The following is a 54,824-nucleotide window of genomic DNA, read 5'->3' as shown; positions in this document are numbered from 1 at the left end:
GACGATGCCGATCAACAGCAGCACCAGCGAATGGGCGCCGAAGCCGATCAGGGCCCAGCCCGCGATCGAGGCGACGGCCAGCAGCCAGGTCGCCTGGCGCGCATAGCCGCGGTCGGCCATGCGGCCCGCCGTGTTGGCGGCAAAGGCGCCCGTGGCGCCCGCCAGGCCGAACAGGCCGATCTGCATTTCCGAATAGTGATACGGCGCGCCGCTGAGCAAGAAGGTCAGGCCCGTCCAGAACACGCTGAAGGTGCCCAGGCCCAGGCCCGAGAACAGGGCGCGCTGGCGCAGCAAGGGTTCCTGGCGGATGATGTCGGCCAGGGAAGCCATCAGCTTGCCGTATTGCAGCTTGCCCCGCGGCGCTTCGTTGGGCAGGATGCGGCGCAGCATGACGAGCAGGGCGGCCACGACGATGGCGGCCAGCACGTAGACGGTGCGCCAGCCGCCGCTGATCTGCGACACGGTGCCGGACACGGTACGCGCCAGCAAGATGCCTAATAATAAACCCGTCATGACGGTACCCACCATGCGGCCCCGGCTGTGGTCGGGCGCATACGAAGCCACCATGGCCGTGACGACCATCAATGCGCTGGCCGTGATCCCCATCAAGACGCTGGCGATGGCAAAGACGATAATATTCTGACTGGTAGCGGCCAGCAGCAGGGCGCCGATCTTGGCGATCAGCATCCACGTCAGCAACTGGCGGCGGTTCAGTACGTCGCTGAGGGGCACCAGGAAGACGATGCCCAGCACGTAGCCGATCTGCGTGGCTGTCACCAGGTAGCCCGCTTGCGGCACGCTCACGCCAAACGAGGCGGCCAGCATGGATGTGAGCGGCTGCACGTAGTACAGGCTGGCGACGAGCACGCCGGCGGCCAGGGCGAACAACAGGATACGGGTGGAGCTCAGCAGGGTGCTGGCGTCGACGGACGATGGTGCAGATTTCATACGGTACAACTTTCTTGGAATGATGCTTTTGGATGAGCATGATAGCGGGGCTGCGCATTTCTTGCCGGGCAGGGCCGATTTTGCGGCGGGACGGCGGGCAACGCAGCAGGCAAAACAGCAGGCAAAACAGCAGGCAAAACAGCAGGCAAAACAGCAGGCAAAACAGCAGGCAAAACAGCAGGCAAAAAAATCCCGGCGATCGTTGCCGACGGCCGGGAAAAGGGTATTTGGGGAAATACCGGGGGAGACAGTGAAGTTACTGCGCGCGCGCCAGCTCCGCATGCACCTGTGCCGTGATTTCATACGAGCGCAGGCGGTGCTGGTGCTCGAAGATCTGCGAGGTGATCATCAATTCGTCGGCGCCCGTCTCGGCGATGAAGGCGGCCATCTTTGCCTTCACCGTGTCCGGTGCGCCGATGGCCGTGCACGACAGGACGGAATCGAGCATGGCGCGTTCCTGCGGACCCAGCTGTTCCAGGTAGCCGGGCACGGGCGGTTGCAGACGCGATGGGCGGCCCGTGCGCAGGTTCACGAACGCCTGCTGCATCGACGTGGCGCGCAGGTGCGCTTCGGCATCCGTGTCGGCGGCGAACACATTAAAGCCCAGCATCACGTACGGTTGCGCCAACTGCTTCGACGGCTTGAAGTGTTCGCGGTAATAGGCCACGGCTTGCATCATCATCTGCGGCGCGAAGTGCGAGGCGAACGCATACGGCAAGCCCAGGTGGGCGGCCAGCTGGGCGCCGAACAGGCTGGAACCGAGTATCCACACGGGCACTTTCGCACCCTTGCCGGGCACGGCCAGCACGCGCTGGCGCGGCTCGTCGGACATGTAGTCGATCAATTCCAGCACGTCCTGCGGAAACTGCTCCGCGTCGGACTGCAGGTCGCGGCGCAGGGCGCGCGCCGTCGTCTGGTCGGAGCCGGGCGCGCGGCCCAGGCCCAGGTCGATGCGGCCCGGGTGCAGCGCTTCCAGGGTGCCGAACTGTTCCGCGATGACGAGCGGCGAGTGGTTCGGCAGCATGACGCCGCCCGCGCCCACGCGGATGGTGTTCGTGCCGGCCGCCACATGGGCGATCACGACGGCCGTGGCGGCGCTGGCGATGCCGGGCATGCCGTGATGTTCGGCTAGCCAGTAGCGGTTGTAGCCCCAGCGTTCGCCGTGCTGCGCCAGGTCGAGCGTGTTCTTGAACGACTGGCTGGCATCGCTGCCTTCGGCGATGGGCGCGAGGTCGAGTATGGAAAATGGAATCATGGTAGCGATATCGGGACGTGGTGGAAAATCACAATGGACGATTTGTCTATCCCCTGACGCTGGCAGGGTCACCCATGACGGCGTGGCGGGGAAGACAGGCTGGGCACATGATAATGCGAATCGGGAATTTGCGTACTGATCGGTAAAAAACTCATGTTGATTGGAAATTGGCGCGGGCGATGCTAGAGTGGGCCTCCCCACTTCACGCGCCCCGCCATGTTCAAGAAACCCCTGCTGTTGTCCCTGCTTGGTCTGCTGCTGCAGCCTTCCGTTCACGCCACTCCCGTCAGCCCGCAGGCACAGGAGACGGCCCGCTATGCGCTGGCCACCTATCCCGAACCGCTGATCGCCAGCCTGGCAAAGATGGTCAGTTTCAACACGGTGGCCGACCCGGCCGTGCCGTTTGCCGACAATCCCCAGCACACGGGTTTTAAACGCTACCTGGCGGCCGAGGCGCAGCGCCTGGGTTTCGATTTCCACGATCATGGCCACGTGCTGGTCATCGGCATGGGCAAGGGCAGCGAGCGGGTGGGCGTGATCACGCACGGCGACGTGCAGCCCGTCAATCCCGCCAAGTGGGTCCGCTCGCCATTCGAGCTGGACCGCACCAGCGAACCGGGCAAACTGCTGGGACGGGGCACGGAAGACGACAAGGGCCCCATCGCCACGGCCCTGTACGCGATGAAAGCCATCCAGGACAAACAGGTGCCGCTGAGCAAGCGCATCGAGCTGTACGTGTACATGGCCGAGGAATCGGACTGGGAGCCGCTGAAACAATTCCTCAAGACCCACACGCCGCCGCAGGTGAACATCACCATCGATGCGGAATATCCGGTGGTGACGGCCGAGAAAGGCTACGGCTCCATCAAGCTGACCTTGCCGCCGCGCACGGCACTGCCGGCCGACCGCGGCGCCGTGCTGAAGAGCCTGACGGGCGGCTTTTTCGGCAGCCAGATTCCGGAAGACGCCGCCGCCGTCATCGAACGCGCGCCGGCCGCGCTGGAAGCGGCCATCCGCGCCCGCGCGCAGCAGCAGAAGGGCATGCGCTACAGCTACGCGCGCGAGGGCGGCACCTTGACGGTGACGGCGCTGGGCGTGTCGGCCCACTCGTCGAAGCCGGAAGATGGCGTCAACGCCATCAGCATGCTGGCCGACGCCCTGGCCGTGCAGCCATGGCAGGGCACGCAGGCGGCCGACATGCTGTCGTTCCTGAATGAACTGGTGGGTACCGGCATTTACGGCGAACGCTTCGGCCAGATCGCCTACCGCGACGGTTTCATGGGCCCGATGACGGTGGCGCCTACCGTGCTCAAGCAGCAAGGCGGCGAGCTGGAACTGAATATCAACTTGCGCCGTCCGCAAGGCAAGACGGCGGCCGTGCTGCAGCAGCAGGTGACGGCCGCCTTCGATGGCTGGAAGGCGCGGCGCCAGGTGCCGGCTGCGCTGCAGGTGCAGATCGGCGAGCCGTGGCTGCAGACGGACGCGCCGCAGATTCCCACCTTGCTGTCCGTTTTCGAGCACTACATGGGCATGGCGCATCCGCAACCGGTCGCCATCGGCGGCGGCACCAATTCGCGCCTGTTCCCGAACGCCGTCAGCTTCGGCCCGGCCATGCCGCACACGGTGTACACGGGGCATTCCGAGCACGAGTTCATCACGGAAAAACAGTTGCTGCTGAACTTGCAGATGTACACGGCCGTGCTGATCGAACTGGCGAAATAGGCGCTTGCAAAAATAGAGGGAAGTCATAGACTGCAAGCCGGAGACCAGTCCGGGCGCCGAACTTTTTATGCGCGTGCTGGTCTTACGTTTCCATGTAGGAAGGGAGCAGCTATGCATGAACAACAGGACGCCCGGCTGGCGCCAGGCAGGGCAGGCGGGGCGGTGCCGCGCCGGACGCCGCACGAGGAGCGGTCATGAACTGGCCGCTGGAACTGGAAGTGGCGCACAAGCTGGCGCAGATACGGGGCTGGCTGGAACAGGAGCGTGCCGGCGCCGTGCGCCTGCGGGGCGTGGACTGGTTTGCGTGGGCCACGGCGGGCGCGTCGAACAGCCATTGCCATACGGCCGAGTGCGGTTGCGCGGAAGTGCTGGTGACGCGCGACGCGGCCTACATCCTGACGGACGAAGCCGAAGCCATGCGCATGCGCGAAGAGGAAGTGCGCGGGCCATGGACGTGGCAGGTGTCGCCCTGGATGCAGCCGCAGCTGTATGAATTGCGCGAACATTTCGTGCAGCATGCGGCCGGCGGCTTGCCTGTTTTGTCCGACCGGCCGGGCTTGCACGAACGCAGCCTGCCCGTGGCCCTGCGCGAAGAGCGGCTGGTGCTGCTGGAATCGGAGCAGCAGCGTTACCGGCTGGTGGGGCAGCAGGCTGCCGGCGCGGCCGCCGATGCGCTGCGCCAGGCCCGCCCCGACTGGAGCGAGCTGGAGCTGGCTGCCGCGTGCGTGCGCGCGCTGTCGCTGCGGGGCTTGCAAGCCGTGCACGTGCTGGTCAGCGGCGAAGACCGCCAGCGGCGGTACCGGCGCGCGCCGCCAGCCCAGGTGATGCTGGGTACGCAAGCCGTGCTGGCCCTGTGCGCGCGGCGCTTCGGCCTGTGCGCTAGCCTCAGCCGTCAACGGCGCTTCGGCCCGGCGCAGCGCCGCGCCGATGGCGTGGCCGTGGCCATGGACGACGCCGATGCTGCCATGCTGGCGCTGGAAGCGGTGGCGCTCGACGCGTGTGAAACGGGGCATGCGCTGAGCATGGTGTATCACGCGCTCGACAGTGCCTACGCCTATGCGGGCCAGCCCGACACGGTGCGCACCAGCCGGCAGGGCGGCATCCATGGCTACCTGGCGCCCGAAGTGGCGGCCGGCGCGCACACGGAAATCATCCTCAAGCGGGGCATGGCGCTGGCCTTCCACCCCAGCCTGCCCGGCAGCACGGTGGAAGACACGTTTTTGCTCGACGGCAGCCAATTGCACAACCTCACGCATGACCCGGCCTGGCCTTCGGCCGTGGTGCAGGGGCGCAGCCGGCCGCTGACCCTGGCGCTGGCCTGAGGCGGCTTGATGCGGCCAGGGGTGGAAGACTTCGGCAAGTGTCGGCCAGCCCCGGCGCATGTCAATAGCGCTGCATTACGCCTTTTTGCACGCTGACCCGGTCGCCGATCTGGAAGGCGGGCTGGGTATTTTGCACAAAGGTGCGCGTAGTGCCGTCGTCCAGGCGCAAGGTGACGCGGTACAGCATATTGCCCGCCGCCCCCGAGGTGCTGCCGGCGGTGCCAGATGTGCCCGCCTGCATGTCGGCACTGCCTTGATCCATGCTGCGCGGCACGGTTTCTATCGATTGCACCGTGGCCGAGCTGATGTTCATGCTGGACTGGGCCGCCGTATCGCTGCTCATGCCGGTATCGGTGGCGGTGCTGGCCGTGCTGCTGGCCGGCATGCTGGTTTGCGGCGTCGTGCCGGCCGGTGCAGCATAGGTTTCGCCGCTATTGCTACGTGCCAGGCCGGTATTCTCCGTGGAATGGCAGGCCGCCAGCAAGGCGCATGTCAGGCCGGTCAGCAGCAGGGTTGTTTTCGATCTCATCTTGGTCTCCTCATGGTCGCACACTCAGGATCGGTACCCGCAGTGATTGCGGATAGCAGCGATTGCTGCATGTAAGAGCATGGCGGAACCAGGATGTTCGGCGGCCGGCATTGCCGATTGAGATAGATCAAGCGGCTAATTGCCGTGCTTGGTATAAAAGATGCTGGTAATTATTCTTTCGTGCGCCCGCACGTTTCCTCACTGTTGAATAGGGAGAAAAAATGTCATCTGGCCCTACCGCAAAACTGATCGATGAGCTGGTGCTGGCCGTCGGCGGCACCGCGCACGATGCCCGTGCGCGCCATGTACTGGCCCAGGCCTTGCATGGCTTGGTGCGCCTGGCGCGCTCGGAACAGTTGCTGGACATGCAGCGCGATGCGGCACGCGCCATGGGCGCCGGCAGCCGGCGCGAAACGCGCGCCCTGATGCGGCGCCTGGGCACGCGCAGCGCGCGCAGCCAGGGCCAGTTACGGCTGGAATTGCTGGACAGCGAAGCGGACCGCGCCTGACGGGCGCCGCCGCGTCAGGCTTCGGGCAGCGGCGCACCCTTGCCGAGGGCGGCGGCGACCATTTTCGGCCAGAGGAAAGACAGTGGCAGGCAGACCGCCGCGGCCGCCGTGATATCGACCACCCAGTCGCTGACGGCGCCATGGCGGTAAGGCAGGAAGCTCTGGATGAACTCGTCCAGCGCGCCCATGGCCGCCACCATCAGCACCGACAGCAGCGCCCGGCGAGCCATGCCGCCGCCCGTGCCGCTGAACAGGATCAGGGCCAGTACGCCATAGCCGAAGGAGTGCAGCACGCCGCCCGACGCATATTGGCCCACGTCGGCGCGCACGCCGGGGATGTCGCCGATCAGAATCACCAGCACATACAACACCAGGGCCGTGCGGTAGCGCAGGCGTTCATAGCGGTCGGCAAAACAAAGTTCGGGCAAGGGTACAGGCATGATGCGTCAGGATGGGTGGAAAGGCAGTCACAATATCATGTGCGTGGCGGGGCACCGTGTTTTTGCGCAAGAGCTCGCCGGACAGGAAAAAAAAAGGCCCGCGGGGGCGCGGGCCAAAAACCCAAATGAAATGGGTCAAGAGTTGAGAGTTGCTTGGTGCTCACCATGTCGCGCGCCTTGCCGGCGCCCGCCACGGTCATGAAAGGGGAGTGGTGTGCCATCGCGGCACACCTGTCTGTAGTCAGGCATATCGGTTGCCTGTACAGCAGATGAAGCAAGTATAGGGGCCGAAGATGACGGGCTGATGACACGCCGCAACATTTTTTTGCGGCAGGCGGAATGAGCGGGAAGATTGCGGGAAATGGCAAGAATGGCCATGTTTCAGCCGCGATGGCAAAAAAAAAGCCCGCTGGTGAAAGCGGGCTTAAAACTATTTTCTTGGAGGAGAATAGTGGAGACAGGTGCATTATGCTGCGTCGCACGATATGTGTCTAATGATCTTTTTAGATATGCATTATTCTTTTTTTATATAACTCGCCTGTTTTACTCTTTCACGGCCACCGTGTAGTTGAGCGCCATGCGTCCGCCATCGACATAGATGGTCTGGCCCGTCATGTAGGTGGCGTCGTCGCTGGCCAGGAAGGCGGCGATGCCGGCCACTTCTTCCGGCTCGCCGCAGCGGCCCAGCGGCGTGCGCGACAGAATCGTGTGGCGCGCCTGCGGGCTCGACAGCACCGCCTGCTTGGCCAGTTCCGTCAGGATGGTGCCCGGCCCGATGCCGTTGACGCGCACGCCGTGCGGCGCCAGGTTCAGGGCCATGACCTTGGTCAGCTGGTTGATGGCGCCTTTCGATACCACATACGGCACCTGGTTCGGGATCGCCAGCTCCGCATTCACGCTGGACATATTGATGATGCAGCCGCTGTTGCGCTTGACCATCTCGCGCGCCACGGCCTGGCCGCACAGAAACATCGATTTCAGGTTGATGCGCATGACCCGGTCGAAATCGTCTTCGCACACGTCGAGGAAATCGGCCGCATGCGTGACGCCCGCATTGTTGACGAGGATATCGATGTGGCCGAACTGCGCCAGCGTTTCCTTCAGCATGGCGTCCACGTCCGCCTTCTGGCTGACGTCGGCGCAAAAGAAGCGCGCCTGCGGGCCGAGGGAGGCGGCCGCCTGCGCGCCTTCTTCCTTGATGTCGACCAGCATCACCTGCGCCCCTTCGGCGATCAGGCGGGTGGCGCAGGCCAGGCCGATGCCCTGGGTGGCGCCCGTGACGATGGCGGTTTTATCGATCAGTTTCATGCGGTCTCCTTGGCGGGTGGGGGGCGCGCCGCCAAGCTGCGGGGCCATGGCGGATTTTAATCCCTGAACGCCATCAGAGGAGGATGGGTTCGTTCGGCAACTGGTTGCCGCGCGTCCCATTGGCGGGGAAGTGGCTTTGCAGCAAGGTATTCAGCTGTTGCAAGGCATCGAGCGTGCTGTCGTGGTAATTGCCATCCTTGAACCCTTTGGTCATGGTGCGGCACACGGCTTGCCACTGCTCCGGCGTCACGCGCCGGCCCACGTTGCGGTCGGCCACGATATCGACCTGGTGTTCGGCCAGGTTGATATAGATCAGCACGCCAACGTTGTCTTCCGTATCCCACACGCCATACTGGGCGAACAGTTCGCGCGCCCGTTCGCGGTTGCTCACGCCCTGGTAAGCCATGCCCGGCGTCAGGGCCGCTTCGACGATCAGGCGCACTTCCGCCTGGTGCATCGCTTCGCCGTCGGCAATCGCCGTTTCGATGGCTTTCAGGGTGCGTTCGGGAAACGCCTGGCGCGCCGTCGCGGGCGTGCCCCGCAAATGCTTTAAAGCGCGTCCGCAGCGTTGTCCGAATGTCAGTTGTTTCGTCATTACCAATCTCCCGAGGCGCCGCCGCCGTCAAAACCGCCGCCGCCGCCGCCGAAACCACCGCCGCCACCGCCAAATCCGCCGCTGCCGAAGCCTCCTCCGCCCCCGCGGTTGTTCAGCGCCTGGTTCAAGATGCTGCCCAGCACGACGCCCGTGGCGCCGCTGGACCAGTTGCTGCCGCGCTGCAGGCGGTTGGGCCCGCCGCGCGAGCGGAACACGGTCAGCACGACGAGAAAGCCGAAGAACAGCAGCGGCAGCCAGAAGGTCAGGCCGCCCGCTTCCACGGTCGCCGGCGCCTTCTGCTGTGCCGGCGCGGGGAATTGCTCCTGGTTCAGCAGGGTGGCAATCGACCCCACGCCGGCCACCAGGCCGCCGTAATAGTCGTTTTGCTTGAAATGGGGGGCGATCACGTCTTGCAGGATGCGTTTCGATTGCGCATCCGTCAGCACGCCTTGCACGCCACGGCCCGCTTCGATGCGCAAACGGCGCAAGGACGAGGGATTGTCCTTCGCCACCATCAGCAGCACGCCGTCATCGACGCCCTTGCGGCCCAGCTTCCAGGCATCCGTCACGCGGATGCTGTATTGCTCGATGGCTTCCGGTTCCGTGCTCTTGACCAGCAGCACGGCGATCTGGCTGCCCGTCTTGGCTTCGTAGTCGGCCAGCACGCCTTCCAGCGCCGCTTTTTGCTTGTCATCGAGCATGCCGGCGTTGTCCGTCACGCGCGCCGCCAGCGGCGGCACGGGCTGCAAGCCCTGCGCGCTGGCGGGCAAGGCTGTCCACAGCAGCAGCGCCGTCGCCAGCGCCGCCAGATAAGACCAGGCTTTCATCTTATTTGCCGAAGTTGACGGTCGGCGCGGTCGAAATGGCTTTTTCGTTTTCCACCGTGAACGACGGCTTGACCTTGTAGCCGAAGATCATCGCCGTCAGGTTGTTCGGGAAGCTGCGCGCATGCACGTTGTAATCTTGCACGGCGGTAATGTAACGCTGGCGCGCCACGGTGATGCGGTTTTCCGTGCCTTCCAGCTGCGACTGCAGGTCACGGAAGCTGGTGTCGGCTTTCAGGTCAGGATATTTCTCGGACACCACCATCAGGCGCGACAGGGCCGACGACAGTTGCCCCTGCACTTGCTGGAATTTTTCGAAGGCGGCCGGGTCGTTCAGCACTTCGGGCGTGATCTGGAAACTGGTGGCGGCGGCGCGCGCCTTGGTCACCGCTTCCAGCGTTTCGCGCTCGTGCGTGGCATAGCCCTTGACGGTATTCACCAGGTTGGGGATCAGGTCGGCGCGGCGCTGGTACTGGTTGACCACTTCGCCCCAGGCGGCCTTGGTGGCTTCGTCCTTGCTCTGGAAGTCGTTGTAGCCGCAGCCCGTCAGGATGCCGGCCAGGACGGTGACGCTCAGCGCCAGGCGCAGCCATTTGGTGAATTGATTGGTGATTTGCATGATGGGTTCCGTGCTGAGTAAGGGAGGTGAGGCAAATATACCTGAAACGGCCCGCCATGTCGGTTTAATAAGCGCCTGCCGCCGCCTCAGGCTGCCTTGACAGGTCCGCGCCGCGTTACAATACGGGGTTTGCAACTGAATAGAGAAGGTGTGCCGTGAATTTCATCAATAAATTATCCGCCGCATGGACGGCCAATAATTCCCTGCTGTGCGTGGGCCTGGACCCCGACCTGGCGAAACTGCCGGCCGAGCTGCGCGATTTGCCTGATGGAATCACCACCTTTTGCACGCGCATCATCGATGCCACGGCCGACCTGGCCTGCGCCTTCAAGCCGCAGATCGCTTATTTCGGCGCACTGGGCGCGGAAAAGCAGCTGGAAGACATCTGCCGCTACGTGCGCGAAAACTATCCGCACATCCCCCTGATCCTCGACGCGAAACGGGGCGACATCGGCGCGACAGCCACGCAATACGCGCGCGAAGCGTTCGAACGCTACGGCGCCGACGCCGTCACCGTGAACCCCTACATGGGCGAGGATTCGCTCGACCCCTACCTGGCGTGGAAAGACCGCGGCGTGATCATCCTGTGCCGCACCTCGAACCCGGGCGGCTCGGACCTGCAATTCCTCGACACGGACGGCGTGCCCCTGTACCAGCGCGTGGCGCGCCTGGTGGCCGAGAAATGGAACAAGAATGGCCAGTGCGCGCTCGTCGTCGGCGCCACCTTCCCTGAAGAACTGGCGCAAGTGCGCGCCATCGTGGGCGACATGCCGCTGCTGGTTCCCGGTATCGGCGCCCAGGGCGGAGATATTGCCGCCACCGTCGGCGCGGGCCAGACGGCCAACGGCATGGGCATGATGATCAGCTCTTCGCGCGCCATCATCTACGCCACGCCGCAAGCGGGCGAAGACTTCGCCGACGCGGCGCGCCGCGTGGCGATCGAGACGCGCGATGCGATCAATCAACACCGTGCAGCGTAGGTCGGATTAGCGGCGACGCCGCGTAATCCGACAACACCAGTAACGTCAACAATGTTGTCGGATTACGCGGGGCCTTGCCCCGCTAATCCGACCTACCCAGCCTGGTCCTTCAGTCGCGCATGGGCGCCACCATCTCCGCATAGTCGTACAGCTCGCCCAATATCTCTTCCCCACGCTCATCGACCGATTCCGACAGCACGTCGATTTCCGTAAACAGCATCTCGATGGTGCGGGCGCCGCCGTCGCCGTCGAACAATCGGGCGGCGCGGTGCTGTTCCCAGCGCAGGCTTTCCGCTTCGCTCAGGGTTTGCGGGAAATTGCGGGCGCGGTAGCGGAAAAGCAATTCCTGCAGGCGTTCGTCGGCAAACGAGGGGCGGGCCGTGGCCAGTTTGGCTGGCGTGTCGCGGCGCAAGGATTCGAGCAGGCGGCGGTCGTCGTTGCTGACGAAACCATTGTACAAATCCTCATCCACGTCCAGCGCGGTGTTCGCGCCCGGACGCTGGAACACTTCGGCCCAGACGGCATCCATGTTCGGCGCCGCGGCGGCCAGCTGGGCGTTGACCTTCGCCGCATCCACGTCGATGCCCCATTGCGCGGCCATGGCAGGCGACAGGGTCTTTAAATTGCCCACCAGCATGGGCGACTTGTTCAAATGAACGCTTTTCACGGGCAGGCGCGTCATGCCTTCCGGCATGGCATCCTTGCGCGTAAATAAACGCGTGCGGATGGTGTCGGCGTCCAGTTCGAACAGTTCGCGCGGGTCGTAGGCGCAATCCCAGACGAGGATCTCGTTTTTATTGCTCGGGTGCGTGGCCAGCGGCCAGACGACGCCCAGGCAACCCCGTTCGGCGGGGAACATGCCGGACACGTGCAGGAAAGGCTGGCGCTCGCCGGCGGCCAGGTGCATGCCCATTTCGCTGGCGACCCTGTCCTTCTTGTGCAGGGCCAGGCAGAATTCGAACAGTTTCGGCTGCTTCTGCTTGATCAGGCGGGCCAGGGCGATGGTGGCGCGCACGTCCGATAGCGCATCATGCGCCGCTTCGTGGACGAGGCCATTGGCCTTGCTCAAATGTTCCAGTCTAAAGCTGGTCTGGCCATCGTCGCGCTTCGGCCATTGAATGCCTTCCGGGCGCAGCGCGTGCGTCATGCGCACCACGTCGAGGATGTCCCAGCGGCCGCAATGGTTCTTCCATTCGCGCGCATACGGGTCGATCAGGTTGCGCCAGAACAGGAAACGCGTGACTTCATCGTCGAAACGGATGGTGTTGTAGCCCACGCCGATGGTGCCCGGTTCCGAAAAGGCCGCTTCGATGGTGGCGGCGAACTGGTGTTCGGGCACGCCCAGCTGCAGGCACTGCTGCGGCGTGATGCCCGTGATCAGGCACGATTGCGGATCGGGCAGGAAATCATTGGCAGGCTGGCAATACAGCATGATCGGTTCGCCGATTTCGTTGAGGTCGGCATCCGTGCGGATGGCGGCGAACTGGGCCGGGCGGTCGCGGCGCGGCTGGGCGCCAAAGGTTTCGTAGTCGTGCCAAAGAAAGGTCTGGTTAGTCATTGATGGTCGTTACTTGCTTGATTGTTATCTTAATTGTCCGGGCCGCTTCAGTTTTCTGAAAACCTGCCGATACTACACGAGAGGATGGTCATCATCGCGTTTCCCGCATGGTGGCATACATTGCCCGTTCAAGGAGGTCTATCGTGTCAATTCCCATCGCCGCAAGCGGCAATTCCACCCCTTCCGTGACTTCCGTCAGTACGGGTGTTGCCGGCAAGGACGATAAAGTCCAGCATGGCGTCAACGCTGAAATGAGCGTGAATGACCGCAGCAAGCTGCAATTGAACGCGTCCATCATGCAGGCGTCGCTGAACGTGTCCATCGGTTCCGAGAACGAGCCGCTGGCGCTGCTGTACAAGACGGCCATCACCAACATCAATGAAGCGCTGAAGGGCCAGTACGGCGACGATGCGATCCAGAACGCGGCGTCGCAGGACAACAGCGCCGAAGCGACGGCGAGCCGCATCGTCTCGCTGTCGACGGGTTTTTTCGACGCCTACAAGAAGCAGAACCCCGGCATGGACGACGATACGGCCCTGACCAAGTTCATGGACACCATCAGCGGCGGCATGGAGAAGGGCTTCAAGGAAGCGCGCGACATCCTGGGCGGCTTGAAAGTGCTGAACGGCGATATCGCCGGCAATATCGACAAGACGTATGAGCTGGTGCAGAAGGGCTACGCGGATTTCATCGCCGCGCACAGCAGCAAGAAGGATGACGCTGCCAAGCCGGCCGACAGCAAGGCTGCCTGATCATTATTACGCCGGAAGCGCCTGAGAATATCAGGTGCTTACGCGGTTGCGCCCGCCTGCCTTGGCGCGGTACAGCGCCGCATCCGCAGTGGCGATCAGCGCTTCGTCGTCCTGTTCCGCCGCCAGGCTGGCCACGCCGAAGGAACCCGTGATGTGCGGCAGCGCGCTGCGCATGTCGGCGAAGATAACGGCGAGCTGCATGCGCTCGCACAAGCGCTCGGCTACCCGCAAGGCCACGTTTTCGCTGGTATCGGGCAAGATCACCATCATTTCCTCGCCACCATAGCGCACGGCAAAATCCGTCGGCCGCAGGGCCGCGCCCAGCACTTGCGCGGCGATGCGCAGCGCCTGGTCGCCCGCCTGGTGGCCGTGGGTGTCGTTGAAACGCTTGAAATGGTCGAGGTCTATCATCACCAGCGACAGCGGCGAGCCGCTGGCGTGGGCAGTGATGATCATGTTCGGCAGCAAGTCGGTGAGCCAGGCGCGGTTGTACAGGCCAGTCAGGCTGTCGACCATCGACAGCTGGCGGTAGAATTCGCCCAGTTTCTGCCGCCGGCGCAGCAGGGCATTGGCGGCGCGGATGCGGAAGGACAGCAAGCGCAGCAGGTTGCGCGCCAGGCCGTTCGATTGCTCGATCAATTCCCAGACGACGGCCGCGTCGATCACCAGCAAGTCGGTTTCTTCCAGGGCGGAAATGGCGGCCAGGTTGCTTGCTTCATCGAGCACCGATTGTTCGCCCACGCTTTCGCCGGGCAAGACCTTGCTGACGGTGCCGTCATCCATGCCCGTGTGGGTGTCGGCGGCCACGGCCAGCGAACCGCGCAGGACGATGTACAGGCTGGTGCCTTGTGTGTCGGCAATGGCTTCGCCCGCTTCGAGGCGCATGACGGGGCAGGGTGCCAGCATGGCGGCCGTCTGGCTATCCGCCCCATCGCGAAATAGCTGTAAATCGCCGATGTTGCAGCCTGAAGCGCCAAAGTTGCCGATCTGTTCCACAATCACACTTTCAAAAAGCCGGCGCGCGCGAGCAGAGGGCCGGTAGCTTCATGATAGCGTAAAGCGGCCTTTGCTGTAACGGCAAAGCCTTGCCTGATGTCACTTACTGTGAGAAATACGACAATTATTTCATTGTCGTGTTAGTAAGCTGAAATGATGGTGGTTTTACTATGCTTGTTGCCGCAGACGAAAGGCGGCCCGGATGTGCAAAGGCAGCCTTGAACGGCTGCCTCAGTCTCTGGAAATCTTGCGGGGTGGGAATTACTCGGCGGTTTCTTCCGCTTCGGCCGTATCGATCACGGCATTCTTGCCGGTGGCATGGCGCTTGCTGTCTTGCAGGCGGCCCAGTGCGCTATCGATGGCGCGTTTCAGTTTGTCGGTGGCGCCGGCAACGGATTGATGCACGGTGGCGTTCTGTTCGGTCACGGCAATCGGTTGATAGCCAGCAACGCGTGCTTCCATGACGCAGCGGATATCGTCGGCGCCGCCTTTCGGGCCATTCGTGTCGCTGATGTGGACTTCGATGCGGGTCAGGTTGTCGCGGAAGCGGCTCAGTGCGCTTTCAAGTACGGATTGCACATGTTCGTTCAGTCCAGCGGTGTTGGCGATGGTGCTGTCGGTATGAATATTGATTTGCATATGCTTACTCCTGTCAATTCAAAAAAAACCCATCTCAGGCGTGCTGCGGCCTGGTTGCTGCCTCATGCACATGACCTCTGTGCATGGAACTTATCTTACTCCTCTTTCCAGTATTTCAAGAGGGTGCGCACGATTAAGATGAGCTTAACCCTACACCCAGGTCAAGTTTCCTCGCAGAATCTTTTCAAGCCGGCGTCAGCTTTATCCATTGATCAGGCCTGCGGCGATATTGATCGACAGCCCCAGCACGACCAGGTTGAAGAAAAAGCTCAGCACGGATTGCCCCAGCACGATCTGCCGCATCAGCCGCGTCTGCACGCACACGTCCGACGTTTGCACGGCCACGGCGATGGTGAAGGCGAAGTACAGGAAATCCCAGTAATCGGGATTCTGCTCGTCGTCGGGAAATTTCAGGGGGCGCAGCGCGGGGTCGGCCTGGTAGTACAGGTGGGCATAATGAAAGCAGAACAGGGTGCCGACGAGGAACCAGGAGCCGACCAGTGTCAGGATGGTCAAGCCGTAATGCAGCGCGCGCTCGTCGGGCGCCATGTCCTTCATCGAGGACAGCTGCGAGACGATGGCCACCAGGCTCATCACGGATGCGACGGACAGGGCCGACAGCACCGTGGCCGCCCGCTCATCCTGGCGCGCCGCCATGGCCTTGACCTTGTGATGGTTGGCACGCATCATCATCCAGGCCATCGTCGCCAGGTAGAACCAGACGGCCACGTTCCACGCCGTCAGCAGACGCGTCATCTGTTGCCAGGATGCGGGCAGCAGCAGGCCGGCCGCCACGCCGATGGCCGTGGCCATGCTCAGGTGGGGGCGGCTGCGGATGAAGCTGTGCAAGGGAAGCGTGATTTTCATGGTGCAAGTTCGTCAGTGGGAATAGCGCATCTTAGCCCTTAAGTGCCGGCTCCGGTGGCCGTCCTGCGGCCGCTTCCTTCTCGTGGTGGGGGAAACGGTCCATGCGCGACAGCACGGGGAACAGCACGGCCCACACGCCCGTCACGGCCAGGGTGGCGGCGCCGCCGAAGAGCACGGCGCGCACGAGGCCGAACCAGCCGGCCGTCAGGCCCGATTCGAATTCGCCCAGCTCGTTCGAGGCGCCGATGAAGACGGCATTCACGGCGCTGACCCGGCCGCGGATCTCGTCCGGCGTCTCGAACTGCACCAGCAGGTGGCGGATGTAGACGCTGACCATGTCGCCGGCGCCCATCAGGAACAGTGCCGCCAGTGCCAGCGGGAAATAACTGGTGCTGCCCAGCACCAGGGTGCCCAGGCCGAACACGGCCACGCCGCCGAACATCCAGGCGCCCACCCGGCGCGTGATGGGGAAGATGGCCAGAATGATCGAGCACAGGGCGGCGCCCGCGCCCGGCGCCGTGCGCAGCAGGCCCAGGCCGCCGGGGCCGATATGCAGCACGTCATGCGCGAGCGCCGGCAGCAGGGCCGTGGCGCCGCCGAACAGCACGGCAAACAGGTCGAGCGAAATGGCGCCCAGCACGATGGGTTTCGACCAGACGAAACGCAAGCCTTCGAGCAGGGTGTGCCAGCTGACGGGTTCGCGTTTCACCACTTGCGGCGCCGGCGTGGTGGCGCGCATCAGCAGCACGGACAGCACCAGCAAGGCCGACGAGATCAGATACACGACCTTGGGGCCGAAGTAATACAGCAAGCCGCCCAGGGTAGGCCCGAGGATGATGGCCACGTGCGAGCTTGAGGAACTGAGCGCCACGGCGCGGCTGAAGTGCTGCGTGGGCACCATGTTGACCAGCACGGCTTGCGTGGCCGGCATCATGAAGGCGCGCGCGCTGCCGAACAGCACCAGCACGGCAAACACGGGCCAGACGATGGAAATATTGCTTAAGGTGAACGCCAGCAGGGCCAGTGCGCAGGCCAGCTGCGCCGCCAGGCACCAAGCGATGATGTTGCGGCGGTTGTAGCGGTCGGCCACGTGGCCGGCCGGCAAAATCAAGACGAGGAAGGGCGCGAACTGCGCCAGGCCGATCAAGCCCAGGTCGAACAGGCTGCCCGTGATCTGGTACACCTGCCAGCCGATGGCCACGCTTTGCATCTGCACGGCCACGGTGCCCAGCACGCGGGCGGTAAGATAAAAGGCGAAATTGCGGTGACGCAGGATACTGAAGCCGTTGCCGGCAGAGGCGAGAGACATGAAATTTCCAGGAAACAGCGGGGTGGAGCGGCAGCGGATGCCGCAGCAGCAGCGCCCCGCTGTCTGGAAGGTGATGCTTACTTGGCCAGATCCGCTTCGCTGGTGAAGGCGTCCGCGTAGAACTCGTCGGCTGGCAGCTGGCACTGCTGCACGAAATCGCGGTGGGCCGCATCGACCATCACGGGCGCGCCGCAGGCATACACCTGATACGCGGACATGTCCGGCAAGTCGGCGATGACGGCCTGGTGCACAAAGCCCGTGCGGCCGCTCCAGGCGTCTTCCGGCAAGGCTTCCGAGACGACGGGCACGTAGGTGAAGTGCGGCAAGTCGGCGGCCCACTGGCGGCACAGCGCATCCATGTACAGGTCGTGCGGACGGCGGCCGCCCCAGTACAGGGTGACCGGGCGCGTGGAGCGCTCGCTGATCATGTGCTCGACGATGGCTTTCAAGGGGGCAAAGCCAGTACCCGAGGCCAGCAGCACGACGGGCTTGTCGGAATCTTCGCGCAGGAAGAAGGTGCCCATCGGGCCTTCGAAGCGCAGGATGTCGCGCTCTTTCATGCTGCCGAACACCTGGTCGGTAAACAGGCCGCCCGGCAGGTGGCGGATGTGCAGGGTCACGGGACCGCCGTCGGCGGGCGCGCTGGCCATGCTGTAGCTGCGGCGTTTGTTGTCGCGCAACAAGATTTCGATATACTGTCCGGCGCGGTAGTTGAGGCGCTCGCTGGCTGGCAACTGCAGGGTCAGCACGACGACGTCGGGCGCGACTTTTTCAATCGTGGTCACGCGCGACGGCATTTTCTTGATCGGGTAGTCGCTGCTGCCCGCCACTTCGCGCGCTTCGATGACGAGGTCGGCGTCCGTGGTGGCGCAGCAGAACAGGGAAAAGCCGGCCGCTTCCTCTTCCGGCGTCAGGGCGCGCTGCTGGTGCGCCTTGTGCTGGACGGTGCCGGCAAGCACTTTGCCCTTGCAGGAACCGCAGGCGCCATTTTTACAGCCATACGGCAAGCCCACGCCGGCGCGTATTGCCGCCGCCAGCACGGTTTCGTCCGCTTCGCAGCTGAACTGGTGGCCGCTGGGCTGAACAGTAACTTGAAAAGTCATACAATCCTTGAGATGAAAAATATGTTAATGCACTCTTTGCGCAAGCCCTCAGGCTTGCCGCGCCTGCTGATCCTGGGCTGCGGCGACGTCGGCATGCGCCTGCTGCCCCTGCTGCGCGCGCGTTTTCGCGTCTTTGCCGTCACCAGCCAGCCGGCGCGCTGCGCGCAGCTGCGGGCGGCCGGCGCCGTGCCCATCGTGGCCAACCTCGACGACCGCGCCAGCCTGAAACGGCTGGCGGGACTGGCGACGATGGTGGTGCACCTGGCGCCGCCCCTGTCGTCGGGCTTGCTGGACCGGCGCACGCGCAATCTGGCCGCCATTTTACCCGAGCATGCACGCATGGTGTATGTGAGCACCAGCGGCGTGTATGGCGATTGCGGCGGCGCCTGGGCCGATGAAACGCGGCCTGTGGCGCCGGCGAACGCGCGCGCGAAGCGGCGCGTCGACGCCGAGCAGGTCTTGCGGGGCTGGGGCGCGCGCCGCGGCGCCACCGTGGCCATCCTGCGCGTGCCCGGCATCTACGCGGAAGACCGCCTGCCCCTGAAACGTTTGCGCGAAGGCACGCCGGCCCTGGCCGCGGGCGACGACGTGTACACCAACCATATCCATGCCGATGACCTGGCGCGCATCATCGAACGGGCCTTGTGGCGGGGCAAGCCGGGGCGCGTGTATCACGCCAGCGATGACAGCGAACTCAAAATGGCCGAGTATTTCGATGCCGTGGCCGACGCCTTCGGCCTGCCGCGCCCGCCGCGCCTGCCCCGTGCCCAGCTGCAGCAAGTGGTCACGCCGATGCTGCTGTCGTTCATGTCCGAATCGCGCCGCCTGCACAATACGCGCATCAAGCGCGAGCTGGGCGTGCGCCTGCGCTACGCGCGCGTGGCCGATGCCTTGCAGGCGCTGGCAGCCGGCGGGGCCCGCATCGGGTAAAATGGCCGGCTATCTGCGCACTTTGCTGGGCCGGCGCGCAGCGCGCCGTTCCGGCGTTGCGCTATTCACTTAAGGACTACAGCATGAGCACCCTCACTTACGAAGCATACTTGGACGAGGTCACCACCGTCCTGACGGAATTGTACGACCTCGACGACGCCGCCGCCATCAAGCTGGTCGTGGCGGCGCAGGATGCCGAATTTTTTGTTCCGCACGATGCGCATGAGGAAATGCGTACCGTGGAACAAGCCAAGAAAGATGCGGTCACCCTGTTCGAGCGCAAGCAGAACCGCCAGCAGACGCAGGAAAAACAGCAACAGCGCGTGCGCCAGCAAAAGAAATAAGAACGGCCGCCAGGCCGTGGGGCAGCGTGGGCTTCGGCGCAACACCGTGGCCTTGCCATTTGATGCGGCGCAAACGCGTCAGGGCGCGCTGGCGATATCGTGAGCAATGTCGTCACGCGTTTCAGCTATTTGTGGCGGGCTCTACAATTAGTGCGACGCTGTTTCCCGCCAGCAGGAGCGAGCCATGCGAGCTACGAATCACCCCAGCAAGGAACAGGTGCGCGCCTATATGCGCCGCCGCGAACATGCGCGGCAACCGCCGCCGCCGCCCGATGAAATCCGCCGGCAGCTGGCCTGGTGCCGCGTGGATGCCGTGCCGGGCACTTGCCTGCTGGTCACTCCGGCCGGCGTGGCCGCGCAAGGCTGGCATTTATCGACGGAAATCGCCCGCCTGGGCACGCTCATGGCGATTGCCTGGTTGATGCGCAGCGGCGTTCCTCATTGTAAAAATTGATGACTTGCAGCAAATTTTTCCGATTTGGGTTATCCTCTAGCACATTCCAAGTGCGTCAATTCTCTTCAATTATCACAATTTTGCTTTAAGTTACGCAAAAATCAACAATAGCGTGTATTATATTGTTTGCGGCGTAAAAGCCGCATAAGTGATGGCGCTTTTTAGTGTGTTTACCCTGAATTATTGCAAAAGAGACATTCGGTTTCTTTTTGCACTAATACAACAAGTACGGATTTTTGATCATGTCTCTCAAACAAATTACCTCTTTGCCTACCTACAACCCGAATCGCGTCCTCGATGCGATCATCGACAAGCTGCAGCTGAAAAACGATGCCGCCTTGTCGCGAGCTCTGGAAGTGGCGCCACCTGTTATCAGCAAGATTCGTCACAACACCTTGCCGATCGGCGCCACGATCCTCATCCGCATGCATGAAATCAGCGATTTCAGCATTCGTGAACTGCGCGAGTTGATGGCTGCCTAAGAGCGCCTGACAGACGGCAAACTGAGAGGTGCCGTCTGGGTAAGTCAGGCTTGCCGCGTGCGGCAGCCACATCTGTTTTCCGCTTTTCTATTGCGGGTCGAGGTTCAGTACCGGACGATCGACATAGAAGCGCCCCAATTCCAGGCCGGTCGTGGACGACTTGACCACCGCAGCGGCCAGTGTGGCAGGCGCGCTGGAAAATGCGGTGCTGGCAGCGCCCGTCGCGCGGCCCGAATATGCCGTCGCCTGCACGGCCGCACTGGAAAACGCCGTCTGGACGGCCCGGCCCGAGTAGGCGGTGGCCTGTACCGCGGCACTGGAAAATGCTGTTTGTACCGCACGTCCCGAGTACGCAGCTTGTACCGCCCGTCCCGAATACGCCGCCTGCACGGCGCGCCCCGAATACGCCGTTTCCGCGCGGATATAATCTTCCCCGAACGTTTGCTCATACAGCTGCTTCATGCGCTCGCCCACGCGATGGTGCGCCGCTTCGTCGTCTTCGCCGCGCAGGCCGATGTACGGGAAGTGATGCAGGAAGTAGCCGAACACCAGTTCGCAGTCGGCCGCATATTTCAGGGTGTCGAGGATATGGTAGTGCCAGAAGGTATCGACGTCCATCAGCGGTGCCGTTTCTTCTTCCGGAAACTGTTTCATCAGGATCAGGAAGCGGCGGTATTCGAATTCCACCGCATTCGCCTTTTCCAGGCTCCATCCTTCGCCGGACTCCCGGTGCATCAGCTTGACCTTGATCGCGTCCAAATTCAAATCGGCAATTGCCTTGAAACTGTCGTTCGTATCCATGAATGTCCTTTGGTAAAGAGCGTTGTGGGAAATACGGTGAAACAAGGGAAAGCGGTGGGTGTGTACTCCTGGCAAGTAGTCGAGGAATGCCTGGCCCATGGCGGGCGGGCGCTGAGTTGTTCTACATCAATATTGCATCTAATTACGAAATACGCAAGCTGAGCTTGCTTCATGCGGGGCGCGCCGCTCAGGCGCTGGCCCGGTTGTCTTCCTGATAAGGAAACGCGGTGGCGTCCGCGCTCAGCGGTACGCTGACGTGCACGCTCATGCCGGCACCGGGGCTGCTTTCGATGTAGAAAGTGCCGCCGAGCAACTTGATACGTTCTTCGATGCCCACCAGGCCAAACGAGCCCAGCTTGTTGCGCCCGTCGATGGCCGCGCCCACGCCGTTGTCGCTGACGCTCATCGACACCGTATCGCGGCACTTTTCCAGCTTGACCTGCACGCGGCTGGCATTGGCATGCTGGGAAATATTGCTGAGCGACTCTTGCAGGATGCGGAACAGGGCCGTCGCGCACTGGTCGCTGAGGCAAATGTCGTCATGGCTTTCGCTCACTTCGCAGGCGATGCCCGTGCGCTGGCGAAATTGCGCCACCTGCCATTCGACGGCCGCATTCACGCCCAGGTCCAGCACGGTAGGGCGCAAGTCGTTGATGATCTGCCGCACGCTCTTGATGGTGGCGTCGATCTGCTCCAGGGTCGAGCGGGCGCGGGCGTTCAGGCGCGGGTGGCGGCGCTGCGTGCGCGAGGCCAGCATGTCGGCGTCGATGCGCAGCACCAGCAGGTTCTGCCCCAGGTCGTCGTGGATTTCGCGCGCGATGCGCTTGCGCTCTTCTTCCTTGATCTGGTCGGCGTGGGCCGCCAGGCGGCGCAGTTTCTGGTGCGACAGCTGCAGGCGGATCTGGCTGGCGCGCAATTCCTCCGTCATGCCCGTCGCCATCTGGATGGCGCGCCGGCGCGACGACGCCAGCGTGTGGAACAGCACGTACAGCAGCATGGTGCTGGCAAAGCCAATCAGCAGGGCCAGCCATGGCAAAAAGGCATCGAAGCGCGTGTACAGGTCGCTCTTGCGCACGCTGAACAGCGCTTGCCAGACGCGGCCATTGTGTTCGATCAGCATCGTGCTGCTCAGGTAGCGGCCCGAACTGCCGGGCAGCCACCATGGCGCATGCATGCCCGCCGTCGTGCTGTCGAAGATGGGGCGCATGTCGTGCGGCAAGTCCAGTGCTTCGCGCGCCTGCGGGCCGATATCGAACAGCGTTAGGCGCACGTTACGTACCGGCATGTCGGCCAGCGCGCTGCGCATCATCGTCACCAGGTCGTAGCCGATGCCGACGGAACCCTGGTACGCCGCGCGCCTTTGCTCCACCGTATCGACCGGCATGCCGAAGCGGTACACGGGCAGGCGCATGGCCATGCCCGTCAGCTGCGGCCGGCCCTCCAGCGGCACGGGCACGCCGGAATTGCTGATCTGCCCGGAATCGCGCGACTGCGCCAGCGCTTCGGCGATCAGGGGGCGCTCGGCGATGTCATGGCCATACTTTTCCGGGGCGCTGGCAATAGGCTCGATGTACACCAGCACGGAATATTGCGCGCGCGGGGCGGGCGGATGGATGGCAAATGCCGGATAGCCATCGCGCCCGGGCGGATAGTCGCGCTGCATGGCCGCTTCGAAGGCGCTGCGCTGCGCATCGTCGAGTTCCTGGCTGTAATTGAGATTCATCACGCCCGGATAGTTCTGTTGCAGGGCGATGTTTGCCACGTAGTGGTGGAATTGCTCGCGGCTCACGTGTTCGTTGGCGCGGAACAGGCTGGCCGTGCCGCGCAGCAGGTTGGCATATGACTTGACGCGCGATTCGATGTTTTTCCGGGTATTGCGGGCCAGATTGTCGAACAGCTCGCTGGCATCGTTTTCGATCGACAGCGAGGCCGCCATGTAGAACAGCAGGCCCACCATCATTGACATCACAAAGCCGAGCAGCCAGAGCGGTCTTTTTTCAGCAGATAAGGGGTGTTCGCCGGCAGTAGAAGACATCGCCATCCACATCAGGAAGAGGAATCGGGTGCCGCCTCGGTGGCGGTGGCTAGACTGAGTTGTACAAGCACTATCGATATTGCAAATTGCTCAATAGCTGCCTAATATACAAAATTATCGTGAATATAGTCAACAGGCAATATTTCTCTCTGAAACGAAAAAAAACCGCCGCAGCGGTTTTTTCGTGGGTGATCCGGCGCCTTACTTGGCAGGCTGCCAGCTGTCTTTCAGGGTGACGATGCGGTTGAAGGCGGGCTTGCCAGGCTGGCTGTCGACCCGGTCGGCCGCGAAGTAGCCGTGGCGCTCGAACTGGAAGCGCTGTTCCGGCTGGGCCAGTTCCGCGCCCGGTTCCAGCCACGCCTGCACCACTTCCTTGGCCAGCGGGTTCAAGGCCAGCTTGAAGTCCTTGCCGCCCGCGTCCGGCTGCGGGTCCGTAAACAGGCGGTCGTACAGGCGTACTTCGGCGGGAATCGCCGTCGGTGCGCTGACCCAGTGCATATTGCCCTTGACCTTGTAGTTGGCGCTGCCTTCCGTGCCCGACTTGCTGTCCGGGAAATAGTTGCAATGCACGGCGCTCACTTTGCCGTCCGCATCCTTGTCAAAGCCCGTGCACTCGATCACGTAGCCGTAGCGCAGGCGCACACGGCTGCCCGGCTTGTCGTCGATCGGCGGATACAAACGGAAATAGCCCTTGTTCGGCACTTCCATGAAATCATCTTCCTCGATCCACAGCTCGCGCGAGATGGGGAAGGTGCGCAAGCCCCGTTCCGGGAAGTGCGGATGCACGGGCGCCGTGCACTCGACGCTTTCGCCTTCGGGGAAGTTGTCGATAATCAATTTCAAGGGGCGCAGCACGGCCACCGTGCGCGGCGCCTTCGGGTCCAGGTCTTCGCGCAGGCAACCTTCGAGCACGCTGTAGTCGATCCAGCCGTCCGATTTCGTCACGCCCGTGCGTTCGCACATCAATTGAATCGCTTCCGGCGTGTAGCCGCGGCGGCGCATGCCCACCAGGGTCGGCATGCGGGGGTCGTCCCAGCCGTCGACGATCTGTTCTTCCACCAGCTGGCGCAGCTTGCGCTTGCTGGTGACGATGTAGGTCAGGTTCAGGCGCGAGAACTCGAACTGGTGCGGCACCGGTTGCTGGAAGAAGCCGCCGGCGGCCAGGGTTTTCAGCAGCCAGTCGTAGAACGGGCGGTGGTCCTGGAATTCCAGGGTGCAGATCGAATGCGTGATGTTTTCCAGCGCGTCCGAGATCGGGTGCGTGTAGTCGTACATCGGATAGATGCACCAGGCGTCGCCCGTGCGGTGGTGGTGCGCGTGGCGAATGCGGTAGATGGCCGGGTCGCGCAAGTTCATGTTCGGCGAACTCATCGCATCTTCGCTCATCTTCGCGCGCAAGATGTGCTCGCCATCCTTGAACTGGCCCGCTTTCATGGCGCGGAACAGGGCCAGCGATTCGTCGCGCGGACGGTCGCGGAAAGGCGAATTCTTGCCGGCCTGGCCGAAATTGCCCCGGTTGGCGGCCATGTCTTCGGCGCTCTGGCTGTCTACGTAGGCAAAGCCGGCCGTGATCAGGTACTCGGCCATCGCGTACAGCTGGTCAAAATAATCGCTCGCGTAGTGCAGGTGGCTCTGGCCATCGGCAGTCTTCGGCTCCCAGTCAAAGCCCAGCCATTTCACGCTGTCCATGATGGTGTCGACGTATTCCTGCTCTTCCTTGGCCGGATTGGTGTCGTCGAAGCGCAGGTTGCACTGGCCGGCGTAATCGCGCGCCAGGCCGAAGTTGACGCAGATCGACTTGGCATGGCCCACGTGCAGGTAGCCGTTCGGTTCCGGCGGGAAACGCGTGATCACCTGGGGCAGGCCGGGACGCACGTGGGCGCCGGCAGCCAGGTCGGCTTCGATGATGTTACGCAAGAAATTGGGCGCCAGCGCTGGCGCGGCGGTATTCGGTTTATCGTTGCTCATTGATCAATGCGGAAGAGTGACAGTAAAAAGCATTTTACCGTACCGCAAGCGCTTTATAAGCACGTATTTGGCCCCATTTCCCAGCATGCAAGCGACGCCGGCGCCGTTCTATAGGATAATTCGCCTTTAATTAGCAAACAAAACGTGACCCCGGAGCCATTTATGGAAAATTTGTATAACGTCCTCGGTGTCGCGCCCAATGCCAGCGACGATGAAATCAAGAAGGTTTACCGTTCGCTGGCCATGCGCTTCCACCCCGACCGCAACCAGGCCCCCGGCGCCGAGGCGCGCTTCAAGAGCGTCACCAAGGCGTATGAAATCCTGGCCGACCCGGCCAAGCGCGCCGAATACGACCAGAGCGTGAACCACCGCATCATCATCGATCCGGAAGCGGAAGCCTATGCCCTGTGGTGCGGCGTGTTCCGCCTCCACGGCACGGTACTGCCGGCCGACTAAGCACGCTGGCGGCTGTTCGGTACAGTCCGGATGATTTGAAAAACAACAACAACGGCGCTTTTAATGTAACAGCGCCGCGCATCACATTGGAAAGCACAGCATGAGAAGAGTACACCCTGAATTCGCGTACCAGTCGCGCGAGCTGGAAGGCCAGATCGAAGGCATCCTCGGCGACCCGCCGAACCGCAAGAACTACAAGAGCATGGTCGACGCGCTGGTCGGCGAGTACGCCAGCGGCGGCGGCATCGAGGACGTGAACATGCTGGCCTTCGCGCTGGTCGATCACATCACCTTCAGCGACCCGAAAGGCTTGCTGGCGGAAAGCGAAGACTACGAGTTCGGCGACCCGGCCCGCGTGTTTTCCATGGCCGCCTGCGCCGCGCCGGAAGCGGCGAAGATGTACGCCGCCATCGAAGAGAGCTTCCCCGACCTGGCGCGCCAGGCCATCATCACGGCCTTCCTGCACAAGAATCCGCGCCTGTGGGACGACGACGACCAGTCGCTCGACCAGCTGGCCGCCAATGACGACGGCGACGACGAGCACGATGAAGACGAAGCCACCGACGATTTCGCCCAGATGTTTGACCAGGATGGAGATGACCATGGCCGATAACAAGGATGAACAAAAAAGCAACCTGCCTGCGCTGACGAAGCAGGTCACGGAATTGGTGCTGTCCGGTTCGCTGGGCCACGCCGAGCAGGCGTTTGCGGACGCGGCCGACCAGTACGGTGATCTTGCCGTGGTGGAAGTGCTGAGCGCCATCCCGCCGCAAGTGACGGCCCTGCACCTGGCCGGTTTCGACGGCGGCAAGATGTCGCTGGCGACCCTGCTGGTGCCGCCGAAAGCCTGGGCCGACAGCCTGGCCTTCATCGCCGCCACCTGGAGCGACGACCAGATCGAGGACGATCCGGAGCGCATCGCCGAATCGCTGTTCGCACACATCCACGGCGTGGTGTTTTCCACCGACGACGCCGAGCGCCGCCGCGAGCTGCTGCTGGAAGCATCCGCCACCGACTGGGGCGCCACGGCGTTCGCCATTTTGTTCTCGATGGCGCCGAAGGAAATCCTCGAAGTGGCGGGCGAAATCGTCATCAAGGGACCGTACGTGACGGGCGTGACGTCGTCCGACAACGACGTCGTGCCGCTGGCCATTGAGCTGGCGCAAGCGAATGAAGACGGCTGGGACCGTTCGCTGTTCGAACTGTTCCCCGACTTCCGCCACAGCGCCGACCTGGCCGACGCGGAATACTCGGACGACCCGGACGAAGAACCGACCATGTTGCAGCGCAGTACCAAGGAATTGCTGTACCGCCTGCGCAAGCAAGTGCCGAGCACGCGCAGCGCGCCGCGTTCCAGCACGCGCCGCAGCCTGGGCACGGGCATCTTCTCGTAATGAAAGCAGGGATCGACTAATGCTGCCAGCAATTGTTGTAGAGAATCTTCCGCGCCTCGTGCGCGCCATCAAGCTGCTGCCGGGCGACCCGCGCGAAGACGCGGCGCTGAACCTGGCCGATGAATTGACGGGCATCACGGCCATGGTGGCCGAGAAGTTCACGAATGAACGCACGGCCGACGGCATCCAGAAAGCGCTGTTCCTGACGGTGGGCGGCGTCTCGCTGGGCCTGGAGCAGGCCGTCACGCATGAGGGCGACCAGGCCGCCCTCGATTTCCTCGTCGAGCACGGCGCCGAGCACGCGTTCCAGGTGGGCTTTCGCCTGATCAAGGACCTGTCGCAGCTGCCGGAAGACGCCCTCGTGGGCGAATACGACCAGGACCCCGTCTACCTTGCGCGCCGTTTGCGCGAACTGTTCATCGACATTTGCCAGGCCGACCCGAACCAGAACTGGGCCGGCTATGAAAAGTATGCGTTGCAGTTGCAACAGCGCAAGGAAGTGCAAGCCGTCGTGCGCCTGGCCAGCTGGCTGCGCCGCCACCACGACAACGGCCCCGTCAGCGACAGCGACTTGAATGCCGAGGGCGTCATCGCCCTGGCCATCATCTTCGCCATCGAAGGCGGCGGGCGCATCGTTGCGCGCACGGGGCAAAAGGAGTTTGAACGCTTCGTGCGTTCCGTGCGCAAGAACAAGCCCGACTTCGAGGAAGGCTGGGCCGCCCTGGCGGCCAAGGTGCCCGTGCAGCACCACCCGGTGTTGCTCGACCGCATCGCGTCCTACCGCCGCAGCTGCACCGTGGTGCAGAAAATCCTCACGCGGGCCAGCATGAAGAGCCTGTTTGAGGACCTGGAGAATTACGCCGGTTCCGAGCTGGACGCCGACTACTCGTAAAGCAGTGCACGTAGGCCGGCGCCTGCCGGCCTACGCTCCCCCTTCCATGGCCGCTTCCTCGGCCAGCTTGACGAATGCCGCCACCAGCGGCGACGTCTCTTCTTCCCGTTGTGCAAGTAATAAACTGGTCGTCGCCTGCGGGTCGGCGATGGGGCGGTAGCACACGCCATCCATGCGGATGCGGTCGAACGAGGCGGGCAGCACCGAAATGCCGCAGCCGGCCGCCACCAGGCCGATGATGGTCGACGCCTCGCCCGCTTCCTGCGTGACCTGGGGCACGAAGCCGGCCGCCTTGCACAGGCGGAAGATCTGCGGATAAATCCCCGTGCCCGCATCCTTGGGATACATGACAAAGCCTTCGCCCGCCATGTCGGCAATGGCGATGCTGTCCTTGGCCGCCAGCGCGTGGGCGACGGGCAGCACGAGGAACAGCGGGTCCTGGCGCAATTCGGTGAGGCGGATGTCGTCCGGGTACGTCGTTTCCGGCGGGCGCACGAAACCCAGGTCCATCGTCCTGCCCGAGATCGCTACCAGCTGGTGCAATGTCGCCATTTCATGCAGGGTCAAGGTGACGTGCGGAAATTGCTGGCGGTAGCGGTTGATGACGGTGGCGAAGTAGGGTGTGAACGGCGTGGAAAAGGTAAAACCGATGCGCAATTCGCCCGCCTCGCCCCGCTGTGCCCGGCGTGCCGTGATGGCCGCCTGTTCCGACAGGGCCAGGATGCGCCGCGCATCGTCGAGGAAGAGTGCGCCTGCCTGCGTCAGCCGCACGGAGCGCTTGTTGCGTTCGAACAACTGCGCACCCAGTTCCCCCTCCAGCGCCTGGATTTGCTGGCTCAGCGGCGGCTGGCCGATGTGCAGGCGTTCGGCCGCGCGCGTGAAGTGCAGCTCTTCGGCAACGGCGACAAAGTAACGCAGGTGGCGCAGTTCCATATAAGTAATATTTTAAAAGTATGAGTTGGGCCTTGAATATATATTGGACGATATGAGTTGGCAATCCTAAGATGAAGACTCGCTTCCTTTCCGAAACACGGCCATGTCTGATTCATCGCTTGCCTTTGCCCCCGCCACCTCGTCTGCCATCCCGGTTTCTCCCGCCGCACCCGCGCCCCGCACGGCCATCGCCAAGGGCACGGCCGAATTCAAGCGCAGCAACCGCGCCCTGTTCTTCGGCGGCTTTTCCACCTTCAGCTTGCTGTATTGCATCCAGCCCCTGTTCCCGCTGCTGTCGCAGCAGTTTCATCTGACGCCCGCGCAAAGCAGCTGGTCGCTGTCCGTGTCGAGCGGCTTGCTGGCCATCTCCCTGGTGCTGCTGAGCGCCGTCTCGGACCGGGTGGGGCGCAAGCCGCTGATGGTGGCGTCGATGTTTTCCGCCGCAATATTGACGATCTTGTCCGCCTTCGCGCAGGATTACGCGCAACTGCTGGCCATCCGCGCCGCGCTGGGCATTGCCTTGGGCGGCATGCCGGCCGTGGCCATGGCTTACCTGGGCGAGGAAATCGAGGGGCCGTCGCTGGGACTGTCGATGGGCTTATATATTGCAGGCAGCGCGTTTGGCGGCATGTCGGGACGGCTGGTGGCGTCCATGCTCAGCGATTTCCTCTCATGGCGCTGGGCCCTGGGCGTGCTGGGCGTGGCCGGCGTGCTGGCGGCGGCGGAATTCTGGCGCAGCCTGCCCGCGTCGAAGAATTTCGTGCCCAGCACCAAAGGCTGGAATGCCTTGCCGCATGCCGTCAAGCAGCATTTTTCCGACCGGGGCTTGCCGTGGCTGTTCTGTCTGGCGTTCGTGCTGATGGGCTGTTTCGTCAGCCTGTATAACTACATCGGCTACCGCCTGCTGGCCGCGCCGTTCAGCTTGCGCCAGAGTACGGTCGGCTTGCTGGCGTTCCTGTACCTGATCGGCATCTTCAGCTCCGTCTGGGCGGGCCGCCTGGTGGACCGGTTGGGACGGCGGGGCGTGCTGTGGATCATGCTGTCGGTGATGCTCAGTGGCATTGTATTGACCCTGTTCGATTCGCTGCCGCTGATCGTCATCGGCATGGCGCTGGCCACGTTCGGCTTCTTTGCCTCGCATTCGATCGCCAGCAGCTGGGTCAGCCGCCGCGCCCGCGCGCCGCAGGCGCTGGCCTCGGCCTTCTATCTGCTGTTCTATTATTTGGGATCAAGCCTGATCGGTTCCGCCTCGGGCATGATGTGGGGCTTCGACGGCTGGACGGGCGTCATCATCATGCTGGGCCTGTGCCTGGGCGGCGGCGTGCTGATCGCCTTGCGCCTGCGCCATCTGCAGCCGCTGGGGGCGCGCGAAGCGGTGGGCTGAGCCCGGTTATTTGGGGCAGTTGCCGATCATCGTTTCCCCCTGCTTGCCCGCGCGCGTGGTCACGCACAAGGTGCCCAGCGCGCTGGTGATTTTATACGTGCGGCTGCCCCTGGCTTCATTCGCGCCCACTTCCTCGATCTTTGACGCCTCGTACCATTTCGGCGGCACGGCCGCGTAGGCTTCGGCAAAGCCTTGCTGCATGCGCTTGAAGCCCGTGTCGTCGAGTTTTTGTTCTCCCCGCTGCGGGAATTCCTTGCGCAAATCCTTGTCGATCTTGCCCACGTCGCGTTTGGCTTGCGCCAGGATGTCGGCGGCGCTGGGCGCTGGCGGCGCCGTGATCGCTTCCGGCGTTGCCGGTGCTGGCGCCGGCTCGGTAGCGGGCGGGGGCAGGGGGCGGCTGACTGGCGCCGGTATGGTTCGGCGCGGCACACGTTCAGCGGCCGGTTTTGCGCTGGGCAACGCTACGGGCTTGGGTGGCGCAGGGGCCGTGTAGCGCAGCCAGGCGATGGCCGGGCCCTGCGGCAAGTGCTCGTCAGCGGCAAGGCGGGGGCGCGACTGCAGCACGACATAGGCCAGCCCCGCGTGCAGCAGGACGATCAGCAGCAGACCGGGAGCGCGGCGGGGCAGGGGTGGCAGCGAGTTCATGGAGGGCGTGGTGGTTCAGGTACGCCAATGTATCTGAAGGATTTGATAATTATCTAGAATGTCACAAGCGCTTACAAAAAAGTGCCTCATGGAAATTTCAATGCCCTGGCCGCTGGCCGGGAACCCTGGGCCGGCCTGGCGATCCAACTCCAGATACCATGGGAGGACAGATCATGATGCAGGTAAAGGAAGTGGCACGGCGCTTTGGCGCCATCGAACACGCGATCGGCCAGGCGGCCCAGCTGTGCGGCAAGCAGCAGGGCATGCCGATGGACTTGAAGGATTGCATCAACCAGCTGGACCAGCAAAAGAGCGCCGTGCGGCAAGCCATCGACACGCACGACGATGCGCGCATCCGCCAGGCCGTCGACCAGATGGAATCGCTGGGCGACCGCGCCAAGCGGGCGTGCGGCACGGCGACCAGCGTGACGCCGGAAATGAAGAGCGCCGTGCTCAAGGTCCACGATGAATTATCGGACTTGAAGCACCAGCTGCACTAGCTACATCTGCCGGAACAGATGGGCATACAAGGGGCTGACGCGCAGCTGCGCCGGATGCTGGCGCAGGGTCAGTGACAGCTTGCCCGCCTCGTCGCGCACGGCCGTGGCGATGGCGCTGGCATTGACGATGGTGCCCCGGTGGATTTGCCAGAACTGTTGCGGGTCCAGCTGGGGCAGGAGTTCCTTCAGGCTCGTGCGTATCAGCGCTTCGCTGTCTTGGCACACGACGTTGATGTATTTGTCCAGCGCCTCGAAATACACGACGTCGGCCAGCGCGATCATGCGCACGCTGTTGCCGACGGCCGCCCGTATCATCTGCAGGCGCGGGGCGGGCGGCAGCATGGCTTGCAGCTGGCTCAGCAGACGGGCCATGTTGTCGTCGCCGGCGGACGCGGTGACGGCCGCCGTCACGGGCACCGCCGTGGCCGCCGTTGGCGTTGCTGTCCCGCTGGCGCCGGCGCTGTCGCGCAGGCGCTGCTGCAAGCGTTCCACCGTCTTGCCCAGGCGCGCATCGTTGACGGGTTTTAAGACGTAGTCGGCGGCCGCGTGCTCGAAGGCGGCCAGCGCGTATTCGTCGTAGGCCGTGACGAACACGATATGGGGGAAGGCGACGCCGTCCGGCCACTGTTCCGCCAGTTCCTCGGCCGCTTCCAGGCCCGTCTTGCCCGGCATCTTGATGTCGAGAAATAGTATGTCGGGCTGCAGCGCCAGGCCTTGCTGCAAGGCTTCCACGCCATTGGCGCAGGTGGCAACGATGTCGAGTTCCGGCCAGAGCCGGCGCAGGGCATGCGCGAGGGCGGCGGCGAGTATGGGTTCGTCTTCGGCGATCAGGGCGCGCGGGAGGGGGCTGGTCATGGCGTGGGGCTCGCGGTGGTGGAGTGAATCGGTAATTGAAGGCGGGCGACGACGCCTGCCGGTGTGTTGGCGGCCAGCACCAGGCTGGCGGCTTCGCCATGCATGCCGTGCAGGCGTTCGCGGATATTCGCCACGCCCAGCTGCGTGCCCTTGGTCTGGCCCGGATGGTCGAGGCCCAGGCCATCGTCGGCAACCGTCAGGATCAGCATGCCGCCGTCGGTGGACGCCTGCACGTGGATATGGCCGCCTTCGATCTTCGGCTCCAGACCGTGCTGGATGGCGTTTTCCACCAGCGGCTGCAGCAGCATGGGCGGCACCTTGATATCGCGCAAGGCCTCGGGCAAGTCCAGCGCAAAGGTCAGGCGCGCACCCATGCGTATCGACATCAGGCCCAGGTAGGCTTGCATCAGGGAAAACTCCTGCGCGAGGGTGGTGGACCCGGCACGGGAGGAGCTCAAAGTGGCGCGCAGGTACTGGATCAGCTGATCGAGCAGCAGCTGGGCGCGGTCCGGATCAAAGCTGATCAGGCCCTGCAGGTTGGCCAGGGTGTTGAACAGCATGTGCGGTTCGATCTGCGCCTGCAGCAATTGCAGCTGCGCCTGCATGGCCTGGCGCGCCACGGATTCGGCGCGGGCCTTTTCCTCGGCGGCCACCATTTGCAGGCGGGCAATCTTTTCGCGGCTGGAGAAGAACAGCACGGCGCCGCCCGTGGCCAGCAGGGTAAACACCAGCGTGCCCATCATCTGCGTGGGCAACAGCTTGTCGAAGCCGCCCACGTCCACGCCCGTCAGCCAGCCGAACAGGACCAGGCCCAGCATTTGCGCCACCGGCACGGAAATCAGGATGATGAGCATGAAGGGCAGGAATCTGGGCCGCTGGTCTGCGCCCCACAGCGTCAGGCGCATGCCGTCGATCAGCAGGAAGGCGATGGTGCCGATGCACATCGAGGCGACCAGGTTTTGTCCGAAATGGCTGCCCGGATTGAGGATGAAGGTAATGGCCAGCGCGCAGATCACGTTCAGCGCCAGCGCATAGCGCGCATCGTGCAGCATGCGGTAGTAGGGCGAACGGCGCTTGGCAGCTGGCGCGCCGGCGGAGGGGACGTGGGGTTTCATATAGTTGTCTGCTGGTAACGATGAGGCATTGTGTGCCAGCGCAGGCACGGGCGCAACAGGACTGCGACGAAACGGTCCGGGCGCGCCGCCATTCGCAGCGGCGCGTCGCCAAACGGGGCCGCTTTACTTTTCACGATGGGCGCGGGATAGTATGGCAAGACAGTCTTTGCTATAAAGGAAACCTCATGTGGCCCTATCCACGCACCCTGGCGCACCGCGGCGGCGGTACCCTGGCGCCTGAAAACACCCTGGCCGCCCTGCGCTGCGGCCTGGCCTACGGCTACCGCGCCGTGGAATTCGACGTCATGCTGGCATCCGACGGCGTGCCCGTCGTCGTGCATGACCCGGAACTGGGGCGCACGGTGGCCGGCAGCGGCCCCATCAACGATTACACGGCCGCGCAGCTGGGGGCCATGGAGGCGGGCGCCTGGTTCGGTCCGCAGTTTGCGGGCGAGGGCGTGCCCACGTTCGAGGCCGTGGTGGACTATTGCAAGGCGCAGCGCATCTGGATGAATATCGAGATCAAGCCGGCGCCCGGCTTCGACGTGCCTACGGGCAAGATCGTGGCGCGGGCCACGCGCGATTATTTCGCGAAGGAAATTGCTGCAGGAGAATTATTGCCGCTGCTCTCGTCGTTCAGCATCGCCGCCCTGGAAGCGGCGCGCCAGGCGGCGCCGGAACTGGCGCGCGGCTGGCTGGTCGAACAGATACCGGACGACTGGGCGCGCACGGCGAAGGAACTGGATGTGGTGGCGCTCCATTGCGACCACCAGCAACTGACGCGGGAACTGGCGCGAGAGGTAAAGGAGGCGGGATACGGGCTGTTCTGCTATACCGTCAACACGCCCGAACGGGCCAGCGAGCTGCTGGCCTGGGGCGTGGACGGCTTTTGCACGGATCGGATCGACCTGATCAAGCCGTCCTGAGGATTAAAACGTGACGCGCATTCCCACAGTCAAGTTGCGCCCCGTCAAAGGTGCCGCATTCTTGATGAAGGAAGTATGGCTGTACGCCAGTTCATTCGTCAGGTTGTTTGCCTTGATGTAGAACTGGGCCGGTGTCGTGCCGATGCGCGTGTCGTAGTTGGCGGACAGGTTCAGCATGTTGTAGCCCGGGGTTGCCGTTTCGAACGCGGCCACCTTGTCCTGCTTACCCACGCGGTAGAACTCGGCCACGCCGCTCCACGCCTGCCAGTTGGCATCGAATTTCACGCCAAAACGCTGGGCGGGGATGCGCGGCAGGTTATTGTTGCCATCCGCGCCGCCGTCGGCCAGCTTGGCCCGCACGTAGTCGCCGAACACGCTGGCGCCGAACATGGGGTTCAATTGCTGGCGCACTTGCCCTTCCACGCCCGTGAACGTGGCGTCGCGCTGGGCGTACTGGATCAGCTGGAAGCCTTCATGGCTGTCCAGCGTGCTGCCGAAGATGTAGTTATCGACCTTGTTGCGGTAGGCACTGGCCGAGAAGGTCGTGGCGCCCGCATATTTGCGCAAGGTCAAGTCGATATTGTTCGACGTTTCCTTGCCCAGGTTTTGATTGCCCAGCTCATACGTGGCCGTGGCCATGTGCACGCCGTGCGCATACAGTTCCTCGGCGCTGGGCAGGCGGTGCGTGCGGGAAATGGTCGAACCGAGCGAGTACTGGGGCGCGAATTTCCACACGGCGCCCAGCGAGACCGACGTGCCCTTGGCGCTGCGGTCTTGCAGGGTGGCGCTGTCCACCGTGATGTCTTGCCACTCGTGGCGCAAGCCCGCTTCGAAGCGCCATTGGTCCAGCTTGTATTCTTCCACCAGGAAGGCCGCGTGTTTCTTCGTTACCGTCGGCGCCACGTACGCTTCCTCGCCCAGGGCGGAGAAGTCGCGCTTCGACGTTTGCAGGCCGACAACGCCGCGCCAGCCGAAGACGGGATGGTGTTCCATTTCCAGGCGCGCGTCGTGGCCCTTGTTTTTAAATGTGGTGGCGATTTCCGTGCCTTCGATTTCATCGTGCTTGTAATCGGTGAACGACGCGCGCAGGCGCAGCTTGGCGAAGCCGGGCACGGGGTCGCGCAATTCGCCGCGCACATCCCAGCGCTCGCTCTTCAGCTTCACGTACGGCACGCTGCCGTGCTCGTGGTCATGCTCGTCTTCACCGCCATGGTCGTGACCGTCGTGGCCGCCGCAATGCAGGTGGGTACCGTGCGGGTGGCAGCTTTCGAATTCGTGGTTGTGGCCAGGCAAGCCGTATTCCGCATGCTGGCTGGTGAAGGCCAGCCCCAGGAAGCCCCGTTGACCCACCCACGACACGCCCACGCTGCCCGTGTCCGTCTTGTTGTAGCTGCCGGCCACTTTGGAACCGCCTTCCCAGCCGCTGCCGACCTTGTATTCCTTCGCATCGCGCTTCACGCCTTCCGCGTGGAAGGCGATGTTGCCGGAGCCGCCAGTCACTTCAAAGGCGCCCGCCTTGTCGCGCGCGGCCGAGTTGGCGCGCACTTCCGCGCTGCCTTCGAAGCCTTTGGCCGGTACGCGCGTGGGGATTTTCTTGTCGATCACATTGACGACACCGCCGACGGCGCCGCCGCCGTAGGCCAGCGCGGACGGGCCGCGCAGCACTTCAATCTGTTCCGACAGCATCGGTTCAGCCGCGACGGCATGGTCGGGGCTGATGGTCGAGGCGTCCTGCACTTCGGCGCCGTCGGACAGGATCTTTACACGGGGGCCATCCATGCCGCGGATGATGGGGCGGCTGGCGCCGGCGCCGAAATGGCTGGAGGTGATGCCGGGCTGGCCCGCCAGGGTTTCGCCCAGGGTCGCTTCGCGGGCGCGCACCAGTTCCTCGCCTTCCAGCACGGTCACGGGGGTGCTCATGTCGTCGCTGCCCAGGGCCAGTGCGCTGGCCGAGACGGTGACGGCAGGCATGGTGGCTGCCTGTTGCGCCAGGGCGCCGGCAGGGGCGGCAAAGGCCAGCATGATGGCCAGGGCGAGGGGAGTGGGTTGGTGAGGACGGACGGACATGGGCAAGAATTCCTTATGAGCTATCGGTGTTGGCAGGGTTGGGGCAGTGCATGAACAGGAAATAGCCTGCCCTAAGATGATAATGATAACCCATTATCATTACTGTGTGACAGTTTTTCCGGGCGGTAGATGCAGGCGGATGGTGTATTCTGTCGGCTATGGAACGCACAACACGTCAAAAAACCGCTATTCAAGCCGCCATCGAGTCGGCCCAGCGCCCCCTGTCGGCGCAGGAAATCCTCGAACAGGCCAGCTTGCAGGTGACGCAGCTGGGCATCGCCACCGTTTACCGCAACTTGAAATCCCTGGTGCTGGAAGAAAAGGTACACGTGGTGACCTTGCCGGGCGAAAACCCGCGCTATGAGTCGAACACGGCCGCCAATCACCACCACCACCATTTCCAGTGCACCACGTGCCAGCGCGTATTCGACGTGCATGATTGCCCGGGCGACTTGAAGCGCATGGCGCCGCAGGGTTTTGTTGTCGAACGCCACGAACTGACCCTGTACGGCCGCTGCGCCGACTGCAATGCCGCCGCCGGCGCCGTCCCTGCCGTTGCGGCGGGCGCCGCGGCCAAGGTCGCACCTGTCCCGCACGCCTGCGCCAGCGGCCACGACCCGGCCTGAACGGGCTGGGCTGCATCCGTGGGCAGGCTTGCAACAATGCCGCCCGCCCGGCGTCAATTCCCGTAGCCATATCACGTATAATCTTCCCTTTAAAGCTGCCGCCACTCTTTGCCAAAAAAACATGAAATCATCTGAAATCCGCGACAAGTTCCTCAAATTTTTCGAGTCCAAGGGCCATTCCATCGTCCGTTCCAGCTCCCTGGTGCCAGGCAACGATCCGACCTTGCTGTTGACGAACAGCGGCATGGTGCAGTTCAAGGATGTGTTTACGGGCACGGACAGCCGTCCGTACACGCGTGCCACCTCCGTGCAGCGCTGCGTGCGCGCCGGCGGCAAGCACAACGACCTGGAAAACGTCGGCTACACGGCGCGCCACCATACCTTCTTTGAAATGCTGGGCAACTTCAGCTTCGGCGACTATTTCAAGCGCGACGCGATCCAGTACGCGTGGGAACTGCTGACCAAGGTGTACGGCTTGCCTGCTGACAAGCTGACCGTCACCGTGTACATCGAAGATGACGAAGCGTACGACATCTGGGCCAAGGAAATCGGCGTGCCTGTCGAGCGCATCATCCGCATCGGCGACAACAAGGGTTCGCGCTACGCTTCGGACAATTTCTGGCAGATGGCTGACACGGGCCCATGCGGTCCGTGCACGGAAATCTTCTACGACCACGGCGCCGACATTCCTGGCGGCCCGCCGGGCTCGCCTGACGAAGACGGCGACCGCTTCATTGAAATCTGGAACCTCGTGTTCATGCAGTTCAACCGCGACGAAGCGGGCGTCATGCACAAGCTGCCGAAGCCTTGCGTGGACACGGGCATGGGCATGGAGCGCCTGGCCGCCGTGCTGCAGCACGTGCATTCGAACTATGAAATCGACCTGTTCCAGCATTTGATCCGCGCCGCCGCGCGCGAAACGGGCGCCACGGACCTGGAAAACAAGTCGCTGCGCGTGATCGCCGACCACATCCGCGCCGCCGCCTTCATGATCGTCGACGGCATCATTCCGGGCAGCGAAGGCCGCGCGTATGTGTTGCGCCGCATCATCCGCCGCGCCCTGCGCCATGGCCACAAGCTGGGCCAGACGAAACCGTTCTTCTACAAGCTGGTGGCCGATCTGGCCATCGAGATGGGCGGCGCCTATCCGGAGCTGGAAGAAGTCAAGGACAACGTCGCCAGCATGCTGAAGGCCGAGGAAGAGCGTTTCGGCGAAACGCTGGAAACGGGCATGAAAGTGCTGGAAGCGCAGCTGGCCAAGGATGCCACGGGCATCGACGGCGCCACCGCTTTTACCTTGTACGAAACCTACGGCTTCCCGCCGGACCTGACGGCCGACATCTGCCGCGAACGCAACATCAGTTTTGACCAGGCCGGCTACGACGCGGCCCTGAAGGAAAGCCAGGAACTGTCGCGCAAGGGCGGCAAGACGCACAAGGACAGCAAGGTCGAGTACACGGGCGAGAAAAACAAATTCGTCGGCTACGACCAGTTGACGTTCAGCAGCAAGGTCGTCGCGCTGTACGCGGCCGGCACGCCGGTGCAGGAATTGAAGGCGGGCCAGGACGGTATCGTCGTGCTCGACACCACGCCGTTCTACGCGGAATCGGGCGGCCAGGTGGGCGACCAGGGCGTGATCGCCTCGGGCGCCGGCAGCTTTGCCGTCAGCGATACCTTGAAAATCCAGGCTGACGTATTCGGCCACCATGGCGTGCTGGAATCGGGCGTGCTGAAGGTGGGCGACGCCGTCTCGGCGCAAGTCGACACGGCCAAGCGCGCGCGCACGATCCGCAACCACTCGGCCACGCACCTGATGCACAAGGCCTTGCGCGAAGTGCTGGGCAGCCACGTGGCGCAAAAGGGTTCGCTGGTCGACCCGGACAAGACCCGTTTCGACTTCAGCCACAATGCGCCGATGACGGCGGAGCAGATCGCCGCCGTGGAAACGATTGTCAACAAGGAAATCCTGGAAAACCGCGCCACGCAAGCCCATTTGATGTCGTTTGACGATGCCGTCAAGCATGGCGCGATGGCCCTGTTCGGCGAGAAATACGGCGACGAAGTGCGCGTGCTCGACATCGGCAGCTCGAAAGAGCTGTGCGGCGGCGTCCACGTGCAGCGCACGGGCGATATCGGCCTGTTCAAGATCATCGGCGAAAGCGGCGTAGCCGCCGGCATCCGCCGCGTGGAAGCGGTGACGGGCGAGGGCGCGCTGGCGCTGGTGCAGACCATCAACCGCCGTCTCGTCGAAGCGGCCAACGCCCTGAAGGCGCAGCCGGAAGAATTGACGGCCCGCATCGGCCAGGTGCAGGACCACGTGAAGGCGCTGGAGAAGGAACTGGCCGCGCTGAAATCGAAACTCGCGTCGGGCCAGGGCGATGAGCTGGTCACGCAAGCCGTCGATGTCAATGGCATCAAGGTGCTGGCGGCCGTGCTGGACGGCGCCGACGTGGCCCGCCTGCGCGAAACCATGGACAAGCTGAAGGACAAGCTGAAGACGGCCGCCATCGTGCTGGCCAGCGTGGCCGACGGCAAGGTCAGCCTGATCGCCGGCGTGACGGCGGACGCGACTGGCAAGGTCAAGGCGGGCGAGCTGGTGAACTTCGTTGCACAGCAAGTGGGCGGAAAAGGCGGCGGACGCCCCGATATGGCGCAAGCGGGCGGCACCGATCCGAGCGGCCTGGCGAACGCCCTGGCCGGCGTGCCAGCCTGGGTCGGCGAACGCGCAAAATAAGGCGTAAGCTAGAAGGCATGCGGGGTTTTCGCCCCACAGCCCCTTGAAAACGGCCCGCAGACACGGTTTGCGGGCCGTTTTGCCGTGTGGAATCTCGTTGTGACACCACAACAGCCGATGAACTATTTTGGTGCAGCGCGTCAATGCCCCTGATTTAGAGTAGTATGTCGAAAATCAGTACAACAAAACAATGGTGGGATATTGATGATGAGCGACACACTACTTGATACCGAGATTATGGAATTTCACAAAGAACTCGACGCGCGCGGCTTGAATTGCCCGTTGCCGATTCTGAAGGCGAAAAAGGCTTTGTCAGAGCTGCAGAGCGGGGAAGTGCTGCGCATCATGGCAACCGATCCCGGTTCCGTGCGCGACTTCCAGGCTTTCGCCAAGCAAACGGGCAATGCCCTGCTGTCGCACGTGCAGACGGGCACCGAATTCGTCTTCCTGATGCAACGCAAATAATTCTGCCAGCCGGGGCCGCCGTGGCGCGGCCTGCTTGACCGCTTGCCGTGTGCGTCATTTTCATGCCCTTTTGCTGCCCTGCAGCGTAGCGGCAGACTCCCCTGAAATCCTCGAAGCTGCACAGTTTAGATGGATTGCTCTAACAAAAAATCGCACGATCGTGCTTAAATTCGGTTCAGGATTCAAATTTCTCTTATAATCGAACGCACAATCAGCACTTGATCCGTCATTTTTATAATTTCCCAAAGGCATAGCTATGAAAGTCTTGGTACCCGTCAAACGCGTGGTCGACTATAACGTCAAAGTCCGCGTCAAGAGTGACGGCACTGGCGTCGATACCGCCAACGTCAAAATGTCGATGAACCCTTTCGATGAGATCGCGCTGGAAGAAGCGATGCGCCTGAAAGAAGCTGGCAAGGTCACTGAAGTGGTCGCCATCTCCTGCGGCGTGACGCAGTGCCAGGAAACCCTGCGCACGGCCATGGCCATCGGCGCCGACCGCGGCATCCTGGTGGAAACGACGACCGAACTGGAACCGCTGGCCGTCGCCAAGCTGGTCAAGTCCCTGGCCGAGAAAGAGCAGCCGCAACTGATCATCCTGGGCAAGCAGGCGATCGATGACGACAGCAACCAGACGGGCCAGATGCTCGCTGCCCTGCTGGGTTGGCCGCAAGCCACGTTCGCTTCGAAAGTCGTGCTGGAAGACGGCAAAGTCACCGTCACGCGCGAAGTCGACGGCGGCCTGGAAACCCTGGCATTGACCTTGCCAGCGATCATCACCACCGATTTGCGTTTGAACGAGCCACGCTATGTGACCTTGCCGAACATCATGAAGGCAAAGAAAAAGCCGCTCGAGACCGTCAAGCCGGAAGATCTGGGCGTCGACGTTGCGCCACGCCTGAAGACCCTGAAAGTCGTCGAGCCAGCCAAGCGCTCGGCCGGCATCAAGGTACCGGACGTCGCCACCCTGGTCGCCAAGCTGCGTACCGAAGCCAAAGTCATCTAAGCGCGGCCTCGCCGTTTATCCAGAACAATTACAGGACACATCATGGTCGCATTAGTTATTGCTGAACACGACAACGCTACCTTAAAGGGCAGCACCCACCACACCGTGACCGCGGCTGCCCAGTGCGGCGGCGACGTGCACGTGCTCGTCGCAGGTTCGAACGCCTCGGCTGCCGCCGCTGCCGCCGCGCAAATCGCCGGCGTGACGAAAGTCATCGTGGCCGACGCGCCATACTTTGCCGACGGCCTGGCCGAAAACGTGGCCGAGCAAGTGCTGGCCATCGCCGGCAACTACAGCCACATCCTGGCGCCAGCCACCGCCTACGGCAAGAACATCCTGCCGCGCGTGGCCGCCAAGCTTGACGTAGCGCAAATCTCGGAAATCACCAAGGTCGACTCGCCTGACACCTTCGAGCGCCCGATCTACGCCGGTAACGCCATTGCCACCGTGCAATCTGGCGACAAGGTCAAGGTCATCACCGTGCGCACCACCGGTTTCGACGCCGCTGCCGCCACCGGCGGTTCGGCTGCCACGGAAACCGTCGCTGCCGTTGCCGACAATGGCAAATCGGCCTTCGTGGGCCGCGAACTGGCCAAGTCCGACCGTCCTGAACTGACCGCCGCGAAAATCATCGTGTCGGGCGGCCGTGGCATGGGTTCGGCCGAGAACTTCCACATCCTGGAACCGCTGGCCGACAAGCTGGGCGCCGCCATGGGTGCTTCGCGCGCCGCCGTCGACGCCGGCTTCGTGCCGAACGACTGGCAAGTGGGCCAGACGGGCAAGATCGTCGCGCCATCGCTGTACATCGCCGTCGGCATCTCGGGCGCGATCCAGCATCTGGCCGGCATGAAAGACTCGAAGACCATCGTCGCCATCAACAAGGATCCGGAAGCACCGATCTTTGCCGTGGCCGACTACGGCATCGTGGGCGATCTGTTCGAGATCGTGCCGCAACTGGTCAAAGAACTGGGTTAAGTCGCACCCCTTCCGGTTTTGTTACTGACAAAGCCACGCCGGCCCGCCCCACACGGCGAGCCGCGCGTGGCTTTTTTCTTGGAGAAAAGAAGATGAGCTATCAAGCCCCGCTGAAAGACATGTTGTTCGTGATGAACGAACTGGCCGGCCTGGCCGAAATCCATACCTTGCCTGGCTGCGAAGACGCCACGCCCGACACGGCCGAAGCCGTGCTGGAAGAAAACGCCAAGTTCTGCGGCGGCGTGGTGGCCCCCTTGAACGGCCCCAGCGACAAGGAGCCGAGCTTCTGGCACGACGGTCAGGTGACCACCTCGAAAGGCTTCAAGGAAGCGTTCAAGGCGTATGGCGAAGCGGGCTGGCAGGGCGTGCAGCATCCGACGCAGTTCGGCGGCCAGGGCTTGCCCAAGCTGCTGGCCACGCCCTGCATCGAAATGCTCAATTCGGCCAGCATCTCCTTCGCTTTGGTCGCTCTGCTGTCGGATGGCGCCATCGAAGCGCTGCTGACGGCCGGCAGCGACGAACAGAAGGCCACGTATCTGGAAAACCTGGTGTCGGGCAAGTGGACGGGCACCATGAATCTGACGGAGCCGCAGGCGGGGTCCGACCTGGCCGCCGTGCGCACGCGCGCCGTGCCGCAGGGCGACGGCACCTATAAAGTGTTCGGCACGAAGATTTTCATCACGTACGGCGAACACGACATGGCGGAAAACATCGTCCACCTGGTGCTGGCCCGCACGCCGGACGCACCGGCCGGTGTGAAAGGCATTTCGCTGTTCATCGTGCCGAAATTCCTCGTCAACGCGGATGGCAGCCTCGGTGAGCGCAATGACGCGCACTGTGTTTCCATCGAGCACAAGCTGGGCATCAAGGCCAGCCCCACGGCCGTGCTGCAGTTCGGCGACCATGGCGGCGCCATCGGCACCCTGGTGGGCGAGGAAAACCGCGGTCTCGAATACATGTTCATCATGATGAACGCGGCCCGCTTCGGCGTGGGCTTGCAAGGCATCGGCCTGGCCGAGCGCGCCTACCAGCAGGCCGTGGCGTTCGCCAAGGACCGCGTGCAGTCGCGCGACCTGGCAGGCTCGCCTGGTCCGGTCTCCATCATCCACCACCCGGACGTGCGCCGCATGCTGATGTCCATGCGCTCGCAGACGGAAGCGGCGCGCGCGCTGGCCTACGTGGGCGCGGCCATCAGCGACGTGGCGCACCACCATCCGGACGCCGACGTGCGGGCGGAAAGCCTGGCGACGTATGAATACCTGGTGCCCGTGATCAAGGGCTGGGCCACGGAAATGTCGCAGGACGTCACGCGCGACGGCGTGCAGGTGCATGGCGGCATGGGTTTCATTGAGGAAACAGGTGCTGCCCAGCATTACCGCGATGCCAAGATCCTGACGATCTACGAAGGCACGACGGCCATCCAGGCGAACGACCTCGTGGGCCGCAAGACGGTGCGCGACGGCGGCGCCGTGGCGAAAGCCATCATCGCCCAGGTGCGCGCCACGGAAGCCCAGCTGGGCGAGCTCTCCGGCGCCGACTTCCAGGCCATGCAGCGCCACCTGGCCGAAGGCAGCGCCGCGCTGGAAGCGGTCGTGGAATATGTGGTGGCGAACATGAAGACGGACATCAAGGCCGTGTTCGCGGGCAGCGTGCCGTATCTGAAACTGGCCGGCATCGTGCTGGGCGGCTGGCAAATGGCCCGCGCGGCCATCGTGGCGCAGCAAAAGCTGGGCGAGGGCAGCGGCGACGCTTCGTTCTACAAGGCAAAAATCGCCACGGCGCGCTTCTTTGCCGACCACATCCTGTCGCAGGCACCCGGCTTGCGCGCCACCATCATCGACGGCAGCGCGGGCGTGATGGCCTTGTCGGAAGAGCAGTTTTAAGTTGACGCGGGGCCGGCGGGAGCCGGCTGCATGCAAAAAAAGCGCTGGAGACTGATCTCCAGCGCTTTTTTATTTCTGTCAAGAATGCTTGGGAAAGCGTTCAGGGCAAGGCGCCTTGTCGTCGTCCGCCATTAGTACGGCAATGTCGGCCAAACTCGGCAACGCCGCCACGGGCGCTTTCCCTGCATTCTTAACGGCGGGCGATGCCGTTGCCCGAGTTGCGCACCAGATCGCCAGCGGCCAGGCCAGGATCCTGGTCAAACGCGAAATCGGCCTTGGCGCCCGTTTCGTATTGCACGGTAACGGTCCAGGTCTTGGCATTCTTCATGTGGCCTTCGACTTGCTTGCCTGCGTAGGCGCCGCCGGCGGCGCCGGCCAGGGTGGCCAGGTCCTTGCCGCGTCCGCCACCGACCTGGCGGCCCAGCAGGGCGCCGGCCACGCCGCCGCCGATCATGCCCAGCGCGCCGCCTTCGCCCGCTTTTTCAGCGACGTTGACTGCCAGCACCTTGCCGCAATCGGCGCAAATCTGATGCTGTGGCTGCTTGGAAGGCTGGCTGGCGTAGGAATTGCCCGCTTTTTGCGCGGCCTTGGCGTTGATGATGGCCTGGTCGTATTCGCCCTTGGCGTCGCGCAGGCATTGCATGCGGGCTTTCGAGCTGCTTTCTTCTGCGCACAATTTCTTGTCGTCCGCATAGCGCGTGTTGGCTTGCTTCGTATCGTAGGCGTACTGGGCCTTCGGCGACAGGTTCTGCGCGAAGGCGGAGGTGCTGAACAGGGCCGTGATGGCGACTGCGAGGATGAGTGGGCGACGAATCATGATCTTCTCCTGGGGTGTGTTGAATGTGCCGGTAATGTTGGCATTGTGAATGCAGTATAGAGGAAAATCATGATTGCTTACCAACACTTACATGTGCGTGCGGGGCGCGGGAACTGATGCAATTTCCATGCGGAAATTAACCGTAGGCGCCGCCCGTATACAGCAGGTCGAACAGGCGTGCCATGGTGGCAATCAGCACGCCTGCGCCTAGCATCAAGGTAGCGACCAGCACCACGGCCAGGGGCCAGCCCGTGTCCGACAGGCGACCGGAGGCGGCATTGTAGCGGGCGTCCCACTTGTCGTCCGGCATCAAGCCCAGCACCAGCGCTTCCAGGAAGCCGCCCAGGGCGGACAGGGTCAGCGGCAATATCTGGTAAAACCAGTCCGCCTCGGGAAACAGCTGGTGCAGCAGCGCGCTGGCGGGCAGGGCGGCCAGGTGTAGCCAGCCCCAGCGGTCTTTGGCGCCATGCAGGTAGAAACGGTGCGCGCCCAGCGTGCCCAGCAAAAAGGCCAGCAAGGTGGTGAATGCCTTGTTCTTGTGCGACTGTTGCAAAATGGTAGCGGTGGTCATGGGACTCCAGAGTTGCTCATCAGTAAAGATTGCCAGTATCGGCCATTGCCTCGCTCAACGATAGCACTTTCCTGTGGCGTTTATGCAATGATTTCGCGTGAGTTCAAGCCATGGCCGGCACGATAGGCGCAGACGCCTATTGCGTCTTCGGTCATGACTGGTCATAATGTTTGATTAGCCCAAATTACACGCCCGTCATCATAACGCTTGCTGCCTGGCGGTAAAGCGCGCTATAATTTGCGGCTTTTTCCGCCTCAGCACACTTTTTGGAAATATTATGGTCGTTATTCGTTTAGCTCGTGGAGGCGCCAAGAAGCGCCCGTTCTTCAACATCGTCGCTACTGATTCGCGCAATCGCCGCGATGGTCGCTTCATTGAGCGTATCGGTTTTTACAACCCGATGGCGCAAGGTGGCGAAGTTCCACTGCGTATCACCGCAGACCGTCTGGCCTACTGGCAAGGCGTTGGCGCACAATTGTCGCCAACCGTTGCTCGCCTGGTAGCCAGCAACAACAAAGCAGCAGCTTAATTAGATCACTGGTTTGACGGTCAAGACTGCATCCGGGGTGAAAGTCCCCGATGACCTGGTACAGGTAGGCTATGTCTCCGGTGCTTATGGCATTGCTGGCGGGGTCAGGATCACTCCTTTCTCCGACGATGCGGATGCATTATTAAGCGTCAAAACCTGGTGGTTTGATAAACCGACCTTGCATGATGTTCAAGTCAGGCAAGCGAAGTTACACGGCGGCGACGTCGTGGCCCAGCTGGTGGGTGTGGTCGGGCGGGATGCCGCAGAAGCGCTGAAAGGCGTCTCTGTGCAAATTCCGCGTAGCCATTTCCCGACGCTGTCGGCCGATGAATTCTATTGGTCCGATCTGATCGGACTGACAGTCGAGAATTTGCAAGGCGAGTGCCTCGGCACAGTGCACGACATGATGAGCAATGGTCCGCAGTCGATCTTGCGCGTTACGCCCGTCGCCACTGCCGATGAGACCGTTGAAAAGGCGCCTGAGCGCCTGATCCCGTTTGTTGGCCAGTTTGTCATTAACGTTGACAAGGCTGCCAGCAAGATCACGGTCGACTGGGGCCTCGATTATTAAACCGCCTGCGCATAACTTTGCGCCGGGCAATATTTTCAGGATGGCGAGCGATGCAATTTGATGTCGTGACCCTGTTCCCGGAAATGTTTGCCGCGCTGACGCAGTCGGGTGTGACCCGGCGCGCCTTCGAGCAGGGGAAATGTGGCTTGTCCTTGTGGAATCCCCGTGATTTCACGACCGACAATCACCGTACCGTGGATGACCGCCCGTATGGCGGCGGCCCCGGCATGGTGATGATGGCCCGTCCCCTCGAAGCGACAATTAATGCCGCGAAGCAACGCCAGACCGAACTGGGACTGGCGGCGCCCCGCGTGGTGTTCATGTCGCCGCAAGGCCGTCCGCTGACGCACGAGCGCGTCACGCAGCTGAAAGCCGAACCTGGTTTGGTGATCCTGTGCGGCCGCTATGAAGCCGTGGACCAGCGTTTGCTGGACCGTTGCGTCGACGAGGAAATCAGCGTCGGCGATTTCGTTTTGTCTGGCGGCGAGTTGCCTGCCATGGCGCTGATGGATGCGGTGATCCGCCTGTTGCCCGGTGTCCTGAACACGGAGGCATCGGCCATCGAGGACAGCTTCGTCAATGGCTTGCTCGATTCGCCGCACTACACGCGGCCGGAAACATACGAAGGCATGGCCGTGCCGCCCGTCTTGATGGGTGGCAATCATGCCGAGATCGTCAAGTGGCGCCGCCAGCGCATGCTGGAAGCGACCGCGACAAAGCGGCCTGACCTGCTGGTCAGTGCACGCGCCGCCGGCTTGCTCAGCAAGACCGACGAAAAATTCTTGGCCAGCCTGTAAGCCGTCTCCGGACGGCCGGCAGGGTGGCCAGTAGTGCCGGGCATGTTGCCCAAATTGGTAATACCCATCCTCTACCGGGCGGATACTTGCTATCCACAGTGCGCCGGCATGATGGTTTTCGGAGTTATAAAAATGGACTTGATTCAACAATTAGAGCAGGAAGAAATTGCTCGTCTGGGTAAAACCATTCCTGAATTCGCACCAGGCGATACCGTTATCGTCAGCGTCAACGTAGTCGAAGGTACGCGCAAGCGCGCCCAGGCTTACGAAGGCGTCGTTATCTCCCGTCGTAACCGTGGCCTGAACTCGAACTTCATCGTTCGCAAGATCTCGTCCGGCGAAGGCGTTGAGCGTACGTTCCAACTGTACTCGCCGCTGATCGCTTCGATCGAAGTGAAACGCCGTGGTGATGTTCGCCGCGCCAAGCTGTACTATCTGCGTGAGCGTTCGGGTAAATCGGCGCGTATCAAAGAAAAATTGCCAAATCGCCGCGTTGTGGCGAAAGCAAGCGCGTAATATCAGCGTCTGCGTTGGGAAAAGGGTGCCTCTCGGCGCCCTTTTTTTATTCTGTATTGCTAATGGGACAAGCTGCCATGGCCACCATCGCATTTGATCCAAAACAACTCACCATCGATTCGATCGCCGGCGAGGCGGCTCTGGACGCCGTGCGCCTGACGCCGGACTGGCTGCGCCGGCGCCTGGCCGAACAGCCCGACTGGCAGCCCGAGATTACCCAGGATTTCCTCTCCGCCCGCGCCGTGCCCGTGCGCGCCGCCGTGCTCATTCCCCTGGTGCAACGTCCGCAGGGCTTGACCATCCTGCTGACCATGCGCACCGACCACCTGAGCAGCCATGCGGGCCAGGTCAGTTTTCCCGGCGGGCGCAGCGAACCGTTCGATGGCTCGCCCGTGGCCACGGCCCTGCGCGAAACGGAAGAAGAAGTGGGCCTGGCGCGCGAACACATCGAAGTGCTGGGCTGCCTGCCCGACTACCTGACGGGCACCGGCTACCAGGTCACGCCCGTGGTGGGCCTGGTGACGCCGCCGTTCGAACTGCGCGCCGACCCGTCCGAAGTGGCTGAAATCTTCGAAGTGCCGCTGGCCTTCCTCATGGATGGCCTCAACCATCAGCGCCTGTCGGTGGAATTGCCCGGCGGACGGCGCTCGTTCTACGCCATGCCGTACGAACGCTTCTACATCTGGGGCGCCACGGCCGGCATGCTGCGCAATCTGTTTCACCTGCTGCGCGCGTAAAATGGCGCCGCGCACGTAATAAGTTTGATTCCAGCACTGCACTGCGCTATCGTAGCGGGCATTGCGGTATTGCTGAAAAAGACAAAAAGGACGTTTGATGACATTTCTCTCCATACTTTGCGCATTGCTGATCGAGCAGCTCAAACCTTTGCGCGCGGACAATCCGATCTACGCCGAAATCAAGAGCCTGGCGATGCGCATGGAGACCTGGTTCAATGCCGGCCACGCCAGCCATGGCCGCATGGGCTGGTTCCTCATGATCGGCGCGCTGATGGTGCCGACGGCGGGCGTGTACTGGATCTTGCTCCACTACCAGCTGACCCTGCTGGCCTTTGCCTGGAACGTCCTCATCGTCTACCTGACCCTGGGCTTTCGCCATTACAGCCATTACTTCACCTCGATCCAGCTGGCCCTGAGCGCCGGCGACGAAGCGACGGCCCGCACCTTGCTGGCCGACTGGACCAAGCTCGACACGGTGGGCATGGAAGCGAGCGAAATCGCCCGCATCGCCGTGGAAAAAGCCCTCGTCACCACGCACCGCAACGTGTTTGGCGTGTTTTTCTGGTTCCTGATGCCGCTGGGCCCTGCCTGCGCCGTGATGTACCGCGTGGCCGAATACCTGGCGCGCGCCTGGAACGAGCCCGAGCACATGCGCAATGAAGCATTCGGCCAGTTCGCCGCGCGCGCCTTTTACTGGATCGACTGGATCCCCGTGCGCCTGACGGCCGTGGCGTTTGCCGTGGTCGGCAATTTCGAGGACGCTATCTACGCCTGGCGCAATTTCGCCCAGCGCTGGCAGGACGAGGCCATCGGCATCATCCTGACGGCTGGCGGCGGCGCCATGGGCGTACGCCTGGGCACGCCAGCGGAAACGGCCGCGCGCGTACTGGTCACGCCGGACATGGCCGTCGACGACAGCGACAGCGAAAGCGATATCCTGCCAGGCGAAGAGCCGGGCGCGCGCGCCTTGCAGAGCACGGTGGGCCTCGTGTGGCGCGCCTTGCTGCTGTGGATGCTGTTGCTGCTGTTGATGTCGGGCGCCGTTTTCCTCGGCTGAAGCGGGCGCACACGCGCCATCCATGCGCCTTGCGCGCGGAACAAGGTTAAAATAGGGGCTGGCGCGTTACGCGTGCCGGCCCCTGTTTGCATCGTCAGGGCAGATCGAGGTAGAACCCAAGTCTTCTATAAGATATAATACTGGCTTACCGCAGCAAACGTAGTTGACTACCAGCCCGGCTTACCCGCCGGGGCCATTCACGCAATCCAGTCCCGACAAGCCACATGGCCGAGTTATCTCAAAAAACAGGGGAACTCTCAGACGAGTTCTTCATCCTTGGTCTCACCAGCAATGGCAAGCAATTCCGACCCAGCGATTGGGCCGAGCGCCTTTGCGGAGTGATGTCCTGTTTCAATCCCGACGGCGGCGGGCGCAATGCGCACCTCCAGTATTCGCCCTACGTGCGCCCGACCGTCGTCAATGGCGTCAAGTCGGTGGTGGTCAACACCAAGCTGCGCGAGATCGAGCCGATGGCGTTTCACTTCGTGCGCGAATTTGCCAAGGATAACGATCTGCAGATCGTCGAAGCCTGCTTCCTGCCGCCCCCCGAAGAAAAGTAAGACCGTTTCAATTGATTTGCCTCAAACCCGCCACGGCGGGCTGGCGTAGCGTGGGCACTCTGCCTCAAACGGAGTGGCGACATGCGCATCGGCGATATCTGCACCCTGCATACCATCCATTGTCAGCGTGACACCAGCGTGCAAGACGCGGCGCTGCTGATGCGCCAGCACCACGTGGGCGACCTGATCGTGGCGGAACAGCCGAATGGCGAGCGCGTCCCCATCGGCATCCTCACTGACCGCGACATCGTCATTTCCGTCATCGCCTTGGGTCTCGACCCCGCCAGCCTGCTGGTGGGCGACATCATGAGCGCGCAACTGCTCACCGCCAGCGAAGACGAAGACGTCTACGACATCATCGAACGCATGCGCGTCAATGGCATCCGGCGCTTGCCCGTGGTCAATAGCCTGGGGGCGCTTTCCGGCGTCGTCAGCATCGACGACCTGCTGGCCTTCCTGGCCCAGGAAATGGCCGAGCTGGCGCGCATCAGCAGCGGCCAGCTGGTGCATGAAAAGCGCACGCGCAAATAGGAAGCGCTTGCCGGTTATTGCGCAATTCCGGTCAAGCCACGGCTTGCTGAAAATGCTACAGTCGCTGCTCGTTCAACGGGAAGCGCGCATGCACTATCTGGCCAAGGCACTCTGGTATATCGAATCGCATTTTGCGGACGATCTCTCGCTCGGCGACATCGCCCAGGTGGGCGGCGCCTCGCCCTGCCATATGACGCGCGCGTTCGGCCTGGCCACGGGCCACTCCGTGATGCGCTATGTGCGGGCGCGCCGGCTCAGTGTCGCGGCGCACGCGCTGGCGCAGGGCGCGCAAGACATCCTCGCCGTTGCCCTGGAAGCGGGCTACAGCTCCCATGAAGCCTTTACGCGGGCCTTCCGCGACCAGTTCCATGTTACGCCGGAAACGGTACGGGCCCAGCGCCACGTCGCCAACCTGGCGCTGGTGGAAGCCATCAAAATGGATGTGGCGCCGGGCGTGCCTTTGGCGCCGCCCCGTTTCGAGCAGGGCCCCGCCTTGCTGCTGGCGGGCCTCGTCGAACGGTATTGCGCGGAAACGTCTGCCGGCATCCCCGCCCTGTGGCAGCGCTTCCTGCCCCATGCGGCGCCCGGCCAGGTGCTGTATGGCGTGTGCTGCAACAATGACGACGCGGGCAATTTCGACTACCTGTGCGCCATGCCGGTGGCCGACTTTTCCCGGGCGCCCGAGGGCTGGATGCGGCTGCGCATCGCGCCGCGCCGTTATGCCGTGTTTCATCACCGCGGGCATATTTCCACCATCCGCGCCACCTGGCATGCCGTGTGGAACGAGTGGCTGCCGCAGTCCGGTCTGGAAGCGGCCGACGCGCCCGACTTTGAACGCTACGACCGGCAATTCGATCCCGTCAGCGGTAGTGGCGGCGTGGAAATCTGGCTCCCCTTGAAAGCATGAGCATGCTCCATACCTTGTCTGCGCCGGCTGCCGGCAGTACTGCGCTGCGCCGGCGCCTGTCGCAAATCGCCGCCGCTCTGGCGGCGGGCCTGCCCCTGTACTGGGTGCTGGGACCGCAGCCGCTGGGCCCGCTGGCCTGGTGCGCGCCGTTGCCCGTGCTGTGGCTGGCCCTGCGCGCGTCGCGCCGCGATGCGGCCTGGATGACCTTCCTGGCTGCCGTGCTGGGCCTGTCATCCAACTTCAGTTATTTTCGCCTGCTCATGCCCTTGCCGGCCGTGCTGGCCGTGATCGTCGTCAAGGCACTGTTGTGGCTGCTGGTGGTGCTGGCCACGCGGCGCCTCGTGCTGCGCTACCGGGCGGGGTGGACGGTGCTGGCGTATCCCGTGCTGTGGGTGGCCCTCGATACCCTGATGGCGGCCTTGCTGCCCGATGGTAACTGGGGCAGCCTTGCGTATTCGCAAGCGGACAATGTTGCCATATTGCAGGTGGCGGCCCTGGCCGGCGTGCCTGGCCTGCTGTTTCTGCTGTGCCTGGTGCCGTCCGCGCTGGCCTTGCTGCTGGCCGGCGGGCGCGCGTATGCGCCAGCGGCGGGCGCGGCCGTGTTGCTGCTGGCGGCCGCGTTCGCCGCTGGCGCCTGGCGCGTGCAGGGCGCACCGGCAGCAAGCGGGCCACTGGCGGGACTGGTGGCCATCGACGACTTCATCGGCCCGGCCACGCCGCCGGCACGCGCGCAAGCTATCTGGGACCAGTACGCGCGCCACGTCGAACAGCTGGCGGGGCAGGGCGCCAGGTTGGTGCTGCTGCCGGAAAAGATAGCCGTGCTGGCGCCCGCGCAGGCGGATGCCGTGCGGCAGCGCTTCCAGGCGCTGGCGCGCGGCACTGGCATGTGGATCGTTCTCGGCGTCGGCGTGCAGGACCTTGCCGGCCGGCGCAACCTGGCCTGGCTGTTTTCCCCCGATGGCGCCGCGCCCGTCAGCTATCAGAAACATCACCTGGCGCCGCCCGAGCGCGAGTTTCTTGCGGGCAGCGCGTATGCCGTGCAGCCGGTGGCGGGTCTGGCCATGGGCCTGGCCATCTGCAAGGACATGCATTTCGCGCCCCTGGGACAGGCGTATGGCGCGGCCGGGGCGCAGGCGATGCTGGTGCCGGCCTGGGCTTTCCAGCTGGACGGCTGGATGGGGGCGCGCATGACGGTGGTGCGGGGCGTGGAAAACGGCTATGCCGTGCTGCGCGCGGCGCGCGAAGGGGTACTGACGGTCAGCGACGCGTATGGCCGCGTGCTGGCGGAGCGTTCCAGCAGCGCCATGCCGGGCAGCACCTTGCTGGCGCCGTTGCCGGCACACCCGCCCGTCGCCACCTGGGCGGGCTGGCTGGGGCCGCTGTTCGGCTGGCTGTGCGTGGCGCTGAGCGTGGTTCTGCTGTGCGCAGGACGCCGCGCCGCACCCGCTGCCTGACGGGAAATGTCAGGTTTTGCTGCAATGCGCAAAACCGTATTGCGCAGCCTTCCAAAATATTGTTCGTAGGCGGCCACATAATCGCCGCCGATTAATTCACCATTGCGGTGCATATATAGGCGGCGCTGCCGGTATATATATTGCACTGCAATAAGTGGTTTTATCTGGTATTGGTGAAATGGGGCGATTGGTATTAATTGGTACTTAATTCAGCCACGAAGTCATACATATCGCCGCGGAAGTAGGAGCGGCAAAATTCCACGGCGCGGCCATCGCGCAAAAAGCCCAGCCTTTCCACCGACAAGCCCGCGTCGCCTTCCTCCGCCTGCAGCAGGCTGGCCTGCTCCCCCGTCAGCAACAAGGCGCTCAGCCGCTGCAAGGCACGCACGGGCCGGTTGCCTGCCTGTTCCAGCGCGTCGTACATCGATACGTCGACGGCGTCGAGCGCCGGCAGGCAACTGGCGACGATGGTCGCGTATTCCAGGCACATCGGTACCTCGTCCGCATAGCGGATGCGGTGGAAGCGGTACACGGGCGCACCCGGCGACAGCCGCAGGCGCAAGGCTTCTTCCGGCGTGACGGTGCCTTCTGCGCGCTTGAGCCACACGCTGCGCGGCGTGCGGCCGCGCGCCCGCATGTCCTCCGAAAACGAGGTCAGCTTGGCGAAATTCTTCTCGATGCGCGTATTGATGAAATTGCCCGAGCCGGGGCGGCGCACCAGCAAGCCTTCGTTGACGAGGCCATCGATGGCCTTGCGCACGGTGATGCGCGAGACGGCCAGGTCGCTGGCCAGCTGGCGCTCGGCGGGCAGGGCTTCGTCGGGGCCGAGGATGCGCTTGTCGATCGCTTCGCGCAGCGCGCGCTGCAGTTGCTGGTACAGGGGCAGGCTACTCGTCTGCCCCAGGCCTTGCATGATGTGAGCCAGGGTTGTCATACGCTGAGGGTCTCCGTTACGGCGCGTTGCAGACGCGCTCTGTATCTGTTTTGTGTCGCTGGATAATACCAAAAAAGACCGTTGTAAAACCAATTTGAATTATCAGGCCGGCAATTTATGCCTGTCCGCGCTGGTATTTAGCCCGGTCATACGGGCTACAGATTGATTCAGGTGAAGTGGTCTGTGTGATTCAAACAACGTTATAAAAAAAAAGTTGCAACTGGTAGTATTCTGGTATTGGATAGTAGTATATTGGCGTTGAATTGGTTTTGTAAGTGGTTGTGCCGAAGGGTCTGCAGCATGCCGCGAGAGTGGGCGGGCTGGAAAGAAGACCTACGTTAAAAATGAAAAGGTTCCAATCCTGGAGCTTAAATCAAGGGGGAGTACATGAAACGCAATTTGACACCTGCAGCTGCCGTCGTGAAATCCGGTTCGCGTAGCCGTACGCCGATCGCTACGGCCGTTGCCGTGATGGTCGCCGGTCTGGCTTTTTCGGCGCAGGCGCAGGAAGCACCCGCCGACGACGTGGCCACCGTGGTGACGGTGACCGGCGTGCGTGCCTCGCTGGAAAAATCGCTGAAGCAAAAACGTAATGCGGATTCCGTGGTGGAAGTGGTAACGGCCGAAGATATCGGCAAGATGCCGGACCGTAACGTGGCTGACGCGATCCAGCGCCTGCCAGGTGTGAATACCCAATC

The 54,824-nt window shown here is 63.1% G+C and carries 58 protein-coding genes (2 of these 58 cut by a window edge); 33 read left to right on the top strand and 25 right to left on the bottom strand.

Annotation, left to right across the window (positions count from 1 at the left end):
* On the bottom strand, positions 1-948 hold the 5' portion of the coding sequence (locus AC1RJW_RS13875; protein ID WP_493045423.1) for an MFS transporter. 273 nt of this gene lie to the left of the window's left edge; only the first 948 of its 1,221 coding nucleotides appear in the window; it begins with the start codon at positions 946-948; the stop codon falls past the left edge of the window.
* Between the two features lie 256 nt (positions 949-1,204).
* Positions 1,205-2,203, bottom strand: a complete 999-nt coding sequence (locus AC1RJW_RS13870; RefSeq protein ID WP_493045422.1) for an LLM class flavin-dependent oxidoreductase — start codon at positions 2,201-2,203, stop codon at positions 1,205-1,207.
* A 216-nt stretch (positions 2,204-2,419) separates the two neighbouring features.
* Between AC1RJW_RS13870 and AC1RJW_RS13865 the strand changes: the two genes are divergently transcribed.
* Positions 2,420-3,925: a dipeptidase gene (locus tag AC1RJW_RS13865; RefSeq protein WP_493045421.1), complete on the top strand. Its 1,506-nt coding sequence runs from the start codon at positions 2,420-2,422 to the stop codon at positions 3,923-3,925.
* A 194-nt stretch (positions 3,926-4,119) separates the two neighbouring features.
* On the top strand, positions 4,120-5,247 hold the full coding sequence (locus AC1RJW_RS13860; protein ID WP_493045420.1) for a M24 family metallopeptidase: 1,128 nt from the start codon (positions 4,120-4,122) through the stop codon (positions 5,245-5,247).
* 61 nt (positions 5,248-5,308) lie between these two features.
* Here AC1RJW_RS13860 and AC1RJW_RS13855 read toward each other — a convergent pair whose 3' ends face one another.
* Positions 5,309-5,776: a hypothetical protein gene (locus tag AC1RJW_RS13855; RefSeq protein ID WP_493045419.1), complete on the bottom strand. Its 468-nt coding sequence runs from the start codon at positions 5,774-5,776 to the stop codon at positions 5,309-5,311.
* Between the two features lie 221 nt (positions 5,777-5,997).
* Here AC1RJW_RS13855 and AC1RJW_RS13850 point away from each other — a divergent pair, with 221 nt between their 5' ends.
* Positions 5,998-6,285: a hypothetical protein gene (locus tag AC1RJW_RS13850; protein ID WP_493045418.1), complete on the top strand. Its 288-nt coding sequence runs from the start codon at positions 5,998-6,000 to the stop codon at positions 6,283-6,285.
* A gap of 14 nt (positions 6,286-6,299) precedes the next feature.
* Here the strand turns inward: AC1RJW_RS13850 and AC1RJW_RS13845 are convergent, their stop codons facing one another.
* From AC1RJW_RS13845 to AC1RJW_RS13825, 5 genes are all read right to left on the bottom strand, one after another.
* Positions 6,300-6,725 carry a VanZ family protein gene (locus AC1RJW_RS13845; protein ID WP_493045417.1) on the bottom strand — a complete coding sequence of 142 codons (426 nt, stop codon included), beginning with the start codon at positions 6,723-6,725 and terminating at the stop codon, positions 6,300-6,302.
* 543 nt (positions 6,726-7,268) lie between these two features.
* On the bottom strand, positions 7,269-8,033 hold the full coding sequence (locus AC1RJW_RS13840) for an SDR family NAD(P)-dependent oxidoreductase (protein WP_493045416.1): 765 nt from the start codon (positions 8,031-8,033) through the stop codon (positions 7,269-7,271).
* A gap of 73 nt (positions 8,034-8,106) precedes the next feature.
* Positions 8,107-8,628 carry a TPM domain-containing protein gene (locus tag AC1RJW_RS13835; protein WP_099379483.1) on the bottom strand — a complete coding sequence of 174 codons (522 nt, stop codon included), beginning with the start codon at positions 8,626-8,628 and terminating at the stop codon, positions 8,107-8,109.
* Positions 8,628-9,455 (bottom strand): TPM domain-containing protein, encoded by an 828-nt coding sequence (locus AC1RJW_RS13830; protein ID WP_493045415.1) that lies wholly within the window; start codon positions 9,453-9,455, stop codon positions 8,628-8,630. The genes AC1RJW_RS13835 and AC1RJW_RS13830 overlap by 1 nt, the downstream gene beginning before the upstream one ends.
* A gap of 1 nt (position 9,456) precedes the next feature.
* On the bottom strand, positions 9,457-10,071 hold the full coding sequence (locus tag AC1RJW_RS13825) for a LemA family protein (protein WP_152257261.1): 615 nt from the start codon (positions 10,069-10,071) through the stop codon (positions 9,457-9,459).
* Positions 10,072-10,226: 155 nt separating this feature from the next.
* Here AC1RJW_RS13825 and pyrF point away from each other — a divergent pair, with 155 nt between their 5' ends.
* Positions 10,227-11,051 (top strand): orotidine-5'-phosphate decarboxylase, encoded by an 825-nt coding sequence (pyrF, locus tag AC1RJW_RS13820; protein WP_332860707.1) that lies wholly within the window; start codon positions 10,227-10,229, stop codon positions 11,049-11,051.
* A 109-nt stretch (positions 11,052-11,160) separates the two neighbouring features.
* On the opposite strand, the gene sbcB is transcribed toward pyrF, so the two are convergent.
* The gene (gene sbcB, locus AC1RJW_RS13815; RefSeq protein ID WP_493045414.1) at positions 11,161-12,609 is read right to left on the bottom strand and encodes an exodeoxyribonuclease I; all 1,449 of its coding nucleotides are present in this window, start codon (positions 12,607-12,609) and stop codon (positions 11,161-11,163) included.
* 143 nt (positions 12,610-12,752) lie between these two features.
* Here sbcB and AC1RJW_RS13810 point away from each other — a divergent pair, with 143 nt between their 5' ends.
* Complete coding sequence (locus AC1RJW_RS13810; protein WP_493045413.1) at positions 12,753-13,361, top strand: DUF5610 domain-containing protein; 609 nt, start codon at positions 12,753-12,755, stop codon at positions 13,359-13,361.
* A gap of 30 nt (positions 13,362-13,391) precedes the next feature.
* Here the strand turns inward: AC1RJW_RS13810 and AC1RJW_RS13805 are convergent, their stop codons facing one another.
* From AC1RJW_RS13805 to AC1RJW_RS13785, 5 genes are all read right to left on the bottom strand, one after another.
* The gene (locus AC1RJW_RS13805) at positions 13,392-14,357 is read right to left on the bottom strand and encodes a GGDEF domain-containing protein (protein WP_493045412.1); all 966 of its coding nucleotides are present in this window, start codon (positions 14,355-14,357) and stop codon (positions 13,392-13,394) included.
* A gap of 261 nt (positions 14,358-14,618) precedes the next feature.
* Positions 14,619-14,996 carry an HPF/RaiA family ribosome-associated protein gene (locus tag AC1RJW_RS13800; protein ID WP_070221366.1) on the bottom strand — a complete coding sequence of 126 codons (378 nt, stop codon included), beginning with the start codon at positions 14,994-14,996 and terminating at the stop codon, positions 14,619-14,621.
* Between the two features lie 201 nt (positions 14,997-15,197).
* Entirely contained in the window at positions 15,198-15,863 is a 666-nt protein-coding gene (locus AC1RJW_RS13795) for a DUF1345 domain-containing protein (protein WP_493045411.1), read from the bottom strand.
* A 31-nt stretch (positions 15,864-15,894) separates the two neighbouring features.
* Positions 15,895-17,172, bottom strand: coding sequence for an MFS transporter (locus AC1RJW_RS13790; protein WP_493045410.1), 1,278 nt, complete (start codon positions 17,170-17,172; stop codon positions 15,895-15,897).
* Between the two features lie 77 nt (positions 17,173-17,249).
* A complete protein-coding gene (locus tag AC1RJW_RS13785) occupies positions 17,250-18,275 on the bottom strand; it encodes a CDP-6-deoxy-delta-3,4-glucoseen reductase (protein ID WP_493045409.1) in 1,026 nt (341 codons plus the stop codon).
* Between the two features lie 12 nt (positions 18,276-18,287).
* Here AC1RJW_RS13785 and AC1RJW_RS13780 point away from each other — a divergent pair, with 12 nt between their 5' ends.
* From AC1RJW_RS13780 to AC1RJW_RS13765, 4 genes are all read left to right on the top strand, one after another.
* Positions 18,288-19,205, top strand: a complete 918-nt coding sequence (locus tag AC1RJW_RS13780) for an SDR family oxidoreductase (RefSeq protein WP_493045408.1) — start codon at positions 18,288-18,290, stop codon at positions 19,203-19,205.
* A gap of 83 nt (positions 19,206-19,288) precedes the next feature.
* On the top strand, positions 19,289-19,549 hold the full coding sequence (locus tag AC1RJW_RS13775) for a hypothetical protein (RefSeq protein ID WP_493045407.1): 261 nt from the start codon (positions 19,289-19,291) through the stop codon (positions 19,547-19,549).
* A gap of 184 nt (positions 19,550-19,733) precedes the next feature.
* A complete protein-coding gene (locus AC1RJW_RS13770; protein ID WP_326458559.1) occupies positions 19,734-20,003 on the top strand; it encodes a hypothetical protein in 270 nt (89 codons plus the stop codon).
* A 242-nt stretch (positions 20,004-20,245) separates the two neighbouring features.
* Positions 20,246-20,485, top strand: a complete 240-nt coding sequence (locus AC1RJW_RS13765) for a hypothetical protein (protein ID WP_029496207.1) — start codon at positions 20,246-20,248, stop codon at positions 20,483-20,485.
* Between the two features lie 87 nt (positions 20,486-20,572).
* On the opposite strand, the gene AC1RJW_RS13760 is transcribed toward AC1RJW_RS13765, so the two are convergent.
* The 3 genes from AC1RJW_RS13760 to AC1RJW_RS13750 form a co-directional block, all read right to left on the bottom strand.
* A complete protein-coding gene (locus tag AC1RJW_RS13760) occupies positions 20,573-21,286 on the bottom strand; it encodes a glycine-rich domain-containing protein (protein WP_493045406.1) in 714 nt (237 codons plus the stop codon).
* A 187-nt stretch (positions 21,287-21,473) separates the two neighbouring features.
* Complete coding sequence (locus tag AC1RJW_RS13755) at positions 21,474-23,252, bottom strand: CHASE domain-containing protein (protein WP_493045405.1); 1,779 nt, start codon at positions 23,250-23,252, stop codon at positions 21,474-21,476.
* A gap of 270 nt (positions 23,253-23,522) precedes the next feature.
* A complete protein-coding gene (locus tag AC1RJW_RS13750; RefSeq protein ID WP_493045404.1) occupies positions 23,523-25,289 on the bottom strand; it encodes a glutamine--tRNA ligase/YqeY domain fusion protein in 1,767 nt (588 codons plus the stop codon).
* 162 nt (positions 25,290-25,451) lie between these two features.
* Here AC1RJW_RS13750 and AC1RJW_RS13745 point away from each other — a divergent pair, with 162 nt between their 5' ends.
* The 4 genes from AC1RJW_RS13745 to AC1RJW_RS13730 all read left to right on the top strand — a co-directional run bounded on the left by AC1RJW_RS13745 (position 25,452) and on the right by AC1RJW_RS13730 (position 28,031).
* Complete coding sequence (locus tag AC1RJW_RS13745; RefSeq protein ID WP_010395442.1) at positions 25,452-25,745, top strand: DnaJ domain-containing protein; 294 nt, start codon at positions 25,452-25,454, stop codon at positions 25,743-25,745.
* Positions 25,746-25,845: 100 nt separating this feature from the next.
* The gene (locus tag AC1RJW_RS13740) at positions 25,846-26,358 is read left to right on the top strand and encodes a hypothetical protein (RefSeq protein WP_152257247.1); all 513 of its coding nucleotides are present in this window, start codon (positions 25,846-25,848) and stop codon (positions 26,356-26,358) included.
* Positions 26,348-27,139 (top strand): hypothetical protein, encoded by a 792-nt coding sequence (locus tag AC1RJW_RS13735; RefSeq protein WP_101484148.1) that lies wholly within the window; start codon positions 26,348-26,350, stop codon positions 27,137-27,139. Before AC1RJW_RS13740 ends, AC1RJW_RS13735 begins: the two co-directional genes overlap by 11 nt.
* A gap of 19 nt (positions 27,140-27,158) precedes the next feature.
* Positions 27,159-28,031 carry a hypothetical protein gene (locus tag AC1RJW_RS13730; protein WP_493045403.1) on the top strand — a complete coding sequence of 291 codons (873 nt, stop codon included), beginning with the start codon at positions 27,159-27,161 and terminating at the stop codon, positions 28,029-28,031.
* Between the two features lie 30 nt (positions 28,032-28,061).
* On the opposite strand, the gene AC1RJW_RS13725 is transcribed toward AC1RJW_RS13730, so the two are convergent.
* Positions 28,062-28,964, bottom strand: coding sequence for a LysR family transcriptional regulator (locus AC1RJW_RS13725; RefSeq protein WP_493045402.1), 903 nt, complete (start codon positions 28,962-28,964; stop codon positions 28,062-28,064).
* A 103-nt stretch (positions 28,965-29,067) separates the two neighbouring features.
* Here AC1RJW_RS13725 and AC1RJW_RS13720 point away from each other — a divergent pair, with 103 nt between their 5' ends.
* Positions 29,068-30,348, top strand: a complete 1,281-nt coding sequence (locus AC1RJW_RS13720) for an MFS transporter (protein ID WP_493045401.1) — start codon at positions 29,068-29,070, stop codon at positions 30,346-30,348.
* Positions 30,349-30,354: 6 nt separating this feature from the next.
* On the opposite strand, the gene AC1RJW_RS13715 is transcribed toward AC1RJW_RS13720, so the two are convergent.
* Positions 30,355-30,993: a hypothetical protein gene (locus tag AC1RJW_RS13715; protein WP_493045400.1), complete on the bottom strand. Its 639-nt coding sequence runs from the start codon at positions 30,991-30,993 to the stop codon at positions 30,355-30,357.
* 173 nt (positions 30,994-31,166) lie between these two features.
* Between AC1RJW_RS13715 and AC1RJW_RS13710 the strand changes: the two genes are divergently transcribed.
* On the top strand, positions 31,167-31,493 hold the full coding sequence (locus tag AC1RJW_RS13710) for a hypothetical protein (protein WP_493045398.1): 327 nt from the start codon (positions 31,167-31,169) through the stop codon (positions 31,491-31,493).
* Here the strand turns inward: AC1RJW_RS13710 and AC1RJW_RS13705 are convergent, their stop codons facing one another.
* Positions 31,494-32,348: a LytR/AlgR family response regulator transcription factor gene (locus AC1RJW_RS13705; protein WP_493045397.1), complete on the bottom strand. Its 855-nt coding sequence runs from the start codon at positions 32,346-32,348 to the stop codon at positions 31,494-31,496.
* Positions 32,345-33,463 carry a sensor histidine kinase gene (locus AC1RJW_RS13700; RefSeq protein WP_493045396.1) on the bottom strand — a complete coding sequence of 373 codons (1,119 nt, stop codon included), beginning with the start codon at positions 33,461-33,463 and terminating at the stop codon, positions 32,345-32,347. The genes AC1RJW_RS13705 and AC1RJW_RS13700 overlap by 4 nt, the downstream gene beginning before the upstream one ends.
* Before the next feature lie 185 nt (positions 33,464-33,648).
* Between AC1RJW_RS13700 and ugpQ the strand changes: the two genes are divergently transcribed.
* The gene (gene ugpQ / locus AC1RJW_RS13695; RefSeq protein ID WP_493045395.1) at positions 33,649-34,389 is read left to right on the top strand and encodes a glycerophosphodiester phosphodiesterase; all 741 of its coding nucleotides are present in this window, start codon (positions 33,649-33,651) and stop codon (positions 34,387-34,389) included.
* Between the two features lie 3 nt (positions 34,390-34,392).
* Here the strand turns inward: ugpQ and AC1RJW_RS13690 are convergent, their stop codons facing one another.
* Entirely contained in the window at positions 34,393-36,456 is a 2,064-nt protein-coding gene (locus tag AC1RJW_RS13690) for a TonB-dependent receptor domain-containing protein (protein ID WP_493045394.1), read from the bottom strand.
* A gap of 158 nt (positions 36,457-36,614) precedes the next feature.
* Here AC1RJW_RS13690 and AC1RJW_RS13685 point away from each other — a divergent pair, with 158 nt between their 5' ends.
* The 6 genes from AC1RJW_RS13685 (at position 36,615) to AC1RJW_RS13660 (ending at position 44,145) form a co-directional block, all read left to right on the top strand.
* Positions 36,615-37,082: a Fur family transcriptional regulator gene (locus AC1RJW_RS13685; RefSeq protein WP_493045393.1), complete on the top strand. Its 468-nt coding sequence runs from the start codon at positions 36,615-36,617 to the stop codon at positions 37,080-37,082.
* A gap of 121 nt (positions 37,083-37,203) precedes the next feature.
* A complete protein-coding gene (gene alaS, locus AC1RJW_RS13680; RefSeq protein WP_493045392.1) occupies positions 37,204-39,816 on the top strand; it encodes an alanine--tRNA ligase in 2,613 nt (870 codons plus the stop codon).
* Between the two features lie 237 nt (positions 39,817-40,053).
* A complete protein-coding gene (locus tag AC1RJW_RS13675) occupies positions 40,054-40,281 on the top strand; it encodes a sulfurtransferase TusA family protein (protein ID WP_010395510.1) in 228 nt (75 codons plus the stop codon).
* 256 nt (positions 40,282-40,537) lie between these two features.
* A complete protein-coding gene (locus AC1RJW_RS13670) occupies positions 40,538-41,287 on the top strand; it encodes an electron transfer flavoprotein subunit beta/FixA family protein (RefSeq protein WP_034759884.1) in 750 nt (249 codons plus the stop codon).
* 42 nt (positions 41,288-41,329) lie between these two features.
* Positions 41,330-42,262: an electron transfer flavoprotein subunit alpha/FixB family protein gene (locus AC1RJW_RS13665; protein WP_086145064.1), complete on the top strand. Its 933-nt coding sequence runs from the start codon at positions 41,330-41,332 to the stop codon at positions 42,260-42,262.
* A gap of 92 nt (positions 42,263-42,354) precedes the next feature.
* Positions 42,355-44,145, top strand: a complete 1,791-nt coding sequence (locus AC1RJW_RS13660) for an acyl-CoA dehydrogenase (RefSeq protein WP_493045391.1) — start codon at positions 42,355-42,357, stop codon at positions 44,143-44,145.
* Between the two features lie 190 nt (positions 44,146-44,335).
* Here the strand turns inward: AC1RJW_RS13660 and AC1RJW_RS13655 are convergent, their stop codons facing one another.
* On the bottom strand, positions 44,336-44,962 hold the full coding sequence (locus AC1RJW_RS13655) for a glycine zipper 2TM domain-containing protein (RefSeq protein ID WP_493045390.1): 627 nt from the start codon (positions 44,960-44,962) through the stop codon (positions 44,336-44,338).
* Positions 44,963-45,098: 136 nt separating this feature from the next.
* Positions 45,099-45,533, bottom strand: a complete 435-nt coding sequence (locus AC1RJW_RS13650) for an NINE protein (protein WP_493045389.1) — start codon at positions 45,531-45,533, stop codon at positions 45,099-45,101.
* A gap of 277 nt (positions 45,534-45,810) precedes the next feature.
* On the opposite strand from AC1RJW_RS13650, the gene rpsP reads away from it, so the two are divergent.
* From rpsP to AC1RJW_RS13600, 10 genes are all read left to right on the top strand, one after another.
* Positions 45,811-46,062, top strand: a complete 252-nt coding sequence (gene rpsP, locus AC1RJW_RS13645) for a 30S ribosomal protein S16 (protein WP_010395524.1) — start codon at positions 45,811-45,813, stop codon at positions 46,060-46,062.
* A gap of 13 nt (positions 46,063-46,075) precedes the next feature.
* On the top strand, positions 46,076-46,633 hold the full coding sequence (gene rimM, locus AC1RJW_RS13640; protein ID WP_077400554.1) for a ribosome maturation factor RimM: 558 nt from the start codon (positions 46,076-46,078) through the stop codon (positions 46,631-46,633).
* 50 nt (positions 46,634-46,683) lie between these two features.
* Complete coding sequence (gene trmD / locus AC1RJW_RS13635; RefSeq protein WP_035825412.1) at positions 46,684-47,430, top strand: tRNA (guanosine(37)-N1)-methyltransferase TrmD; 747 nt, start codon at positions 46,684-46,686, stop codon at positions 47,428-47,430.
* A gap of 132 nt (positions 47,431-47,562) precedes the next feature.
* Positions 47,563-47,946 (top strand): 50S ribosomal protein L19, encoded by a 384-nt coding sequence (gene rplS / locus AC1RJW_RS13630; RefSeq protein ID WP_010395528.1) that lies wholly within the window; start codon positions 47,563-47,565, stop codon positions 47,944-47,946.
* 77 nt (positions 47,947-48,023) lie between these two features.
* Entirely contained in the window at positions 48,024-48,683 is a 660-nt protein-coding gene (locus tag AC1RJW_RS13625; RefSeq protein WP_493045388.1) for a CoA pyrophosphatase, read from the top strand.
* Positions 48,684-48,780: 97 nt separating this feature from the next.
* Positions 48,781-49,740 (top strand): CobD/CbiB family protein, encoded by a 960-nt coding sequence (locus tag AC1RJW_RS13620; protein ID WP_493045387.1) that lies wholly within the window; start codon positions 48,781-48,783, stop codon positions 49,738-49,740.
* A gap of 224 nt (positions 49,741-49,964) precedes the next feature.
* Complete coding sequence (locus tag AC1RJW_RS13615) at positions 49,965-50,300, top strand: DUF3579 domain-containing protein (protein WP_070221850.1); 336 nt, start codon at positions 49,965-49,967, stop codon at positions 50,298-50,300.
* Between the two features lie 81 nt (positions 50,301-50,381).
* Positions 50,382-50,831 carry a CBS domain-containing protein gene (locus AC1RJW_RS13610; RefSeq protein ID WP_070221849.1) on the top strand — a complete coding sequence of 150 codons (450 nt, stop codon included), beginning with the start codon at positions 50,382-50,384 and terminating at the stop codon, positions 50,829-50,831.
* Positions 50,832-50,919: 88 nt separating this feature from the next.
* Positions 50,920-51,738, top strand: coding sequence for a GyrI-like domain-containing protein (locus tag AC1RJW_RS13605; protein WP_493045386.1), 819 nt, complete (start codon positions 50,920-50,922; stop codon positions 51,736-51,738).
* Positions 51,735-53,192 (top strand): nitrilase-related carbon-nitrogen hydrolase, encoded by a 1,458-nt coding sequence (locus tag AC1RJW_RS13600; RefSeq protein WP_493045385.1) that lies wholly within the window; start codon positions 51,735-51,737, stop codon positions 53,190-53,192. The genes AC1RJW_RS13605 and AC1RJW_RS13600 overlap by 4 nt, the downstream gene beginning before the upstream one ends.
* A 193-nt stretch (positions 53,193-53,385) precedes the next feature.
* On the opposite strand, the gene AC1RJW_RS13595 is transcribed toward AC1RJW_RS13600, so the two are convergent.
* On the bottom strand, positions 53,386-54,126 hold the full coding sequence (locus tag AC1RJW_RS13595; RefSeq protein ID WP_034759852.1) for a GntR family transcriptional regulator: 741 nt from the start codon (positions 54,124-54,126) through the stop codon (positions 53,386-53,388).
* Between the two features lie 387 nt (positions 54,127-54,513).
* On the opposite strand from AC1RJW_RS13595, the gene AC1RJW_RS13590 reads away from it, so the two are divergent.
* Positions 54,514-54,824, top strand: the start of a protein-coding gene (locus AC1RJW_RS13590) for a TonB-dependent receptor (protein WP_493045384.1). It continues 2,374 nt past the right edge of the window; only the first 311 of its 2,685 coding nucleotides appear in the window; it begins with the start codon at positions 54,514-54,516; the stop codon falls past the right edge of the window.

This window comes from Janthinobacterium sp. GW822-FHT07A03 (genome assembly GCF_058798815.1).
Note: the sequence above shows the minus strand (reverse complement) of the source record. Positions and strands in the feature narration are given on the sequence as shown.

Bases quoted from the DNA above. Each gene is read 5' to 3' on its own strand.
- AC1RJW_RS13830 (WP_493045415.1), bottom strand. From the start codon at position 9,455: ATGAAAGCCTGGTCTTATCTGGCGGCGCTGGCGACGGCGCTGCTGCTG.
- AC1RJW_RS13745 (WP_010395442.1), top strand. From the start codon at position 25,452: ATGGAAAATTTGTATAACGTCCTCGGTGTCGCGCCCAATGCCAGCGAC.
- AC1RJW_RS13705 (WP_493045397.1), bottom strand. From the start codon at position 32,348: ATGACCAGCCCCCTCCCGCGCGCCCTGATCGCCGAAGACGAACCCATA.
- AC1RJW_RS13690 (WP_493045394.1), bottom strand. From the start codon at position 36,456: ATGTCCGTCCGTCCTCACCAACCCACTCCCCTCGCCCTGGCCATCATG.
- AC1RJW_RS13790 (WP_493045410.1), bottom strand. From the start codon at position 17,172: ATGTCTCTCGCCTCTGCCGGCAACGGCTTCAGTATCCTGCGTCACCGC.
- AC1RJW_RS13775 (WP_493045407.1), top strand. From the start codon at position 19,289: ATGAGCACCCTCACTTACGAAGCATACTTGGACGAGGTCACCACCGTC.
- AC1RJW_RS13860 (WP_493045420.1), top strand. From the start codon at position 4,120: ATGAACTGGCCGCTGGAACTGGAAGTGGCGCACAAGCTGGCGCAGATA.
- AC1RJW_RS13750 (WP_493045404.1), bottom strand. From the start codon at position 25,289: ATGAGCAACGATAAACCGAATACCGCCGCGCCAGCGCTGGCGCCCAAT.
- AC1RJW_RS13765 (WP_029496207.1), top strand. From the start codon at position 20,246: ATGTCTCTCAAACAAATTACCTCTTTGCCTACCTACAACCCGAATCGC.
- ugpQ (WP_493045395.1), top strand. From the start codon at position 33,649: ATGTGGCCCTATCCACGCACCCTGGCGCACCGCGGCGGCGGTACCCTG.
- AC1RJW_RS13665 (WP_086145064.1), top strand. From the start codon at position 41,330: ATGGTCGCATTAGTTATTGCTGAACACGACAACGCTACCTTAAAGGGC.
- AC1RJW_RS13610 (WP_070221849.1), top strand. From the start codon at position 50,382: ATGCGCATCGGCGATATCTGCACCCTGCATACCATCCATTGTCAGCGT.
- AC1RJW_RS13825 (WP_152257261.1), bottom strand. From the start codon at position 10,071: ATGCAAATCACCAATCAATTCACCAAATGGCTGCGCCTGGCGCTGAGC.
- sbcB (WP_493045414.1), bottom strand. From the start codon at position 12,609: ATGACTAACCAGACCTTTCTTTGGCACGACTACGAAACCTTTGGCGCC.
- AC1RJW_RS13725 (WP_493045402.1), bottom strand. From the start codon at position 28,964: ATGGAACTGCGCCACCTGCGTTACTTTGTCGCCGTTGCCGAAGAGCTG.
- AC1RJW_RS13760 (WP_493045406.1), bottom strand. From the start codon at position 21,286: ATGGATACGAACGACAGTTTCAAGGCAATTGCCGATTTGAATTTGGAC.
- AC1RJW_RS13655 (WP_493045390.1), bottom strand. From the start codon at position 44,962: ATGATTCGTCGCCCACTCATCCTCGCAGTCGCCATCACGGCCCTGTTC.
- AC1RJW_RS13710 (WP_493045398.1), top strand. From the start codon at position 31,167: ATGATGCAGGTAAAGGAAGTGGCACGGCGCTTTGGCGCCATCGAACAC.
- AC1RJW_RS13735 (WP_101484148.1), top strand. From the start codon at position 26,348: ATGGCCGATAACAAGGATGAACAAAAAAGCAACCTGCCTGCGCTGACG.
- AC1RJW_RS13660 (WP_493045391.1), top strand. From the start codon at position 42,355: ATGAGCTATCAAGCCCCGCTGAAAGACATGTTGTTCGTGATGAACGAA.
- AC1RJW_RS13650 (WP_493045389.1), bottom strand. From the start codon at position 45,533: ATGACCACCGCTACCATTTTGCAACAGTCGCACAAGAACAAGGCATTC.
- AC1RJW_RS13855 (WP_493045419.1), bottom strand. From the start codon at position 5,776: ATGAGATCGAAAACAACCCTGCTGCTGACCGGCCTGACATGCGCCTTG.
- AC1RJW_RS13625 (WP_493045388.1), top strand. From the start codon at position 48,024: ATGGCCACCATCGCATTTGATCCAAAACAACTCACCATCGATTCGATC.
- AC1RJW_RS13865 (WP_493045421.1), top strand. From the start codon at position 2,420: ATGTTCAAGAAACCCCTGCTGTTGTCCCTGCTTGGTCTGCTGCTGCAG.
- AC1RJW_RS13615 (WP_070221850.1), top strand. From the start codon at position 49,965: ATGGCCGAGTTATCTCAAAAAACAGGGGAACTCTCAGACGAGTTCTTC.
- AC1RJW_RS13835 (WP_099379483.1), bottom strand. From the start codon at position 8,628: ATGACGAAACAACTGACATTCGGACAACGCTGCGGACGCGCTTTAAAG.
- AC1RJW_RS13850 (WP_493045418.1), top strand. From the start codon at position 5,998: ATGTCATCTGGCCCTACCGCAAAACTGATCGATGAGCTGGTGCTGGCC.
- AC1RJW_RS13720 (WP_493045401.1), top strand. From the start codon at position 29,068: ATGTCTGATTCATCGCTTGCCTTTGCCCCCGCCACCTCGTCTGCCATC.
- AC1RJW_RS13605 (WP_493045386.1), top strand. From the start codon at position 50,920: ATGCACTATCTGGCCAAGGCACTCTGGTATATCGAATCGCATTTTGCG.
- AC1RJW_RS13715 (WP_493045400.1), bottom strand. From the start codon at position 30,993: ATGAACTCGCTGCCACCCCTGCCCCGCCGCGCTCCCGGTCTGCTGCTG.
- AC1RJW_RS13600 (WP_493045385.1), top strand. From the start codon at position 51,735: ATGAGCATGCTCCATACCTTGTCTGCGCCGGCTGCCGGCAGTACTGCG.
- AC1RJW_RS13685 (WP_493045393.1), top strand. From the start codon at position 36,615: ATGGAACGCACAACACGTCAAAAAACCGCTATTCAAGCCGCCATCGAG.
- rplS (WP_010395528.1), top strand. From the start codon at position 47,563: ATGGACTTGATTCAACAATTAGAGCAGGAAGAAATTGCTCGTCTGGGT.
- AC1RJW_RS13800 (WP_070221366.1), bottom strand. From the start codon at position 14,996: ATGCAAATCAATATTCATACCGACAGCACCATCGCCAACACCGCTGGA.
- AC1RJW_RS13785 (WP_493045409.1), bottom strand. From the start codon at position 18,275: ATGACTTTTCAAGTTACTGTTCAGCCCAGCGGCCACCAGTTCAGCTGC.
- AC1RJW_RS13700 (WP_493045396.1), bottom strand. From the start codon at position 33,463: ATGAAACCCCACGTCCCCTCCGCCGGCGCGCCAGCTGCCAAGCGCCGT.
- AC1RJW_RS13620 (WP_493045387.1), top strand. From the start codon at position 48,781: ATGACATTTCTCTCCATACTTTGCGCATTGCTGATCGAGCAGCTCAAA.
- AC1RJW_RS13675 (WP_010395510.1), top strand. From the start codon at position 40,054: ATGGAATTTCACAAAGAACTCGACGCGCGCGGCTTGAATTGCCCGTTG.
- AC1RJW_RS13840 (WP_493045416.1), bottom strand. From the start codon at position 8,033: ATGAAACTGATCGATAAAACCGCCATCGTCACGGGCGCCACCCAGGGC.
- AC1RJW_RS13870 (WP_493045422.1), bottom strand. From the start codon at position 2,203: ATGATTCCATTTTCCATACTCGACCTCGCGCCCATCGCCGAAGGCAGC.
- AC1RJW_RS13780 (WP_493045408.1), top strand. From the start codon at position 18,288: ATGAAAAATATGTTAATGCACTCTTTGCGCAAGCCCTCAGGCTTGCCG.
- AC1RJW_RS13795 (WP_493045411.1), bottom strand. From the start codon at position 15,863: ATGAAAATCACGCTTCCCTTGCACAGCTTCATCCGCAGCCGCCCCCAC.
- AC1RJW_RS13845 (WP_493045417.1), bottom strand. From the start codon at position 6,725: ATGCCTGTACCCTTGCCCGAACTTTGTTTTGCCGACCGCTATGAACGC.
- AC1RJW_RS13670 (WP_034759884.1), top strand. From the start codon at position 40,538: ATGAAAGTCTTGGTACCCGTCAAACGCGTGGTCGACTATAACGTCAAA.
- AC1RJW_RS13730 (WP_493045403.1), top strand. From the start codon at position 27,159: ATGCTGCCAGCAATTGTTGTAGAGAATCTTCCGCGCCTCGTGCGCGCC.
- rpsP (WP_010395524.1), top strand. From the start codon at position 45,811: ATGGTCGTTATTCGTTTAGCTCGTGGAGGCGCCAAGAAGCGCCCGTTC.
- AC1RJW_RS13740 (WP_152257247.1), top strand. From the start codon at position 25,846: ATGAGAAGAGTACACCCTGAATTCGCGTACCAGTCGCGCGAGCTGGAA.
- AC1RJW_RS13755 (WP_493045405.1), bottom strand. From the start codon at position 23,252: ATGTCAATGATGGTGGGCCTGCTGTTCTACATGGCGGCCTCGCTGTCG.
- trmD (WP_035825412.1), top strand. From the start codon at position 46,684: ATGCAATTTGATGTCGTGACCCTGTTCCCGGAAATGTTTGCCGCGCTG.
- alaS (WP_493045392.1), top strand. From the start codon at position 37,204: ATGAAATCATCTGAAATCCGCGACAAGTTCCTCAAATTTTTCGAGTCC.
- AC1RJW_RS13595 (WP_034759852.1), bottom strand. From the start codon at position 54,126: ATGACAACCCTGGCTCACATCATGCAAGGCCTGGGGCAGACGAGTAGC.
- AC1RJW_RS13770 (WP_326458559.1), top strand. From the start codon at position 19,734: ATGCGAGCTACGAATCACCCCAGCAAGGAACAGGTGCGCGCCTATATG.